Source organism: Flavobacterium hercynium, from assembly GCF_002217285.1.
Taxonomy (GTDB): domain Bacteria; phylum Bacteroidota; class Bacteroidia; order Flavobacteriales; family Flavobacteriaceae; genus Flavobacterium; species Flavobacterium hercynium.
In genome coordinates, this window is the sequence record NZ_MUGW01000017.1 from 170,277 (window position 1) to 227,947 (window position 57,671).

48 protein-coding genes and 1 tRNA gene (2 of these 49 cut by a window edge) are annotated in these 57,671 nt (G+C 33.4%); 20 read left to right on the forward strand and 29 right to left on the reverse strand.

Translation table 11 applies throughout. The features are described from left to right. The 4 genes in view from B0A66_RS08645 to B0A66_RS08660 are tightly spaced (at most 29 nt apart) and all read right to left on the reverse strand, a layout consistent with a single transcriptional unit that may run on beyond the window. Positions 1-36, reverse strand: the 5' portion of a protein-coding gene (locus B0A66_RS08645; RefSeq protein WP_089049453.1) for a mevalonate kinase family protein. The gene continues 903 nt to the left of window position 1, outside the view; 36 of the gene's 939 nt are visible here — the first part of the coding sequence; it begins with the start codon at positions 34-36; its stop codon lies off the left edge, out of view. Positions 37-38: 2 nt separating this feature from the next. Continuing rightward, the gene (locus B0A66_RS08650; RefSeq protein WP_089049454.1) at positions 39-344 is read right to left on the reverse strand and encodes a type II toxin-antitoxin system RelE/ParE family toxin; all 306 of its coding nucleotides are present in this window, start codon (positions 342-344) and stop codon (positions 39-41) included. Next, on the reverse strand, positions 344-562 hold the full coding sequence (locus tag B0A66_RS08655; RefSeq protein WP_089049455.1) for a hypothetical protein: 219 nt from the start codon (positions 560-562) through the stop codon (positions 344-346). The genes B0A66_RS08650 and B0A66_RS08655 overlap by 1 nt, the downstream gene beginning before the upstream one ends. 29 nt (positions 563-591) lie before the next feature. Further along, positions 592-1,683: a diphosphomevalonate/mevalonate 3,5-bisphosphate decarboxylase family protein gene (locus B0A66_RS08660; protein ID WP_089049456.1), complete on the reverse strand. Its 1,092-nt coding sequence runs from the start codon at positions 1,681-1,683 to the stop codon at positions 592-594. A gap of 162 nt (positions 1,684-1,845) precedes the next feature. Here B0A66_RS08660 and B0A66_RS08665 point away from each other — a divergent pair, with 162 nt between their 5' ends. Both B0A66_RS08665 and B0A66_RS08670 read left to right on the forward strand, forming a co-directional pair. Continuing rightward, positions 1,846-2,322 (forward strand): TspO/MBR family protein, encoded by a 477-nt coding sequence (locus tag B0A66_RS08665; RefSeq protein ID WP_089049457.1) that lies wholly within the window; start codon positions 1,846-1,848, stop codon positions 2,320-2,322. Between the two features lie 105 nt (positions 2,323-2,427). Beyond that, complete coding sequence (locus B0A66_RS08670) at positions 2,428-3,786, forward strand: IPT/TIG domain-containing protein (RefSeq protein WP_089049458.1); 1,359 nt, start codon at positions 2,428-2,430, stop codon at positions 3,784-3,786. A gap of 72 nt (positions 3,787-3,858) precedes the next feature. Here the strand turns inward: B0A66_RS08670 and B0A66_RS08675 are convergent, their stop codons facing one another. From B0A66_RS08675 to B0A66_RS08720, 10 genes are all read right to left on the reverse strand, one after another. Beyond that, positions 3,859-4,581: a hypothetical protein gene (locus B0A66_RS08675; RefSeq protein ID WP_089049459.1), complete on the reverse strand. Its 723-nt coding sequence runs from the start codon at positions 4,579-4,581 to the stop codon at positions 3,859-3,861. A gap of 92 nt (positions 4,582-4,673) precedes the next feature. Then, positions 4,674-5,891 (reverse strand): BaiN/RdsA family NAD(P)/FAD-dependent oxidoreductase, encoded by a 1,218-nt coding sequence (locus tag B0A66_RS08680; RefSeq protein ID WP_089049460.1) that lies wholly within the window; start codon positions 5,889-5,891, stop codon positions 4,674-4,676. Between the two features lie 8 nt (positions 5,892-5,899). Next, complete coding sequence (locus B0A66_RS08685) at positions 5,900-6,577, reverse strand: glycerophosphodiester phosphodiesterase (protein ID WP_089049461.1); 678 nt, start codon at positions 6,575-6,577, stop codon at positions 5,900-5,902. 150 nt (positions 6,578-6,727) lie between these two features. Beyond that, positions 6,728-8,608, reverse strand: a complete 1,881-nt coding sequence (locus B0A66_RS08690) for a glycoside hydrolase family 13 protein (RefSeq protein WP_165766594.1) — start codon at positions 8,606-8,608, stop codon at positions 6,728-6,730. A 117-nt stretch (positions 8,609-8,725) separates the two neighbouring features. Then, positions 8,726-9,550, reverse strand: coding sequence for a hypothetical protein (locus B0A66_RS08695; protein ID WP_089049462.1), 825 nt, complete (start codon positions 9,548-9,550; stop codon positions 8,726-8,728). A gap of 131 nt (positions 9,551-9,681) precedes the next feature. Then, on the reverse strand, positions 9,682-11,796 hold the full coding sequence (locus tag B0A66_RS08700; RefSeq protein WP_089049463.1) for a glycoside hydrolase family 97 protein: 2,115 nt from the start codon (positions 11,794-11,796) through the stop codon (positions 9,682-9,684). Positions 11,797-11,820: 24 nt separating this feature from the next. Continuing rightward, a complete protein-coding gene (locus tag B0A66_RS08705) occupies positions 11,821-14,124 on the reverse strand; it encodes a glycoside hydrolase family 65 protein (RefSeq protein ID WP_089049464.1) in 2,304 nt (767 codons plus the stop codon). 199 nt (positions 14,125-14,323) lie between these two features. Further along, positions 14,324-14,980, reverse strand: coding sequence for a beta-phosphoglucomutase (pgmB, locus tag B0A66_RS08710; protein ID WP_089049465.1), 657 nt, complete (start codon positions 14,978-14,980; stop codon positions 14,324-14,326). Positions 14,981-14,998: 18 nt separating this feature from the next. After that, complete coding sequence (locus B0A66_RS08715; protein WP_089049466.1) at positions 14,999-16,354, reverse strand: MFS transporter; 1,356 nt, start codon at positions 16,352-16,354, stop codon at positions 14,999-15,001. 177 nt (positions 16,355-16,531) lie between these two features. Further along, a complete protein-coding gene (locus B0A66_RS08720) occupies positions 16,532-17,563 on the reverse strand; it encodes a LacI family DNA-binding transcriptional regulator (protein ID WP_089049467.1) in 1,032 nt (343 codons plus the stop codon). 235 nt (positions 17,564-17,798) lie between these two features. On the opposite strand from B0A66_RS08720, the gene B0A66_RS08725 reads away from it, so the two are divergent. From B0A66_RS08725 to B0A66_RS08735, 3 genes are read left to right on the forward strand one after another with little or no spacing between them, the layout of a single operon-like run. Further along, positions 17,799-20,774, forward strand: a complete 2,976-nt coding sequence (locus tag B0A66_RS08725) for a SusC/RagA family TonB-linked outer membrane protein (protein WP_089049468.1) — start codon at positions 17,799-17,801, stop codon at positions 20,772-20,774. Between the two features lie 37 nt (positions 20,775-20,811). Continuing rightward, positions 20,812-22,440, forward strand: a complete 1,629-nt coding sequence (locus B0A66_RS08730) for a RagB/SusD family nutrient uptake outer membrane protein (RefSeq protein WP_089049568.1) — start codon at positions 20,812-20,814, stop codon at positions 22,438-22,440. A gap of 18 nt (positions 22,441-22,458) precedes the next feature. Beyond that, entirely contained in the window at positions 22,459-23,553 is a 1,095-nt protein-coding gene (locus B0A66_RS08735; RefSeq protein WP_089049469.1) for a SusF/SusE family outer membrane protein, read from the forward strand. 98 nt (positions 23,554-23,651) lie between these two features. On the opposite strand, the gene B0A66_RS08740 is transcribed toward B0A66_RS08735, so the two are convergent. The 3 genes from B0A66_RS08740 to B0A66_RS08750 all read right to left on the reverse strand — a co-directional run bounded on the left by B0A66_RS08740 (position 23,652) and on the right by B0A66_RS08750 (position 25,683). Then, positions 23,652-23,879, reverse strand: a complete 228-nt coding sequence (locus tag B0A66_RS08740) for a DUF6814 family protein (protein WP_089049470.1) — start codon at positions 23,877-23,879, stop codon at positions 23,652-23,654. A gap of 28 nt (positions 23,880-23,907) precedes the next feature. Continuing rightward, on the reverse strand, positions 23,908-25,419 hold the full coding sequence (locus B0A66_RS08745; RefSeq protein WP_089049471.1) for an MFS transporter: 1,512 nt from the start codon (positions 25,417-25,419) through the stop codon (positions 23,908-23,910). Between the two features lie 188 nt (positions 25,420-25,607). Continuing rightward, positions 25,608-25,683: transfer RNA gene (locus B0A66_RS08750), tRNA-Phe, on the reverse strand. Positions 25,684-25,782: 99 nt separating this feature from the next. Between B0A66_RS08750 and B0A66_RS08755 the strand changes: the two genes are divergently transcribed. The 7 genes from B0A66_RS08755 to B0A66_RS08785 all read left to right on the forward strand — a co-directional run bounded on the left by B0A66_RS08755 (position 25,783) and on the right by B0A66_RS08785 (position 32,782). Further along, a complete protein-coding gene (locus B0A66_RS08755; RefSeq protein ID WP_089049569.1) occupies positions 25,783-26,517 on the forward strand; it encodes a type III pantothenate kinase in 735 nt (244 codons plus the stop codon). Beyond that, a complete protein-coding gene (locus B0A66_RS08760; RefSeq protein WP_089049472.1) occupies positions 26,510-27,739 on the forward strand; it encodes a porin family protein in 1,230 nt (409 codons plus the stop codon). The genes B0A66_RS08755 and B0A66_RS08760 overlap by 8 nt, the downstream gene beginning before the upstream one ends. A gap of 51 nt (positions 27,740-27,790) precedes the next feature. Then, entirely contained in the window at positions 27,791-28,342 is a 552-nt protein-coding gene (gene lptC, locus B0A66_RS08765) for an LPS export ABC transporter periplasmic protein LptC (protein ID WP_089049473.1), read from the forward strand. Between the two features lie 36 nt (positions 28,343-28,378). Continuing rightward, on the forward strand, positions 28,379-28,573 hold the full coding sequence (locus B0A66_RS08770) for a hypothetical protein (protein ID WP_089049474.1): 195 nt from the start codon (positions 28,379-28,381) through the stop codon (positions 28,571-28,573). A gap of 2 nt (positions 28,574-28,575) precedes the next feature. Beyond that, positions 28,576-29,835, forward strand: a complete 1,260-nt coding sequence (locus B0A66_RS08775) for a hemolysin family protein (RefSeq protein WP_089049475.1) — start codon at positions 28,576-28,578, stop codon at positions 29,833-29,835. Between the two features lie 109 nt (positions 29,836-29,944). Continuing rightward, on the forward strand, positions 29,945-32,044 hold the full coding sequence (locus B0A66_RS08780; protein ID WP_089049476.1) for a peptidylprolyl isomerase: 2,100 nt from the start codon (positions 29,945-29,947) through the stop codon (positions 32,042-32,044). Between the two features lie 315 nt (positions 32,045-32,359). After that, positions 32,360-32,782 (forward strand): hypothetical protein, encoded by a 423-nt coding sequence (locus B0A66_RS08785; protein WP_244283416.1) that lies wholly within the window; start codon positions 32,360-32,362, stop codon positions 32,780-32,782. Between the two features lie 35 nt (positions 32,783-32,817). Here the strand turns inward: B0A66_RS08785 and B0A66_RS08790 are convergent, their stop codons facing one another. Both B0A66_RS08790 and B0A66_RS08795 read right to left on the reverse strand, forming a co-directional pair. Then, the gene (locus tag B0A66_RS08790) at positions 32,818-33,732 is read right to left on the reverse strand and encodes a GYDIA family GHMP kinase (RefSeq protein ID WP_089049570.1); all 915 of its coding nucleotides are present in this window, start codon (positions 33,730-33,732) and stop codon (positions 32,818-32,820) included. 102 nt (positions 33,733-33,834) lie between these two features. After that, positions 33,835-35,148 (reverse strand): hydroxymethylglutaryl-CoA reductase, degradative, encoded by a 1,314-nt coding sequence (locus tag B0A66_RS08795; RefSeq protein ID WP_089049478.1) that lies wholly within the window; start codon positions 35,146-35,148, stop codon positions 33,835-33,837. A gap of 183 nt (positions 35,149-35,331) precedes the next feature. Between B0A66_RS08795 and B0A66_RS08800 the strand changes: the two genes are divergently transcribed. From B0A66_RS08800 to B0A66_RS08825, 6 genes are all read left to right on the forward strand, one after another. Beyond that, the gene (locus tag B0A66_RS08800; protein WP_089049479.1) at positions 35,332-37,503 is read left to right on the forward strand and encodes a S9 family peptidase; all 2,172 of its coding nucleotides are present in this window, start codon (positions 35,332-35,334) and stop codon (positions 37,501-37,503) included. Between the two features lie 36 nt (positions 37,504-37,539). Further along, positions 37,540-39,216: a peptide MFS transporter gene (locus B0A66_RS08805; RefSeq protein WP_089049571.1), complete on the forward strand. Its 1,677-nt coding sequence runs from the start codon at positions 37,540-37,542 to the stop codon at positions 39,214-39,216. Position 39,217: 1 nt separating this feature from the next. After that, positions 39,218-40,702: a peptide MFS transporter gene (locus B0A66_RS08810; RefSeq protein ID WP_089049480.1), complete on the forward strand. Its 1,485-nt coding sequence runs from the start codon at positions 39,218-39,220 to the stop codon at positions 40,700-40,702. Between the two features lie 52 nt (positions 40,703-40,754). Next, complete coding sequence (locus B0A66_RS08815; protein ID WP_089049481.1) at positions 40,755-41,222, forward strand: thioredoxin family protein; 468 nt, start codon at positions 40,755-40,757, stop codon at positions 41,220-41,222. Between the two features lie 214 nt (positions 41,223-41,436). Then, on the forward strand, positions 41,437-41,892 hold the full coding sequence (locus tag B0A66_RS08820) for a hypothetical protein (RefSeq protein WP_089049482.1): 456 nt from the start codon (positions 41,437-41,439) through the stop codon (positions 41,890-41,892). Between the two features lie 261 nt (positions 41,893-42,153). Continuing rightward, positions 42,154-42,603: a hypothetical protein gene (locus B0A66_RS08825; protein WP_089049483.1), complete on the forward strand. Its 450-nt coding sequence runs from the start codon at positions 42,154-42,156 to the stop codon at positions 42,601-42,603. Positions 42,604-42,609: 6 nt separating this feature from the next. Here B0A66_RS08825 and B0A66_RS08830 read toward each other — a convergent pair whose 3' ends face one another. The 5 genes from B0A66_RS08830 to surE all read right to left on the reverse strand — a co-directional run bounded on the left by B0A66_RS08830 (position 42,610) and on the right by surE (position 47,437). Continuing rightward, positions 42,610-44,649, reverse strand: a complete 2,040-nt coding sequence (locus tag B0A66_RS08830; RefSeq protein WP_089049484.1) for a ComEC/Rec2 family competence protein — start codon at positions 44,647-44,649, stop codon at positions 42,610-42,612. Positions 44,650-44,704: 55 nt separating this feature from the next. Further along, complete coding sequence (locus B0A66_RS08835; protein WP_089049485.1) at positions 44,705-45,196, reverse strand: C40 family peptidase; 492 nt, start codon at positions 45,194-45,196, stop codon at positions 44,705-44,707. A gap of 18 nt (positions 45,197-45,214) precedes the next feature. Further along, entirely contained in the window at positions 45,215-46,327 is a 1,113-nt protein-coding gene (lpxB, locus tag B0A66_RS08840) for a lipid-A-disaccharide synthase (protein ID WP_089049486.1), read from the reverse strand. Between the two features lie 65 nt (positions 46,328-46,392). Beyond that, positions 46,393-46,665 carry a hypothetical protein gene (locus B0A66_RS08845; RefSeq protein ID WP_089049487.1) on the reverse strand — a complete coding sequence of 91 codons (273 nt, stop codon included), beginning with the start codon at positions 46,663-46,665 and terminating at the stop codon, positions 46,393-46,395. After that, on the reverse strand, positions 46,658-47,437 hold the full coding sequence (gene surE / locus B0A66_RS08850; protein WP_089049488.1) for a 5'/3'-nucleotidase SurE: 780 nt from the start codon (positions 47,435-47,437) through the stop codon (positions 46,658-46,660). The genes B0A66_RS08845 and surE overlap by 8 nt, the downstream gene beginning before the upstream one ends. 212 nt (positions 47,438-47,649) lie before the next feature. Between surE and B0A66_RS08855 the strand changes: the two genes are divergently transcribed. Beyond that, the gene (locus tag B0A66_RS08855) at positions 47,650-49,833 is read left to right on the forward strand and encodes a carboxy terminal-processing peptidase (protein WP_089049489.1); all 2,184 of its coding nucleotides are present in this window, start codon (positions 47,650-47,652) and stop codon (positions 49,831-49,833) included. Between the two features lie 86 nt (positions 49,834-49,919). Then, complete coding sequence (locus tag B0A66_RS08860; RefSeq protein WP_089049490.1) at positions 49,920-50,732, forward strand: DNA/RNA non-specific endonuclease; 813 nt, start codon at positions 49,920-49,922, stop codon at positions 50,730-50,732. On the opposite strand, the gene rpe is transcribed toward B0A66_RS08860, so the two are convergent. The 5 genes from rpe to B0A66_RS08885 form a co-directional block, all read right to left on the reverse strand. Then, positions 50,709-51,371 (reverse strand): ribulose-phosphate 3-epimerase, encoded by a 663-nt coding sequence (gene rpe, locus B0A66_RS08865; RefSeq protein WP_089049572.1) that lies wholly within the window; start codon positions 51,369-51,371, stop codon positions 50,709-50,711. The two genes, B0A66_RS08860 and rpe, sit on opposite strands and share 24 nt — an antisense overlap. Before the next feature lie 351 nt (positions 51,372-51,722). Then, positions 51,723-52,586, reverse strand: coding sequence for a sigma-70 family RNA polymerase sigma factor (locus tag B0A66_RS08870; protein ID WP_007804760.1), 864 nt, complete (start codon positions 52,584-52,586; stop codon positions 51,723-51,725). A gap of 142 nt (positions 52,587-52,728) precedes the next feature. Then, the gene (locus B0A66_RS08875) at positions 52,729-54,483 is read right to left on the reverse strand and encodes an MPN domain-containing protein (RefSeq protein WP_089049491.1); all 1,755 of its coding nucleotides are present in this window, start codon (positions 54,481-54,483) and stop codon (positions 52,729-52,731) included. Then, complete coding sequence (locus tag B0A66_RS08880) at positions 54,471-55,661, reverse strand: DUF4249 domain-containing protein (RefSeq protein WP_244283417.1); 1,191 nt, start codon at positions 55,659-55,661, stop codon at positions 54,471-54,473. The genes B0A66_RS08875 and B0A66_RS08880 overlap by 13 nt, the downstream gene beginning before the upstream one ends. 25 nt (positions 55,662-55,686) lie before the next feature. Next, on the reverse strand, positions 55,687-57,671 hold the 3' portion of the coding sequence (locus B0A66_RS08885) for a TonB-dependent receptor (protein ID WP_089049493.1). It continues 793 nt past the right edge of the window; only the last 1,985 of its 2,778 coding nucleotides appear in the window; the start codon falls outside the window, past its right edge; the stop codon is at positions 55,687-55,689.

Here is a 57,671-nt window from a genome sequence, read left to right on the forward strand (position 1 = left end):
AAGTAATATTTTTGAGTAAAATAATGGTCCTTTCATATTTATGTTATGTCTTTCTTAATTTTATTTGGATGTTGTCTTGTGTCGAATAATGTTATTATTTCAACTCTTTTTGTATTGAATTTATAATAAATTGTTGTTTGTTTTGACAAGACGCATTTGCGATAGTTTTTATTTAGTTCTGATTTGGGAAAAATTTCAGGCTCTATTTGTATTAGATAAATTACTTTGTCGAGATTTGATATAAATTTATCTTTTACTTTTTTGGACCATTTAATTTCCATATAATCAAATAATTCAAATAAACTTTTGTTAGCATTTTTTGAAAAAATTATCGTTCTTTTCATTAACGAAATTTTTTCATCATTTCTTCATATTCAACAAATTCTCCACGTTCAATCTGTCTTTCCCCTTCTTTAATTTCTTCTTTTTGTGTCTCAGTTAAATCATCCCACCAATCTTTTTTCTTTTTCGAAAAAATTTTCCTAATAGAATTTATAATCGTCGGATCTTCAGTTTCTACCAGCTTTTTTATTAATTCAAGTTTCTCTAATTGAATGTCCATAATCAAAAATTTAATTAAAGATACAAAAATTATCCTTTCGTTGCACCATCTCCAATTTCGTCGCAAATGTACTGACCATTCTGGCAAAATACAACTAATTCGTCCTGAATAAATTGAAGAATTTTATCGCTAACGTTTTCGGGATAAAGTACATGCACATTTGCACCGGCATCTAATGTAAAACAAACCGGAATTTGTGTCTCATTTCTAAACTTCCAGATCGCATTAATGATTTGTAATGTATTCGGTTTCATTAAAATATAATACGGCATTGAAGTCATCATCATGGCATGTAAAGTCAGTGCTTCACTTTCGACAATTTTAATGAAATCCTCTAAATTTCCATTTTCAAAAATAGTAATCAGCTGATCTAAGTTTTCATGTGCTTGCGCAAAACGTCTTTCGGCATAAGGATGATTGTGCATCAAATCATGACCAACTGTGCTCGAAACTTGTTTTTCACCTTTATCTACTAATAAAATGGTGTCTTGATAGTTTTTGAAATTATCATGAATTGTATACGGAAATTCTACACCAAACAAATCAGAGCTTCCCTGAATGTTTTTTTGTTCTCCCCAAGCTACAACATTTCCTTTTACACTTCTACAGGCACTTCCTGAGCCTAATCGTGCTAAAAAGGATGCTTTTTGATAGAAATAATCGTCTGTCATTTGAGGATTCAAGGCTTTCTCTAAACTCATGAAATTCATTGCCAAAGCCGCCATTCCAGAGGCTGAAGAAGCAATTCCCGAACTGTGCGGAAAAGTATTTTGCGTATCTATTGTAAAATGATATTCCTTTAAAAACGGGAGATAAATATCAATTCGTTCTAAGAATTTTTGAATCTTTGGTTTAAAATCTTCTTTAGGTTTTCCTTCAAAAAGCAGATCAAACGAAAAATCATTCTGTGAAGTCGAATTGTCTTTCTTGGCAAAAGCTAATTTCGTGATTGTTTTGCAATTTTTTAAAGTCAAACTTACGGATGGATTTGCCGGAATTTGATTTTCTTTTTTCCCCCAATATTTCACTAATGCGATATTACTTGGAGCACTCCATTCGAAGTTTCCTTTTTCAATTATTGAAGTATATTTTTTTGGAATAAAATCAGCTGCTGTAAACATGAATCATAAAATTTTGGCAAAGATAGTTTTTAAATTCAAATAAAAATTCTCACTTATAATTCAACGTAATAAATTCTAAGTCACGCCAACATTAGAATGAACTTACAAAACTTTTATGGTATAACTTTTCTTTTAACTATTTTTGAATAAAAATAAAGTAAGATGAATAAGATAACTAAAATTGCAATTGCTCTAATCGTTTGTTTAGTGGTAGGATATTCTGCCAGTATTGTAACAAGACCAAGTGTTGAAACTTGGTATCCAACTATTGCAAAACCTGTTTTTAATCCGCCTAACTGGATTTTTATGCCCGTTTGGACGATACTTTATATTTTTATGGCTGTTGCCGCCGGTTTGGTTTGGGATAAAATCAAGGAAGATAATGAAGAAGTAAAAAAAGCATTAGGTTTTTTCATCATTCAGTTGACGCTGAATGCAATTTGGTCTTATTTGTTTTTTGGTTTAAAAAATCCAATGTTAGCTTTGATTGAAATCGTGATTTTATGGTTGATGATTTATGAAACCTACTTAAAATTTATAAAAATTAATAAAACAGCAGGTTATTTATTGGTGCCTTATATTGCCTGGGTAAGCTTTGCAACTATTTTAAATGCGAGCATTTGGTGGTTAAACCGCTAAAAGCAGGGGTTAAACGTTGTTAATATTGTGTTAATAACAAAATATTTAATTTTCAGGAATGATGTTAATTATGGCTTAATTTGTCAAAAAATTAATATAAGCCCCATGAAATCTACAAAATTTATTTTTGCTGCACTCTTATTTACTTTAGTATTCAGCAGTTGCAGTAGTGATTCAGATCCTGAACCAGTAAAAGAAGTCGTTGTTCCGCCAACCGTTGTTCCTCCTGTTACACAGCCTGTACTTGAAGCAAAAATTACCGCTTTCTCTAAAAATTATGGTGCTCCAGGTGATGAAGTTACATTAACCGGAGAGAATTTTACAGACAAAATCGAAAACATTCAAGTAACATTTGATTCGACTCCTGCAAAAATTGTATCAGCAAGTGCTACAGAAATAAAATTTATTCTGCCTGCTACTACATATTTAGTTCCAGTTCTGAATTTATCTATTACCAATACTAAGATTACCAATACAGTAAAGAATCTTTATAATGGTAATATTGCAGTTTTAAATCCGGTTGTGCCAGGTGCATGGACTGTTTTAGCAAGTCCTTCTGATAATAACGGATCTGTAAACAGTATTCAGATACTTGATAACAGAGCAATGTATTATCATAGTGAAAAAGTGATTACTTTCGATGGTACCACAGGATCTTATTTTTATGTATATCGCTCTCTGGACGAAGGTAAAACATGGAAGCAATGGACAGAAACTGCGAGCCCGTACGGCTTGCCTTTTCACGCTAGTACAAATGATACAGGATGGTCTCTGTATGGTGTTGGTTCCATTTACAATTTATCTGTTGGAGGAGAAGAACGTACGAAGCTATTTACAAACAATTCTTTTATTAGTTCAATAGTTTCAAATGACGATTTGAGTACCGGTACTGTTGTTACATTAAACGGACAGGTTTATAAAAGTACAGACGGCGCTAACTTTACAAATGAATACACGATGTCTGGCAGTAATTACGGAGTGGGATATCCTACGGCTTCTGTAGGTACAGATCATATCTGGGTAGGAGGAAGTAAAGGAACAACTTTAAATGACGGGTTTGCTATGTTGCCTTTCCTGCTTTACAAAAAAAGTGCAGCTGATGGATGGAAAGAATTATTTTTTAGCAATACGGAAAGAAATACTGTTTTTTCAGATATGCAGTTTGTAGATGCTAATTTTGGATTTGCATTATTTGAAGGGACGAACTTTTCTACCGTTTTAAGAACAAGTAATGGTGGTGATTCCTGGACTGAAGTTGATAAAACGCATAAGTTTAGAAAAATAACTTTTAAAGACGAATTAAATGGTTTTGCTACGCAAGGCAATATTATTTATAAAACTACGGATGGAGGTCTTTCTTGGTCTGTAGATTATACCCATGATGAAGATATCATTAATATAAAATGCAAGAACAATGTAATTTGGGGTGTTTCTAAATCTAAAATTTTAAGACGCTACTTGTAAACAATAACTACAAATTTGGGATCGCTGTATTCAGGAATATTTTCTTGAATACAGCGATTTTTTTATGCTGAATTAATTAGTCACATCTGATTTAAGTTCTTTAAACATTTTATGCTTTGCGTATAGAAAATCCATTGTCGTTAAAATGTTACTGTTTTCTAAAAGTCTTTTTGATCTGGGATCTGCATCGCAAAACTCAATAAAAAGTTCTTTTTCTTCGGGTTTCAACTTTAAATCTTTGATGAAAAAATCAGCAGGACATGTACTTCGGATTAATTTTTTGAAATCAGATTCTGTTTCATCTTTTTTCTTTTTTCCTCCCCCAAATGATTGCTTAGCAAACATGCCGTTAGGTATACTGCCGTCTTTGTATCCCGTGATGTAACGCGTTAAATTTTGGTCTCTTTTATCCACATCAATTTGACTGATAGCTTCGTGATCATACTTTACAGGCTCAAATTTTATTGTTGTAATTACTACTTCATCCAATTCTTCTGCCTTCAGAATCATATCGACTACTAAATTATCAGTGTCAATATTTTCCTGTGTTATTTTGAATCTTTTGAAAAAATAATCTTTGGAGAAAAAAAGCAAACTATCTTTTACATTCACTAAAATAGAAAAGTCTCCCGTAGCATTTGTAGTAGTACTTGTCAGAGCTGTTTTATTAATCACTTCAACGCCTTTAAGGGCTTTGTTTTGTGACATTACTTTACCGTGAAGCACTTTTTGAGTTTGCGATACACTGAGCTGATAGGTAAATAAAGAAATTGTAGTAAGTAATTTTACTCTCATTTAGCTGTATTAAGTTGAGTGTAAAATTATTAAGATTGTCTTAATGAAAACCTATAGAATATGTAAAGTCTTGTTAATTGATTACCGTCAAATTAGTTTGAATTTATATTATTCGCTACAATAAAACCACTTGTCCAAGCATTCTGAAAATTGAAACCTCCCGTAATAGCGTCGATATTGACAATTTCGCCTGCAAAATAAAGATTTTGGTGTAGTTTGCTTTCCATAGTTTTAAAATTGATTTCTTTTAGATCAATTCCTCCTGCAGTAACAAATTCTTCCTTAAAAGTACTCTTACCATTAACCTGAAATTGTGCTTTTGTCAATTGAGAAGCCAGATTTTGTAATTGTATTTTAGATAAATCCGCCCATTTCGTTTCTGCTTCAATTGCTGAAGCTACAACCAGACTTTCCCATAAACGATTAGGGAAATCAAAAGGAGATTTTTTTGAAACCGCTTTTTTGGCGTGTTCCTGTTTTAAATCTTTTAGTATTTTTTCAGCATCTTCTGTATCAACATCATTCAGCCAATTTACAAAAATGGTAAATTGATAGTTTTTGTCAAATAGAATGCGGGCTCCCCAGGCAGAAAGCTTTAGAATTGCAGGACCGCTCATTCCCCAATGTGTAATCAATAAAGGTCCGGTAGATTCTAATTTGGTGTCTTTTACCGTTACAGTAACTTGCGCTGCAACACCTGGTAATTCTTTTATTCGGGAATCTTTGATATTAAAAGTAAACAGAGAAGGAACGGGGCTTACCAAAGCATGTCCCTGCGCTTGAAGCATTTCCCATATTTTAGGATTGCTTCCTGTTGCCATGACCAGTTTTTCTGTAGCGTAGTTTTCATCCTGTGTATCAATTTTCCAATGATTTTCGGCTTTAAAAATAGATTGCACACTTTGTCCGGTAAGTACTTTGATTCCTAATTTTGATGTTGCTTCCAGAAAGCAGTCAATAATAGTTTGTGAGGAATTCGAAACTGGAAACATTCTTCCGTCATCTTCAATTTTTAATTCCACACCATGTTTTTCGAACCATTCGATAGTATCTCCGGAACAAAACTGATGAAAAGGTCCCCGAAGCTCTTTTTCGCCACGCGGGTAAAATTTGACTAGTTCATTAGGTTCAAAACAGGCATGTGTTACATTGCATCTTCCGCCACCGGAAACGCGAACTTTAGAAAGGACTTCTTTTCCTCTTTCTAAAATGGCAATTTTTAGTTTCGGATTTTTCTCTGCAATATTAATTGCTGTAAAAAAACCTGCAGCGCCTCCGCCTACAATAATGATGTCGAAATTTTTAATCATGTTTTTTATTATAATTTATCTGGAAAATCAGAGATAATGCCATCTACATTATAACTTTTTATTTTTTGAATGTCTTGCTTTAAATTCACCGTCCAGGGGAAAACTAAGAATCCTTTTTCCTGCATTTGTTTTGTGTTTTCAGGAGTTAAGAGTTCATAATCAGGATGAATTGCTCTTGCCTGTACCTTTTCGGCGAAAGCCAAAGCCGAATCAATTGCTGATTCTGTTAAAACACCAAGCGGTATATTTTTGTTTAGATTGTAAACTTCCTGTAATGCATTCCAGTCAAAACTTGAAACAATAAAATGATTGTAGTTCCAGTTTTTTTCCGAAATATATTTTTCAATTAAAGCCGTTACAGCAATTACTGTTTCAGCATCTTTTAGTTCGATATTGATGAAGGATTTTTTATCAACCAGATCAAAGACCTCATTTAAGGTCGGGATTTCATATTGATCTGCGATTACAAATGATTTCAATTCAGATAGGGAGAAGGCATTTACAAACCCTTTTCCATTGGTCATTTTGTCGATTGTTTCGTCGTGCATTACAATAATATGACCGTCAGTGCTTAGGTGAACATCAAGTTCTATTCCGTCAGCATTTAGATCTAATGCTTTCTGAAAAGCTTTTAAAGTATTTTCCGGTTCGTAACCTTTGGCACCACGATGAGCAATTTTTAGCATATCTGAAAAGTTAAGCCGCAAAGGTCGCAAAAAACTATTAGGATTTTTTTATTTACTATAAAAAAGAAACCGCCACGAATTCACGAATTATTATTTACTAGGTCTAAAAAAATAATTCGTGAATTCGTGGCGGAAAAAAAATAAAAAATATTATTCTAATTCTAAAACTACAGCAGATTTTGGCTCTAATGTAATTTCAGTTGCTAAATCAAATGTTTTTCCGGTAAGAATGTCTTTTCCGGATTTAAAGTTTTTGATGTTCTCTTTAAAACGATTTGTTTTTACAATTTGTTCTTTTGTATTGTTATTAAAAACAACCATTACCGTTTTAGTATCAGTATATCTGAAATAAATATACGTATTGTTTTCTGGAATGTAATGTGTCATTTTCCCGAAATGAACTGCTTCATTCGATTTTCTCCAATTGAATAATTTAGAAGTAAAATCAAAGAATTTTGCCTGCTCAGCTGTTCTTCCTGCTGCAGTAAAAGCATTGTTAGTATCGCCATTCCATCCACCAGGGAAATCCTGACGAATAGCTGCGTCACCGCCTTTTCCTTTGTCGCCGCCCATTCCAATTTCTGAACCGTAATACAATTGTGGAATTCCGCGAACGGTAGCCAGTAAAGTCATAACCATTTTATATTTCGTGAAATCATATTTATAAGTGTGATTGATTCTGTCTGTATCATGATTTTCAGCAAACACCAAAATATTGTCAGGGTTTGGATATAAATAGTCTAAAGCAAAATTGTTGTAAAATTTAGTCATTCCATTATCCCAATTCGCTTCATCATCATTAAAAGCAGAACCAATTTGATCGTGTAACGTAAAGTCCATTACACTAGGTAAATTTGAATTGTAGTTTTTAATCGCCCCGATTTTACTGTCTTTTTGCCAATACGCTAAGTTAGCCTGATTGTGCATCCAGATTTCTCCAACAATATTAAAATTAGGATATTCAGTAGTAACAGCTTTTGCCCAATTCGCCATCGCAGTAGCGTCAGAATAATTGTAAGTATCAACTCTAAAACCATCAAGATCAGCAAACTCAATCCACCAAATAGCGTTTTGAGTAAGGTATTTAGCAACAATAGGATTTCTTAAATTCAAATCTGGCATAGAAGGAACAAACCATCCGTCGACACAAACTTCCTGATCTAATTTAGAAGCATGAATGTCTGTTAAAACTTCACGGCGGTGGTGTGTTTGGGTATAATTCTCAAACTGATTCAACCATGATTTTGTTGGTAAATCCTTCACCATCCAGTGCGTAATTCCCCAGTGATTGGTAACATAATCCATTACCAGTTTCATGTCTTTTTTGTGCATTTCTGCAGCCAGACGAGCATAATCATCATTGGTTCCGTAACGCGGATCTATTTTGTAAACATCAGACTGTCCGTAAGTGTGATACGAATGTTGTTTGTCGTTGTCTTCACATAATGGAGTGTTCCAAATGGTTGTCGCACCCAAAGAAGCAATATAATCGAGATTTTTTATAATTCCTTCGATATCTCCACCATGACGACCGCTTGGATCCTGACGGTTTGCTTTTTCAGTCAAAGATGTGTTACTGTCATTTTTCAGATTTCCGTTAGCAAAACGATCCGGCATGATTAAGTACATCACATCTGATGCATCGTAACTTTTTCTGTTAGCCGAATTTGCTCTTCTTTCTTTAAGCGTATATTTTTGAGTAAACGCGACTTTGTTTTTAGTTTTAAAAGAGAAAACAAGCTCAGAAGCTTTTACATCTTTTGTATCAATAGTAACAAAAAGATAGTTTGGATTTTCTGTTTTTTCTACATTTTTAATCGCAACATTGTTCGATACAGAAGCTTCGTATTGTGCAATGTTTTTTCCGTAGAACATAATTTGCACTTCAGGATTTTTCATCCCGGCGTACCAAAATGGTGGTTCTACTTTTTGAATTTGCGCTTTCGCGGAAGCGGAAAAGAGCAAAACAAAAATCATTGTTTTTATTGAAAAGAAATGTTTTACAAAAAGTAATATTTTTGAATTTTTCATAATAACTTTTAATTTTTTAGCATAAATATTTGGATGGGTAGTTCACCTGATATTTATATGATATTTAATTCTTCTTCAAGATGTTTCTCAAAAAAAAGAATTTTACTTAATAGTGTTTTAGTCACAGGGAATTCCAAATAAATCCAGGTCATTAACCCAGAATTTTTTTATAGATTTATCCTTTTTTACGATATATATTGCTCTTTCTGGAAATTTACATTTGCTGTTTTCAGAATCTATTCCCCACATAAAATCATCTTTATACGTAAAATAAACATCTCCTAAATTGGCAAATACATTCGTTTTCATATCGTCTTTATAATCATAGTTTTTAGTTTCCTCTTCATTAAATTCACGTATCTTTTTCTGAATGTCAGAATAGCTCTTTTTGTAGTTTATTTTTAATAATTGCGGGGAACAAAAAAGAGGTTTTCCATATTTAGCAGTGTCAAAATTTTCAATTGGGAAAGCTATAATATTGGTACGGCATTCATCAAGTCCACAAACTACTTTGTTTATCGTTATTTTCGAAAAACCTTTTGTTCCATAAACGTAATAGTTCTTATCTGCAATTTTTTTAATCTCGCGTTCTAATGTTTTGTTTCTGATCAGTCTGAAACTTCCTAAAGTATCATAATATTCAAAATTCTGAACTTTAGTGCTGTCTCTGTATAAAACATTGTACAAAGAATCTTTGATATTGACCTTGTTAAAAATAGCATCAAAAATAGCTCCATTATAGGTGTTTTTATCATCCATATTCACGACAATTGCTGTGGTTGTTTTGGATAAATTATAAACAGAAAAGAGTGTCTTATCGATATTGATTATTTCTAAAGTATCTGATTTTTTATTTTCATTAGTTGTTTTAAGAATTGGTTCATTTTTTTGATTGCAGGAAAGTAGTAAAAGAGTAAGGATTAAAGGAATAACGTTCTTCATTTGATATTAATTTAAATTAAAGCAATTTAGATTTCCTTCACTGTTTTAGAAATCTCGCAATCCAAATTTAGCAATCTTAAAAAAAAGACAAGCAATCTTGGGGATGATTACTTGCCTTTTCAGAAAAAAAATTATTTGTTTTCGATAATGCTAATAGCGTAACCTCCTCCAGGAGCAGAAAATTGCGATAATTTTGATTTGTTAGTTACAGCAATTTTTTTGATCGTGTATGCCTGTGGATTTGTTTTGTAGTGCGCATCTTTTGCATCAGCATAAATCGTAGCGGTATATTTTTTACCTTTTTCAAGGAAGCTAAAATCAATGTTCGATGTACGAATTGTTTCACCGTTTACATTTCCAATAAACCAGTTGTTAGTTCCTTTTGCTTTACGGGCAACAGTAACAAAATCTCCTGGCTCAGCCTCAATGTATTTGCTTTCAGACCAATCTACAGCAACATCTTTAATAAACTGAAATGCATCCGGAAAACGGTTATAGTTTTCAGGAGTATCAGCAGCCATTTGTAATGGGCTGTACATGGTTACGTACAAAGCCAATTGATTAGCAATCGTACTGTTTACATGCGATGTATTTTCAGGATTCATTTTACTAATATCCATTTCGAAGATTCCCGGAGTATAATCCATTGGTCCACCAATTAAACGTGTAAATGGTAAAACAGTAACGTGATTCGGTTTAGAACCTCCAAAAGCTTGGTATTCCGTTCCTCTTGCTGCTTCGTTTCCAATTAAGTTCGGATACGTTCTGGCAATTCCTGTTGGACGAACTGCTTCGTGAGCATTCACCATAATTTTGTATTGCGCTGCTTTTTCGATAGCGTATTGGTAGTGGTTTACAATCCACTGACTGTAATGATTTTCTCCACGAGGTAAAATATCACCTACGTATCCGCTTTTTACAGCATCATATCCATTGTCGTTCATGAATTTGTAGGCTTTGTCCATGTGGCGCTCGTAGTTACGAACAGAACCGGACGTTTCGTGGTGCATGATAATTTTTACACCTTTAGATTTAGCATATTCATGTAAACCTTTTACATCAAAATCCGGATAAGGCGTTACGAAATCAAAAACATAATCTTTTGAGTGTCCAAACCAGTCTTCCCAGCCTTCGTTCCAGCCTTCAACCAAAACAGCATCTAAACCATTTGCAGCAGCAAAATCAATGTATTTTTTCACGTTAGCATTAGTTGCTCCGTGCGTTCCGTTTGGCTTTGCTTTTGCAAAATCAGTAACACCCAATTGTACAGTTGGATAATCGTTTGTGTATGACCAAGAGCTTTTCCCTGTAATCATTTCCCACCAAACACCAATGTATTTTACAGGTTTAATCCATGAAGTATCATCGATTTTAGAAGGATCGTTTAAGTTTAATGTCATCTTTGAAGCCAAAATTTCTCTGGCATCATCGCTCACAATAATCGTTCTCCAAGGAGAGTGATTTGGCGCTTGCATGTGTCCTTTATCTCCTTTTGCATCCGGTGTTAACCAAGATTCGAAAATCATGTTTTTGTCATCTAAATTCAAGTGCATACAAGAATAGTCAATCAAAGCAGCTTCGTGCAAGTTGATGTATAAACCATCATTTGTTTTAAGCATCAAAGAAGTCTGAACTCCTGTTGGTGAAAAGTTTTTTTGAGAAACGTTTGCTGTATATGCTTTTTCAGATAAACCTCTAATTTCTGACAATTTAGATTTTGTATAATCGTATTCCTGAGTATCATAATCTCCCGGAATCCAAAAAGCAGTGTGGTCTCCCGCCATTGCAAATTGAGATCTTTCTTCTTTAATGACAAAGTAAGTCAGGTTTTTTTGAGCCGGAAATTCATATCTAAATCCAAGACCGTCATCAAACAAGCGAAAACGAATTATGATTTGTCTTTCCGTTGCTTTTTGATTTAAAGTTACAGCCAGTTCATTATAATGATTTCTGATATTTTCTACTTCTCCCCAAACCGGTTTCCAATTTTCATCAAAAGTGGTTGTTTTAGTATCAACAATTGTAAAGTCGTTCAGTAAAGATTTTTTATCATCTTTAAGTTCAAGACCTAACTTACTGGTTTTTACAACCTCTTTGTTTTTGTACTTCAAATTATAAGTTGGAGTTCCGTCGTTCTGAAGCGAAAATTCCATTACGAACTTTCCTTCGGGTGATTTTAATTGTTGTGCTTCTGCTGCTGAGCTAAAAGCAAACAAGATTAAACTTGCGAAAAATAAGTTTTTCATGTTGTATTTGTTTTAGGTTATGATTTAATTAGTATGTATAAATTTACTCACATTTACAGGATTTCCATTTACAATAATTGTTAAATCCTGATCGCCATCAACAGTAAAGTAAGTTTCATTATGGTTTACAGAAACTTTTAGAATTTGATTTCTAAAGTTTATTTTAAAGGAATATTCTTTCCATTCTTTTGGAATTTTTGGAGAAAATTGAAGCTGATCATTTTTAACACGCATTCCTCCAAAACCTTCTACAATGCTCATCCATGTTCCTGCCATTGAGGTAATATGACAACCTTCTTCTACTTCCTTGTTGTAATCATCAAGATCAAGTCGAGAAGTTCTTAAGTAAAAAGTATACGCCATATCCATTTTGTCTAAAACGGCAGCCTGAATAGAGTGAACACAAGGTGAAAGCGAACTTTCATGAACAGTAAATGATTCGTAGAATTCGAAATTACGTTGTAATTCTTCTTTAGAAAAATGATCTTCAAAGAAGTAAAAACATTGCAGAACATCGGCTTGTTTAATGTAAGGAGAACGTAACACACGATCCCAAGACCATTTTTGATTGATCGGACGCTGTGCTTTATCCAGATCTTTTACAGGAACTAATTCTTTATCTAAAAAGCCATCTTGCTGTAAATAAATCCCTAATTCTTTAGACGTTGGAAAGTACATATTGTCCGCTACTTTTTTCCATTCCTGAATTTCTGCTGCGGAAAGGGTTACTTTTTCCAGTATGCGTTTATGATCCTGCGGATATTCTGTTGCTACTTTTTTAATTTGTTCTGAAGCATAATCAATACACCATTTTGCAATATAATTGGTGTAAAAATTATTGTTGATATTGTTTTCATATTCATTCGGACCAGTAACACCCAAAATCACATATTGATTTTTTTCTTTAGAGAAAGAAGCTCTTTGGTGCCAAAAACGCGCAATTCCGATTAATACTTCTAAGCCTTTTTCAGGAATGTATGAGTAATCTCCGGTAAAACGGTAGTAGTTGTAAATGGCAAAAGCAATCGCACCATTTCGGTGGATTTCTTCGTGTGTGATTTCCCATTCGTTATGACATTCTTCACCATTCATGGTAACCATTGGATATAATGCAGCACCATTTTTGAATCCTAAATTATCTTTAGCATTTTCAATCGCTTTGTCCAATTGGTTAAAACGGTAAGTCAATAAATTACGGGCAACTTGCTGATCTTTAGTAGCCATGTAAAACGGAATGCAATACGCTTCCGTATCCCAATACGTAGATCCGCCGTATTTTTCTCCTGTAAAACCTTTTGGACCAATGTTTAGTCGGCTGTCTTTTCCAAGATACGTTTGGTTTAACTGAAAAATATTGAAACGAATTCCTTGTTGCGCTTTTACATCGCCATCAATAGTAATGTCTGACATTTCCCAGATTTTACTCCAAGCCTCAATTTGATTTTGAAGTAAAGTATTGTAACCTAAACTTACAGCAGTTTTAATACATTTTTCAGCTGCACTTAAAGTGTTGTCATGGTTTAAAGAAACCGTATATCCACCAATTTTCTGAATAGATGAGGTTTGTCCTTTTGCAATAATAGTTCCGTACGTAAACTGCACTTTATCAGTAGACGAATCTATTGTAGAAGGAGAAATGTGTACATTTTCTCCGTTTGCAAAAATCGTGTTATGCATGAAAGTCGTAACTTTAAAATGTGTCTTAAAAGTTTGTGCAGTTACAAAAGCTTCATTCGTTCCTTTTTTAACTTCTAAAGGCTCCCAGAATTTTTCTTCCCAGTTCGCATCTTCGTTTGTAACCCCAGCATCGATGTACGGTTTGTATACAATTTTAGCATCTTTGTTTAAAGGTGTAATATCGTATTTGATAATTCCGGCTTCATCAAGGTCTAAGGAAAGAAAACGACGAATGTTTACCGAAATTTCAGTTCCGTTTTTCAACGTAGCTTCAAAAGAACGGTTGTACCATCCTTCTTTCATGTTAAGTTCTCTACGGAAATTTTTAACCTCAGTACAGTTGTGCAGATCCAGATTTTCTTCGTTGATTTCAACGTCAATTCCAATCCAGTTAGGTGCGTTTAATACTTTGGCAAAATACTTTGGATAACCGTTTTTCCACCAGCCCACTTTTGTTTTGTCCGGATAGTAAATTCCTGCGATATAACTTCCCTGAAAAGTTTCGCCAGAATAGGTTTCTTCAAAGTTGGCACGTTGTCCCATAGCGCCATTTCCAATACTAAAAAGGCTTTCAGAAGATTTAACTCTTTCTACATCAAAACCTTCTTCGATGATGGACCAATTGTCTGGTTTTATATAATCTTGATTCATTTTTTTAAAATTAGATAATTGTGCAATTAGAGAATAGTATCATTTTGGAAATGAGTTAATCACTTTTTTTCTAATTGCTGATTGTTTTATTGTTTTGATTGATGATTTATAGTGATTATTAGTTTGTTTCAGTTGGATAATTTTTCATTTTCTAATTATCTAATTGACACATTTTCTAATTGATTAATCTTTCAATTTTTTAATTAGTAATTAAAGTCTCAATAAAGCTTTCTTCTATAAAAGTCGAATCTTTAAAAATATAATTGGCTTCATGTAAAATTCCTTCTTCACCAATTCCAATACTTACCATTCCTGCAATATTTGCTGCCTGAATTCCGGCAACAGAATCTTCGAATACTATAGCATTTTTTGGATCAATATGGAGTAATTGAGCAGCCTTTAAAAATACTTCAGGATCCGGTTTGGCATTGGTAACATCGTTTCCGTCTACAATAACATCGAAATACGAAATGATTCCCGTTTTTTCCAGAATTGGTCTTGCGTTTTTGCTTGCAGAACCCAATGCAATTCCCTGATTTTTTTCTTTTAAGAATTTAAGAATTTTAGAAATTCCCGGAAGAATTTCACTTTCATTCATGTCCACTAAGTAAGACAGGTAATCTTCATTTTTTTGAAGTAACCATTTGTCTTTATCTTCTTGTGAAGCCTGAACATTTCCTAATTCTAGAATTATGTCTAATGAACGAACGCGGCTTACTCCTTTTAGAAGTTCGTTGTGTTCATGTGTAAAATTTATGTTTAAGGCCTGAGCGATTTTCTGCCAGGCTAAAAAGTGATATTTGGCCGTATCAACGATTACTCCATCAAGATCGAATATGAATGCTTTTTTGCTCATTATATGGGGGACTTATTTTTAAGATTGAATGGTAACGTCATCTACATCTTTCACTTTGTAGACTAAAAGAGCGGCGATTAAAAAACTCACTCCGCTGGTAAGTAAAGCGTAAATTGCTTCGCCGTTGTACAGATATTTTACGATTGGTCCTCCGATAAGTGCATTTACGATTTGCGGAATCACAACAAAAAAGTTGAAAATCCCCATGTAAACACCCATTTTTTTAGGCGTAATAGATCCGGCAAGAATAGCGTAAGGCATCGCCAGAATACTTGCCCAGGCAACACCAATTAAAATCATAGGCAGTACAACCCAGTCTTCATTTGGCATAAAATAGATCGAGATCAATCCAATTCCTCCAATAACTAATGAAAGAGAATGAGTTGATTTTCGTCCAATTTTTTTTGCGATATACGGTAAGAAAAACAAGGCGATAATAGCAGAAACAAGATTGTAAACACCAAATAAAATTCCGACCCAGTCTCCGGCATCTTGATATTGCTGGCTTGAGGTGTCACTTAATGGTAATCCGTAAATGTGATGTGCGATTGCAGGAGTGGTAAAAACCCACATACCAAATAATCCGAACCAGGAGAAAAACTGCACCCAGCTTAGCTGTCGCATTGTGGTTGGCATTTTTGCAAAGTCAGTAAAGATATCTGTGATCTTTGATTTCTCTTCAGAATTAACATCTTTCTGGCTCTGTGGATCTTCAAAATTGGCTAACTCTTCCGGTGTATATTCTTTGGTTGTAACAAGCGTTACGATGATAGAACCAATTAAAACTGCCGCACCAATTATAAACGATAAGGTTAAATTTAAAGGTACGCTTCCCGGAACCGTACTGTTTGAAACATTAAACCATTTGGTTAAAACGTATGGAAGTGCTGAACCAATTACGGCTCCAAAACCAATTAAAGAAGTCTGAATACTAAAACCAGCTGTACGCTGATCTGTTCTTAAATTATCCCCAACCAAAGCACGAAATGGCTCCATTGCAATATTAAAAGAAGCATCCATGATCATCAACATTCCGGCTCCAACCCATAATGCAGGAAGTACTGAAATAAAGATATTTGCCTGTGGCATTAATATTAAACCAACCGAAGCCAGAATAGCACCAACAAGAAAGAAAGGTTTTCGTCTGCCAAATCGACCCCACGTTTTATCGCTGTAATGACCAATAACAGGCTGAACGATTAGTCCCATCAGAGGGGCAATAATCCAAAACCATGAAAGTTCATGTACGTCGGCACCAAAAATTTGAAGAATTCTGCTGGCATTTGCATTTTGAAGTGCAAACCCCATTTGTATTCCTAAGAAACCGAAACTCATATTCCAGATTTCCCAGAAACTTAATCTACGCTTTTCCATTATCGTAATTTGTAAAAAATTATACGATAAGCGCTTTGCTTATCAAAACTTACTGTTTTTTCGAAGTAAAAGTAAAAGCCTTGACGGGCGTAAAAGTATAAATAATTTTTAAATATATGCTAACAAAAAAGCCGTAAATATTATTTACGGCTTCAGAATATGTTGATTTTAAGAAAATTAGTCAGTAGATTCTCTTTGTATTAAGTGTGTTTCTATAACTTCGGTTGTGTAATTTTCATTTTCTTCATCATCGTCATTGTGTTCTGCTTCAAGTCTTTCGATAAGCATTTTGGCTGCTTTATTTCCCATTTTTTCACCACTCTGACTTACAGTCGTAATACTTGGGGTAGAATATTTAGAAATAATACCATCTGTAAAAGCAATTACCGCCAAATCCTCCGGAACTTTAAGTCCCATTTTGTTCGCAGTTTTAATGATTGTAACCGCAAAAAGCTCATTTACAGCAAAAACAGCATCAAAAGCTCTGTCATGTAAAAGCTGGCTAATTGTGATTTCGCAAGTATCGACATCTTCTATTTTAATGATCAAGTCTTCGTTGAATGGTAAGCCATTGTCTAACAGTGCTTTTTCGTAGCCGTCTGTTCTTAATTTACCAACACTTACATAATCTACGGTTGTAACAAGCGCGATCTTTTTTCGCCCATTATCAATTAAACTTTGAACTGCTTCGTAGGCAGCCGCTTTATCGTCAATAATAACTTTATCGCATAGAATATCGTTGGTAACGCGATCAAACATTACAACAGGCATTCCCTGATTGATTACTTCGGTAATATGGTGAAAATCACCTTTGTATTGTGTTTCTTTAGAAAGCGACATGATAAAACCATCGATGCTTCCGTTGGCAAGCATTTCCATATTTAAAACTTCCTTGTCAAAAGAATCATCCGATAAACAGATGACTACACTATAACCATTTTCATTCGCAACTTGTTCGATTCCGTTGATGACTGTAGAGAAAAAATAATGTACAATTTCCGGAATAATAATACCGATACTTTTCGTTTTTCGGTTTTTTAAACTAAGAGCAATGTTGTTGGGTTTGTAGTTGTAAAACTTCGCAAAAGCCTGAACTTTTAGTCGGGTCTCTTCTCCAATTTCCAGACTGTTTCGGAGTGATTTTGAGACAGTTGAAATGGATACGTCAAGTTCCTTTGCAATTTGTTTTAAAGTGATTTTACGCTTCATAATTGTAGTTGAAAAAAATCTAATTATTAATAAAGATATCTTTTATTTTATGATTTATCATTTTTTGACTGAAAAGATTACAAAATATAGAAAGTTTTCAACACTATCACGTTTTCGTAAACCAATAAAAAAAGCATCTGGTTGTTCATGTTAATAAATTCCTAATTTTGAAATTCGAAGTAAAATTAAAAACTTAACTAACAATCACAAACTCAAACTAATTTAAACAAAAAGTATGAAAGCAATTTACAAAAAGTTGTTATTTTTATTCCTCTTGTTGCCACTTACTGTACTTGCGCAAAGTACTCTAAAAGGAACTGTTACAGACCTTGTAACGGGACAACCAATTCCGGGAGTAAACGTAAATGTACAAGGTGCTCCAGGCGGAACATCTACAGATTTTGACGGTAAATTTCAGTTGTCAAATTTAAAAAATGGAGACAAGGTTTTGGTTTCATTTATTGGATATAAAACAACAACTGTAGTTTTTAACGGTCAGCAAACTTTACCCGTTTCTCTTGAGGAAGATACGAATCAACTTAAGGAAGTTGTGGTACAAGTAGGTTACGGTACTGTTAAGAAAAAAGATGCTACAGGATCTGTATCTCAGATTTCTGCAAAAGAATTTAATAAAGGAATCAACGTTACTCCTGAGAGTTTAATCAGCGGACGTATTTCTGGTGTAAATGTTACCGGAGGAGGATCTCCTGGAGCAAAAGCAGATATTAGAATTCGTGGAGGATCTTCTTTAAATGCTTCAAATGAGCCATTAATCGTATTAGACGGACTTCCGTTAAGTAATACAGTTCCAAGTGGATCTACTAGTATTTTATCTACAATTGACCCTAATGATATTGAGTCTTTCACCGTTTTAAAAGATGCTTCTGCTGCTGCAATTTACGGATCAAGAGCTGCAAATGGTGTAATCGTTATTACAACTAAAAAAGGTTCTAAAGGTGGTGTAAAAGTTAACTTTAGCTCTCAGGTTGGTATCAACACAGTAGCAAATACAGTTGATGTAATGAACGCAGACCAATTCCGTACTTTAGTAAATGAAAGAGGATCTGCTGCTCAAAAAGGATTATTAGGAACTGCAAATACAAACTGGCAAGATGAAATTTTTCATACTGCATTGACAACCAATAACAATATCTCTGTTAGCGGGGCTTTATTCAATAAATTACCGGTAAGATTATCTGTTGGTAATGTTGATAATCCTGGAATCCTAAGAAACACTTCTTTTGAAAGAACTACGACATCGATATCGTTAAATCCGGTATTGTTTGACAATCACTTAAAAATTGACATTAGCGGAAATATATCTTTCGGTAAAAACCAATTTCAGGATGAAGGAGCTATAATAGGAAGTGCAATTGGATTTGATCCTACGCAATCTGTTTATGATGCAAATTCTCGTTACGGAGGTTATTTTGAATGGTTAGAGCCAAACGGAAACTTATCATTATTACCTGCAAAAAATCCTGTTGCACGATTAAATCAGGATGAAAGAAGAGCAACTTCTACAAGAAAATGGGGGAATGTAAGATTAGACTATAAATTACATTTCTTTGAAGATTTAAGAGCAGTAGTAGAAGCAGGTATTGACAGCTTCAACAGCAGTGGATTTACAAATGTAAGCAATCAAAGTGCTTTAGGTTACGAAAGAGTACCTTTTACAGATCCTGATTACATAAATGTTGGAAAATATTCAAACTATACAGATGCACTTCAAAACAAAAACTTAAATGCTTACTTTAACTATGTTAAGGATTTAGGAAAAATTAAAATTGATGCAACTGCGGGTTATAACTACCAATTATTTCAAAAAGAAAAATACGAATCTGGAGAAACAAGAATGCCAAATCCTAATGAGGATGTTGCTACAGATCCGGACGTTAACTTACAATCGTATTTCGGACGTTTGAATTTAGGGTATGATAGCAGATATTTATTGACTTTAAACTACAGAAGAGACGGAACATCTCGTTTTTCTGAAGCTAACAGATGGGGTAATTTTGGTGGAGCTGCTTTTGCATGGAACTTATCAGAAGAAGCTTTCTTAAAGGATAACGAAAAAATTTCGACTTTGAAATTAAGAGTTGGTTACGGTACAACGGGTCAGCAGGATATCTCTGCGCAATATGATTATTTGCAAAGAGTAACCAGAGGTACTATTAATTCGCAATATGTTTTTGGTAATACTATTTATGCTACTGCAAGAACAGAAGGATACAATGAAAACATCAAATGGGAAGAATTAGCAGAAGCTAACGTTGGTCTTGATTATGGATTCTTTAATGACAGAATCACGGGTTCGATTAACTATTTTGATAAAAAATCATCAGATTTATTAGCAGATATTGCAGTTCCTGATGGTGCGAATTTAAGAAATCAAGGTTTCTTTAATATTGGTAGTGTAAGAACAAGAGGTTTGGAGTTCAATATTCAGTCTGACATTGTTAAAACAGATAACTTGACTTGGAATTTAGCTTTCAATACTACTTATATCGATCAAAACATTTCTGAATTAGGAATTACAGTTCCAGGTTTCCAAGGGTACTTAACAGGAGATAATATTTCTGGAGGAAATGGAAATAAGATCCTTATTAACTCAGTAGGATTTGCTCCAAATTCATTCTTTGTTTACGAGCAATTATACGATGCTAATAAAAGACCAATTGCCGGAGCTTATGTAGATAGAAACGGTGATGGAAAAATTGATAATGGAGATCGTTACAGAGCTGGTAAAACAGCACCGGATTACACTTTTGGTTTATTCTCAACGATAAACTACAAAAAGTTTGATTTTACAATGAACTGGAGAGCAAGTGTTGGAAATAAAATTTTCGACAACGTAAGTTCTAGTTTAGGGTATTCTGATGCCGGATTAAGAAGACAAACAGATTTAGCTAACGTAAGCACAGATTATTACAACACTGGATTTACTTTTGAAGATAACGGAACATCACGTTACTTATCTGACTATTTCGTAAAAGATGCTTCTTTTATCAAATTAGATAACGTTACATTGGGATATACTTTAGATAAGTCTATCATTAAAGCAGCTACATTACGATTTACTGCTGGAGTTCAAAATGTTTTTATCCTTTCAAAATATGACGGTTTAGATCCTGAGAAATTCAACGGAATTGACAATAATGTGTACCCAAGAGCAAGAACTTTCTTGTTTGGAGTGAATGCGAATTTCTAATAGTAGCTTGAAAATCAAAAATTTAAAAATAAACAAAATGAAAATATCATTTAAATATATATCTTATTTTTTCCTATTCGTTTTAGGATTAAGTATGACGCTTACTTCGTGTACGGACGATTTAAACGTGACGCCAAAGGATGATGATGAGTTTTTATCTGAAACGTTTTTTGAAGATCCGGCATCTTACAAGCAAGTATTGGCTAAGCTATACGCAGGTTTGTATGTTGGAGGTAATGACGGTGATGGTGATGCGGCAGATCCTAAGAAAAGCCCGGACATTGGTGGATTGGGTGGTGACTTTAGTAGTTACTTACGTTTGCTTTTTGTAACACAGGAATTTTCTACAGATGAAGCTATTATTGCCTGGGCAGATGGTGCTTTACCAACATTAAATACACAAAATTGGGCTCCGGCTAATGAATTTTTAGAAGGAACTTTTTCGAGAGCATTTTATCACATTAGTATTGCTAATGAATTTTTAAGACAAACTACTGATGAGAAGTTAACTGCAAGAGGAGTTGATGCTAATTTGAAAGCTGAAATTGCTACTTTTAGAGCAGAAGCTCGTTTCTTAAGAGCATTTTCATACTATAATTTGATGGATTTGTTCGGAAATGTGCCAATCACTACAGAAAAAGATCCAGTTGGATTCTTTTACCCGGAACAAAAAACAAGAGCAGAAGTTTTTGCTTTTGTTGAATCGGAGTTAAAAGATATGGATGCTGGTTTAGCAGCTTCAAAAACAAATGAATACGGTAGAGTTGATAAAACAGCAGCTAAATTTTTGTTAGCTCAGATTTATTTAAATGCTAAAGTATATGTTGGTACAGACAGAAATAGTGAAGCGGCTACATTGTGTAGTGAAATCATTACGGCTTCAGGATATACATTTGCAAATGTTCCTTACCGTTATTTATTTTCTGCAGATAATAACAGAAATGGTGCTCAATCAGAATTTATATTTCCTATCGTTAGCGATGGTAATGCAATTAGAGCTACTGGTGGAGGTATGAGTTTTATTATGCACGCTTCTATTGGAGGTAGCATGGATGCTGCAGCCCGCGGAATGGACGGTGGATGGCAAGGGATTAGAACTCGTAGAGAGTTCGTAAATCTTTTCCCGGACGAATCGGCAACAGGAGATAAAAGAGGAACTTTTTATACTAGCGGTCAATCAAAAGATATAAACAATGTTGCTACTTTTACAGATGGATATGCGGTAACGAAATACATCAACAAAAATGCTGATGGTACTCCGGCACAAAGAAATGATATTCCGGATATCGATTTCCCAATGTTCAGATTAACAGATGCTTATTTAATGTATGCAGAGGCAACCGTTAGAGGTGCTGCAACAGGAAATATTGCTACAGCTGTAGATTATGTAAATCAAATTAGAAACAGAGCAGGTGCTGCAAACATTACAGCTGCAGATTTAACACTTGACTTTATATTAGACGAAAGAGGAAGAGAGCTATTCTGGGAATGTCACAGAAGAACAGATTTGATTCGTTTTGGTAAATTTACTGGTGGTTCTAAAATCTGGCAATGGAAAGGTGGTTCTGTAAATGGTAACGCAACTGAATCTTACAGAGATTTAATGCCTATTCCGGCAAGAAACATTCAGGCAAATCCAACATTAAAACAAAATACAGGATACTAACATCTTATAAAAATTGAAATGAAAAAACTATATAAAATTTTAATCGCATTTATTGGTGTATTTGCTGTTTCTTGTAATGGTGATGATGTAGAAAATAGACCAATAGTTGATGCCGTTTCAAAATCTGAAATAAGTGCTCCTGCAACAGGGCAGGTTTTGATATTAGATGCTGATAAAGGTGCAGATGAAGTTGCAAAATTTGAATGGTCAGCGGCAAAATATTCAAGAGATGTTGTTGTTGAGTACACTTTGTTAATTGATTTAAAAGATGGTGATTTTACAAAAGCAGAACCATTAGCAACTACTAAAAATATTTTGAACGCGACAGTTCTGGCCAGAACTTTAAATCAAGCGGCACTTGATCTTGGTGCTCCAACAGAAGTTGCTACCATGTTTGATATAAAAGTAGCGGCAAGTGTTTCTGGGGGAGTTCGTCAATTATCTGAAGAAACATACTCAATTACAGTAACGCCTTACGTAGGAAGGGTTTCTTATGATTTTCAAGAATGGTATTTAGTGGGAGATGCAAGTGTTTCTGGATGGGATAACAATAAAGGAAATCAAATTTTGTTTAGAAGTGCAGATAACGCCGACGAGTATACTTTTACAGGATTTTTTAAAGCAGGTAACTTTAAAACTATTTCAAAATTAGGAAGCTGGGCTCCAATGTATGGTGATTCTAATGGTGTTCTAGGTTTTAGAGAAAAAGAATCTGATCCAGATCCTGCAAATTTTAATATTCCAGCTGATGGATATTACACTTTCACAATGGATGTAAAAAAACTATCTTATGGTTTAAAACCGTATGATGCTTCTGCAGCAAAATCTTTTACAACCGTTGGTATTATAGGTGATAGTACGCCTGGTGGTTGGGATGCATCAACACCTATGATGCAATCTTCTTTTGACGATCATATTTGGAGCTTAAAAGTAGCATTAAAAAATGGTGAACTTAAATTTAGAGCAAATGATAATTGGGATGTTGCTTGGGGAGGAACTACCGCTTTTTCAGGTGGAGGTACAGGTGATAATATACCAGTAGAGCAATCTAAATATCTTATTTATTTCAATGATTTAGATGGAAGTTATTTAATGATTCCAAATCAAGAATAATATTTTTTTAAAGGATGATGATAATTAGTTGTCCTCTTTAATTGATGTAAAAGGGCTGTTCTATTAATTAGACAGCCCTTTTTTATTTGTATGAATTGTTATTTTTTTTCGTCATTATATTCGCCAATCACAGCGAAGTAGCCAAATGTACCCAGTCCTAAAACAATCAAAGGAGTAAGGATAAAAAGAATAATAATGCCGAAGACCAAATCTTCCTGTTGATCTGATAATAACTTAGGTAAGCCAAATTCGAACACACAAAAGTAAGCAGCTGCAACTGCTAAAATAACCCATAAAATGCCAAGTACTCGTTTGATTGTGTTCATATTTTAAAAATTAAGGATTGTACAAATATTAAAGGTGAGTAGTTTTATTTTTATTATCGATATAAATCATTCCAATGACAAATGAAATGGATGCAATTACAATAGGATACCAAAGACCATCCAGATAAAAATCTGCTTTTCCGGCGGCTTTAGAGTGTGTTACAAAATAAGTTGAAATTGCAGGCAGTAAGCCTCCAAAAATTCCATTCCCAACATGATACGGAAGCGACATTGAAGTGTATCGTATTTTTGTCGGAAACATTTCAACTAAAAAGGCAGCAATTGGGCCGTATACCATCGTAACGAATATAACTTGAATAAAAACTAAGAAAATTAGAATCCATTCGTCGTGTGAATTAATGTGAATTATGGAATTACTTATAGGTTCTTTTTTATCAGAAGCGTAAGTTTCTTTTTTGGTATACGTAGTTCCGTCCGTATAGGTTTTAGTAGTAGTGGTTATTTTTAATTCAGCATTGGTTGTGTTGTCCTTACTTGTTTCGGTATTTTGAGTAGTATTTGCTATTATTTCGGTTTTATGGGCTACATCTGTTGTGGTGTACATCATTTTATAAATTGGTCTATAAAATAAAATAGCCAGTAACATGCCGCCCATCATAATATATTTTCTGCCAATTTTATCACTTAACCACCCAAATACAATAAAAAAAGGAGTACCTAATAATAGTGCAATTCCAAGAAGTTTGTCAACTTGAGAAGAGTCAATATTAAGGACTGTTTTCATGAAACTCATGGCGTAAAACTGACCTGTGTACCAAACGACACCTTGTCCCATTGTAGCGCCGAAAAGTGCCAGCAGTACAAATTTTAAATTATAACGGTTTCCGAAACTTTCCTTTAGCGGATTTGTACTTGTCGTACCTTCTTTTTTCGCTTTTGCAAAAACTGGCGATTCGTCCATGTTTTTACGAATTAGATAAGAGACGCCCACCATAGCAATAGACACCCAAAAAGGAACTCGCCATCCCCAAGTATCGAAATCTTCGGGCGAAAGTATATTTTTAGTAGCCAGAATAACCATTAAAGAGATAAATAAGCCCACTGTTGCAGTAGTTTGAATCCAGGACGTCCAATATCCTTTTTGTCCGGCAGGTGCATGTTCTGCTACGTAAGTGGCTGCTCCGCCATATTCTCCTCCCAGAGCTAATCCTTGAAGTAAGCGAAGAATTAAAACTAAAAGTGGAGCAAAAAAGCCAATTGTTTCATAACTCGGAACACATCCTATCAAAAATGTCGATCCGCCCATGAGAAGTAAAGTAGCCATGAAAGTATATTTTCTTCCAATAATGTCGCCAAGTCTCCCAAAGAACAAAGCTCCGAAAGGACGAACAACAAATCCTGCTGCAAAAGTAGCCAGCGTAGATAAAAAAGCGGCTGTGGGATTGTCGCTAGGAAAGAATTTTGTTGAAATAACTACCGCAAGGCTTCCAAAGATGTAGAAATCATACCACTCGATCATTGTGCCCATAGAGGAGGCTGAAATCACTTTCCAAATGCCTTTTGTAGAATTTTCACTCATAAAATTAAATTGTAGACTTAGTAATGATAAAAAGCTTAAAATTATATTTTACGAATATAAGAGATAAATCAATACTTATTTGATAGTTTTTTAACAAATATGTATAAGATGTTGACTTTTGGATTTTAAATAGAAAAGAATCAGAAAACCCCTAAAAACAAAAAACCCGAATATTGCTATTCGGGTTTTGGTGGTGCCTCCAGGGATCGAACCAGGGACACATGGATTTTCAGTCCATTGCTCTACCATCTGAGCTAAGGCACCATGCTTATTGCGGGTGCAAAGATAGAATCATTTTTCGTTTATCCAAAACATTTTTTAAAAAAAATCAATTCGTATCTTTGCGATTATAAAAAGGTAAACATGATTTTAACTGTCGACGTTGGTAACACCCGAATTAAAGCTGCTGTATTTGAGGGGAATAGTGTATTGGAGAATTTTGTTTTTCAAAATAATGAGCTCGAAACAGCAATTGAAAAAATTTTACAAAAATTTAAAAATTGTTCAGATTTGGTCGTTGCATCCGTCGGGAATGTCGAAAAACAATCCTTTTTGATCTTTGAAAACCGATTAAAAGTACATTTTTTAACCCACGAGGATAAGTTTCCCTTTATCAATAAATATGCAACGCCGAAAACGTTAGGAATCGACCGAATGGTTTTGGCTTCCGGAGCAACATTGCAATATCCCAGACAAAACAGGTTAGTCATCGATGCGGGAACATGCATAACCTACGATTTCATCGACGAAAATGACAATTATTTGGGAGGAGCAATTTCTCCCGGACTTCGATTGCGATACGAAGCTTTGCATAATTACACGGCCAAGCTGCCTTTGCTGTCTTTCGAAATACCTGAAGAATACATTGGTAATTCAACGGTACAGGCAATACATTCCGGAGTTGTAAATGGATTCGTCTATGAGATTGACGGTTTTATCGATGAATATCGATCTGATTATTCAAATTTTATAATAATTTTAACGGGTGGTGATGCAGAATTTTTGGCTAAACGATTAAAAAATACCATATTTGCCAATTCAAATTTCCTTTTGGAAAGTTTGAGTCAAACATTTCAATATAAAATCGACAATGATTAAAAAAATTATAATAAGCGCTTGTTTGCTTATCTCATTCATTTCATTTGCTCAGCAAGGTACTGCGTCTCCTTATTCTTTCTATGGAATTGGAGAGCAAAGGTTTAAAGGAACTCTTGAAAACAGGTCTATGTCAGGGGTTGCCGTAGAGCAGGATAGTACGCACTTGAATATTGATAACCCGGCAAGTTATGCTAGTTTGATCCAAACAACTTTTACTGTTGGAGGAACTTTTGGAACTTCAACATTAAAATCAAGTACAGAATCGGCTAAAGCGCAAAGAACCACTTTTGATTATTTGGCTGTTGGTATTCCAATGGGAAAATTAGGTGCGTCTTTTGGTTTGATTCCTGTGTCTTCTGTAGGATATAAAATTTTAAATGACAGAACTGCAACACCAGGAGCGACAAGTAGAGAGCTTCAGGGAGATGGAGGAGTAAATAAAGTATACTTAGGTTTAGGATATAAAATCACGCCGAAATGGAGTATTGGAGCTGATGTACAGTATAATTTTGGTAAAATTACCACTTCAAGCGTAGAATATGTTACCGGGATTCAAAATCCAACTTCAGAAACAAATAGTTCTGTAGTTTCAGGAAGCAATTTTAATATTGGTACAATGTACCAAACTAAAATTTACAAGAAAATGAATTTGTATACTAGTTTGAGTTATACTTTTTCAGGTAATCTTACTTCAGAGAGCGAACGTACTATTGCAGTAGGTGGAGATAACGATGCAGTGGTGCCGACTCCTGTTACAGATAAATTAGAATTGGGAAGCAAAGTATTGTTTGGTGTTGGTGTAGGGCAATCAAAAAAATGGCTTTTAGGAACTTCATTAACTTTTCAGGAAAAAGGAAGTTTAGCGAACTATTACAATATAAGTAATAATGTGAGCTACGAAAGCGCTTCTAAGTATGCAATCGGAGGATATTATCTTCCAAATTACACCTCATTTTCAGGTTACTTCAGCAGAGTGACATATAGAGGAGGTATTAAGTATGAAAAAACTGGACTGATTGTTAATAATCAATCCGTTAATGATATAGGAATGACACTTGGAGCCGGATTTCCAATTACAGGAAGTCTTTCCAATGTAAACTTTGGAGTTGAGTTTGGTAAAAAAGGAACAAAAACGGCAGGTCTGGTACAAGACAACTATATAAATTTTAGTGTCAGTTTCTCTTTTAATGACAGATGGTTCGTGAAGAGTAAATTTAATTAAACGCAGCTTTATTGTTTTTTTAAGCTCATTACAATTTACTACATTTGGCAAATGAAATTACCAAAAAAATATATAATAAAGATTGTCACGGTTTTGGCTGTGACACTTTTTTTTGGGTGTGAAAGTAATTTTAAAGAAGTTCAGAAGATTAACTTTTCAGAGTTTGTTCCGGGAAGTGACGCTGATACTGTAAATATAAAATATACTGATTCTGGTCGGATAACGGGAGTTTTGATTAGTTCGAAAATGTTGGACTATTCAAATCTGGTTTTTCCATTTACTGAATTTCCTAAAGGAATTGATGTTACTTTATACGATAAAAAACAAAAACGTACTTTTATACGATCTAATTATGCTGTTTCGTACAAACAAACAGGAATAATAGATTTGCAGGGAAAAGTGAAAATTACTTCGGAAACAGGTCAGATGCTGGAAACGGAGCAATTGTACTTCGATCAGAAAAACGAATGGTTTTATACAGAAAGAAAATTTAAACTTACTGATGCAAAAGGTGTTACGCATGGTCAGGGAATAGATTTTAGCAAAGATTTTAAAGTGATTAATTCACAAAGAATAACTGGCGAACTCGAAGCCGAAGAATAATTAAAAAAGAATAAGAAAAGAATAAACAAGAATGTTATGGCTTACATGAAATATACACAATACGTTTACTTATTAATTGCTGTTTTCTTTGTTTATGAAGGAATAACAAAAATTAATGATGGCAATGATATTCCATATTTATACTTTATAATTGCGGCGATGTCTATTGTGATGTTTTTTGTTAGAAGAAGATTTGCGAGGAAGTACGACAATCATAATAAAAAACAGTAAAAATGGAGCTTAGTATTATAATACTGTGTTTAATACTATCAGCCCTTTTTTCAGGAATGGAAATAGCTTTTATTTCCTCTAATAAAATCTATTTGGAGATAGAAAAAAAGCAAGATAACTTCATCTCCCAAATCCTTACAAAGCTTACCGAAAACCCGTCTAAATTTATTACCGCTATGCTGATTGGTAATAATGTTGCTTTAGTAACGTATGGTTTTTTTATGAGCGATCTCATTGTCGAGAAAAGTGCTCAGTACGGGTATCAGTTTTCAGACGCCACAAGTATCATAATTCAGATTCTTATAGCTACTTTTATCATTCTGATAACGGCAGAATTTTTCCCTAAAGTCTTTTTTCAGATTTATGCCAATTCCTTAATCCGTTTTTTTGCCATTCCGGCATATCTGTTTTATAGGTTATTCTATTACATATCTACTTTTTTCATCTGGATAGCCGATTTTATTCTGAAAAAGTTTTTTAAAACAGATGGAGACCAGTTGCAGTTATACTTTAGCAAAGTTGAATTAGGAAATTATATTACTGAACAAATGAGTTCCGTAGAAGATAATGAAGAAGTAGATTCGGAAATTCAGATTTTTCAGAATGCACTCGAATTTTCAGGAGTAAAAGCGCGTGATATTATGACACCGCGAACAGAAATTGTAGCTATCGATTTGTTTGACAGTGTTACAGAATTAAAAGAATTGTTCATAGAAACAGGATATTCAAAAATTGTAGTGAGTCAAAATTCACTGGATGATATTGTAGGTTATGTACATTCTTTTGATTTATTTAAAAAGCCAAATACTATTAAGTCGGTTTTAATGACCGTAGAATTTGTTCCGGAAACCATTTTGATAAAAGATGCCTTAAATTTACTGATCAAAAAACGTAAAAATGTTGCAGTAGTATTAGATGAATACGGAGGAACTTCTGGTATCATAACTATTGAGGATATCGTGGAAGAACTTTTTGGAGAGATTGAAGATGAGCACGATTTAGATGAGGAATTAATAGAAGAACAGCTTGGAGAGGGCAAATACTTATTTTCTACCCGCTTAGATGTAGAGTATCTTAATGAGGTATATAAATTAGACATTCCTGAAGAAGATTCGTATGGAACTTTAGGAGGATTTATTGTGAATTCCACAAAAGAAATCCCGCAAAAAGGGGAAGAAATCGTAATTGACAACTATCATTTTGTGATCGAAGAAGCAACGAATAAGAAAATTGAATTAGTAAAAATGACTATAAAAGAGTAATTTGTTTAGTTATTGAAAAAAAAATGTGTAAAATAAAACACTAGTTGTATTGTTATTAACTAGATAATTGTATTTTCGCAAACTGAATATAAAATTAACGATAATAAAAATGGCAGTTTTAGCAAAAATTAGACAGCGTTCCGCATTACTGATAGGAGTTATTGCACTTGCATTATTTGCATTTATAATACAAGATCTTTTTAACAGCACTTCTTTTGGTCAAAGTTCAAAAGATGTAGGAAGCATTGATGGAAAAGATATTTCATTTGAAGACTTTAGACTTAAAGTTAGTAATGTTGAAAAAAGTGGTCAAGGAATTACTTCCACTGAAGCTGCAAACAGAGTTTGGGATCAAGAGGTTTCAATCGCATTATTATCAGCTCAGTTTGATAAATTAGGATTAAGAGTTGGAGAAAAACACCTTTTGGAAGTTTTAAAAACAGATCCAAATATTGGTAAAAACCCAATGTTCCTAAATGCAGCAGGTATTTTTGATGTTGCTAAATTCAAAGAGTATTTTAAAACTAATCCTGAAGCAGCGCAATATATTGCTGAAAAAGAAAAAGATGCAGAATTAAATGCTAAGTTTCAAATTTACAATACTTTAATCAAAGCAGGTCTTTATACTACTGCTAGTGAAGGAAAATTGAAATATGAGGCAGAAGCTAACAAAGTAAACTTTTCTTTTGCTGCGGCATTATATTCTTCAATTAAAGATAGTGACGTAAAAATTTCTGATTCAGAAATTGTTGACTACATGAAGAAAAACGAGAAAAAATTTAAAGCAGATGCAACTCGTGAAATTCAATATGTTTTAGTTGAAGATAAAGCATCAAAAGAAGATGAAGCTGAAATCAAAGCTAAAATAACAGGTTTATTGAATGGAACTGTAGTTTACAACGCAAAAACAAATAAAAACGACAGTTTACCAGGTTTTAGAAATGCTAAAAACATTGCTGAATTTGTAAATGCAAATTCTGACGTTCCTTACGATTCTACTTATGTTGCTAAAAATGACTTACCAGCTGTTGATGCTGATAAATTATTCAGTTTAGCTCCTGGTGCAATTTATGGACCTTACGTTTTTGGAAAATACTACTGTATTTCTAAATCTTTAGGATTTAAAGCAGGAGTTAATGCAAAAGCGAGCCATATCTTAATTGGTTATGTAGGGTCTCAAACACCAAACCAAAAAGAAAAAAGATCTAAAGAAGAAGCTAAAGCTAAAGCGGAAGAAATTTTAGCTCAGGTTCAGGCAAATCCTGATAGTTTCATGATGTTGGCTTTTACAAGCTCTGATGATTCATCTGCACAGCAAGGTGGAGATTTAGGATTCTTCGGTCCAAATCAAATGGTTAAACCATTCAATGATTTTGTATTCAATAACGGAATTGGAAAAGTTGGATTAGTAGAAACTCAATTTGGTTTTCACGTTATTAAAATTACTGACAAACAAGACGGAATACGTTTAGCTACAATTGCTCAAAAAATTGAACCATCTGAAGCTACATCTGATAAAGTATTTACATTAGCAACTAAATTTGAAATGGATGCTGCTGATAAAGATTTTAACGCTACAGCTAAAGAATTAGGTTTAAAAGTGGAAGCTCCTGTTTCTGCAAAAGCAATGGACGAAGCATTTGGATCATTAGGAAATCAACGTGCTATTGTAAGATGGGCATTTGATAAAGAAACAGATAAAAATGATGTGAAACGTTTCGAAATAGCAAATATTGGTCACGTTATTGCACAATACAAAGGTGAAAACAAATCTGGTTTAGTTTCTGTAACAGTTGCAAGACCTTATGTGGAGTCAATCTTGAAAAACAAGAAAAAAGCAGAGATTTTAAAAGCTAAAATGACTGGATCAACTATCGAAGCAGTTGCTAAAAGTGCTGGTGTTGCAGTTCAACAAGCTGCTGATGTAACTTTAGATAATCCTGTTTTACCTGGTGGAGTTGGACAAGAGCCTAAAGTTGTAGGTAATGCATTTGCTTTAGCTGCAAATAAACTTTCTGCTCCTATTGAAGGAAACACTGGGGTTTATGTTGTGAAAAACATTAGTGTTGTAAAAGCACCTGCAGCTGCAAATCATGCAGAATATGTTGCAAAACTAAAAGCACAAAGCGCATCTGATTCAAACAGAGTTTTACCAGCGTTGAAAAACAATGCTAAAATTGAAGATAACAGATTACAATTTAACTACTAGTTTTTAGTAAGTAAAGCGTTTTTAAAGATAGAAACCCCGAAGCATTTTAATGTTTCGGGGTTTTGTGTTTTTACTTAAATGAGTATCAGTATTTTGTCATTTCTGTAATTTGTGAGGGTATTCCCTTAGTTATATTGAAATAATCGAAATTTAATTTAAAAAATTTGGGATTTCGGAAATATTGCAGTTTATTTGTCCCCGATTTTTGTTTCAACAAATTAAAATTTGCCAAAACATTTGTTAAAATTTCCAAGACAAATTTCGATAAGTAACTGTTTTAATAATCAGATATTTAATTTTTTTATGTTTCATTTTTTGAAAAGAAAACCTAAAGTATATTCCAAAATAGAAAATCATATTTTTGGAATAATTACAGAGCTCTTAAAACTTAGTAATACCGAGATCAATGTTGATGAGCTGGGTGGAAAGTACTATTTAAGTAATGATGAACAACATTTTAAGGTCACCATCTTAGGTAATGATTATGTTATTAGATTAACAAACACCCGCGATTCTGTAGCTGAAAAGTACGATAAGTTTTTTGTTGAAGATGTTTTAAAAGCCGTAAAAGAAGAAAAACACCGCAGAATGGAATTAGTTTATGATTCGATTACTAACAGTATAGAGAAAATGGCGGAACGTCTTCATAATACACTTATTGAAACTAATGAAATAGAAACGCAAAAGGTTCGCCGCCTCGAAGCAAAACGTGTTGATGATAAGAAAGTTAAGTATTAATTCGTTTTTGTAAAAACTAATAACTTCCGCTGATTTTATAAAATCATTTCCTTGTAAGAAAGGATTGTTTTATACCCTTTTGATTCAAAATATTCCTTCGGATTTTCTTTTGAAATCACCATTACAAAGTCTCCCCCCCAAGCCCCAAGACTTTTTACTTCTCCATCAAAATCTGAAAATGATATTTCTTTGATGGTTTTCATTTTCAGGATGTTACTTAATTGTGTTTCATGGTTTTTGATTGCAATTGCAAATTCGCTGTCTGTTTTAGCGTTTAAAAGAGCATCAGTGATTTTATTATTAGCAATGATACTTTCTGATAGTTTTTCGTTTTTGTTGTCGTAATAAGCTTTTATCGCATTTTTGCTGTTTTGCTTTTTATTTAAATAAACAAAATAAATACTATCTTTAAAGTCAGGATCAAATGTAACAACTTCTATTACAGGTTGTTTTTCTTCTAAACGATATGTAATTGGAGTGTTGTTTTGTGCACAGGCAATATCATAACCGCTGCCGCCAAAACTATTTTTAAGTAAGGTAAAAGCATCGATTTGTGTCCATTGTGCAATATTATTTATTAAGGTCGATGATGTGCCCAATCCCCAGTTTTTAGGAAATGTAAGATGTGTGCTTACATTATATCCTTCTGCATTATTTATGAAGTCAGGATTTAAGAGATATGCTTCGTGTAGTATATTTATTAAAGTTGCTTTTACAGTGTTTGGATCTGTCTGAATATTATTTACTATCTCAGAAAATTGTACAGTGTCTTCAAACCAGACTTCGTTGTCATAATCAAAACTTTTCCATTTGATTTCTTTGTTCGAACTGTTTTCTACAACTAAATTCTGACCTGTTTTTGTTGGTAAAGCAAATGCTTTTGCACCATCTAAAACCAGATATTCACCAGTGATTAATAATTTACCGTTACTGTAAAATGTTGTTTTCATTCTGTTGTTTTTTAGCCCCGATGGGAATGGCATCCTTTTATGACTTCCGATGAATATCGGGGAGTCATAAAAGATACAATGGACAGCGGGAATAGCTCCAAATTATTTTCTTAAGCTTTCAATAAATTCTACTACCGCACTGTGTGAGATTGTATTTTTCTTGAAATGATGTTTTATTTGTTGGCGCTCTTCTGTGGTTGCTTCAAATTGGTTAAGGATGTTGTTTAAGTGCATTTTCATGTGTCCTTCCTGAATTCCGGTGGTAGTTAGAGAACGTAAGGCAGCGAAGTTTTGTGCTAGTCCTGCAACTGCAACAATTTGCATTAATTCAGCAGCAGAAGGTTTTTCGAGTATTTCTAAACACAATTTTACTAAGGGGTGCAAAGAAGTCAATCCGCCTACGGTTCCTAATGCTAGCGGAATTTCAAGCCAGAATGTAAAAATTCCGTTTTCGATTTTGGCATGTGATAAGCTGGCATACTGACCATTTTTTGAGGCATAAGCGTGAATTCCTGCTTCTACGGCTCTAAAATCATTTCCGGTTGCGAGAATTACTGCATCAACACCGTTCATAATTCCTTTGTTGTGTGTTACGGCTCTAAAAGGTTCTACTTCTGCAATCTGAACGGCCTGAACAAAGCGTTCTGCAAAATCTTGAGGATTTTGAATATGTTTTTCAGCCAAATCTTCAATTGGACATGAAACTTCGGCTCTGACAATGCAATTTGGAACATAATTAGACAAGATGCTCATAATTACTTTGACGTTTTCATTTTCAGAAAACAATTCAGAATGCTCAAATTCTTCTTTTAGAGTAGTTGCAAATTGTTCTAGGCATGAGTTTATGAAATTAGCACCCATGCTGTCTTTGGTTTCAAAAGTGGCATGAAGCTGAAAATAGTTATCAAGTAAATTTCTCTTATCTTTTAGCTGGATGTCTAAAATTCCGCCACCACGTTGTTGCATGTTTTTGGTAATGCTCTGTGTGTCTGAGAAAAATTTTGGCTTTATTAGGTCAAAAAAGGCTTGAAGTTTTTCGGCTTCACCAGCAAAAGTAAAATGGACTTGTCCTATTTTTTCAGTGTCGATTACGGTAGCTTTAAATCCGCCGCGAGTTGCCCAATATTTTGCTGATTTTGAAGCCGCAGCAACTACAGAACTCTCCTCAATAGCCATTGGAATGGTTTTGTAATGTCCATTTATGAGAAAATTCGGAGCTACACCAAGAGGAATATACAAATTAGTAATAGTGTTTTCTATGAATTCATCATGAAGCTGTTGAAGCTTTTCGTCTGAATTCCAGTAATTTCTTATTATTTTAAGTGCATCTTCAGGGGTAGAAAAGTAAGTTTCTGCGATCCAGTTTGTCTTTTCTTTTTTGGATAATTTAGAAAATCCGGCAACGGCGTTGTTCATTCTCAGTATATTAAATAATATTGTTGCTACAAAGATATTAATTTAAGAGTTTTGTTTACAATCTATTTGTAATTTGAAAATCACGCAAACGTTATTTTTTTTGATTTTTAACACTTAAAATGTGTAATATGTTTATTTTTTTTACTAAAATTGGGGTCTTTTTTATATTTAAATTAATTCTCAATGAATACAAGTAAAATTACTTTAATGTTTTTGTTTTTTGTTGCTGTCGTTTCTGGCCAACAGAAAATTACTATCGAAAATATTTATGGCGGGACATTTCGTGCTAAAGGAATGGACGAGTTGCAATCTTTGAAGAATACAAACCAATATACGGTCTTAAATGTCGATATGGCAAGCAGGACGATGCAGATTGATTTGTATGATTTTGCAACGTTAAAGAAAGTATCGAATTTGATTGATACTAAAAATCATAAGGAACTTGAAGATGGTATCGATAGTTATACTTTTGATGCTTCAGAAAAGAAAATTTTAATAGCTTGTAATTCAAAGAAAATATTTCGTCACTCTTTTACGGCAGATTATTTTTTATATGATATAGCTTCTAAATCCTTAACGAAGCTTTTTGATTTCCAGATTCAGGAACCAACTTTTTCACCTGATGGAACTAAAATAGCGTACGCAAGAGAGAATAACTTATACGTTTATAATGTAGCTTCTAAAGCTTCTACGGCAATAACTACAGACGGAAAGAAAAATTCGATTATAAATGGTATTACGGACTGGGTTTATGAAGAAGAGTTTGCTTTCGTTAAAGCATTTGACTGGAGTAAAGACAGTAAAAAAGTAGCTTACATTCGTTTTGATGAAAGTGCAGTTCCGGAATTTTCAATGTCAATTTTCAAGAAAGATTTATACCCGACAATTGACACCTTTAAATATCCTAAAGCAGGAGAAAAAAATGCAATAGTTTCTTTACACCTTTATGATGTTGCTGCAAATGCTGTTAAAAAAGTTGATTTGGGAAATTATAACGATTTTTACATTGCCAGAATTAAATGGACAAATGATAGCAATATTTTATCAGCACAGGTTTTAAACCGTCATCAGGATAATCTTGATTTGTTATTTGTAGACGGAACAACAGCTGTTGCTAAAGTTGTTTTAAATGAAAAAGACAAAGCTTATGTTGACGTTACAGATAACTTAACATTTTTAAAAGACAATAGCTTTATCTGGACAAGTGAAAAAGATGGTTTTAATCATATCTATGTTTATGATAAAACAGGAAAACTTAAAAATCAGGTAACGAAAGGAAACTGGGAAGTAGTTTCTTATTACGGTTTTGATGAGAAAACAAAAACTATTTTCTACCAATCTACAGAAAATGGATCAATCAATAGAGATGTTTACCGCATCGCATTAGACGGTAAAAACAAAGTTCGTTTATCTAAAAATATTGGAACAAACGCTGCAACTTTAAGCCCTGATTTCAAATACTACATCAATACATTCTCAAGTGCTTCTCAACCTACTACTTATACGTTGAATGAAGCGAAAGCAGGAAAAGAAATTCAGGTTATAGAAAACAACCAGGCTCTTGCTGAAAAATTAAAAGCTTATAATTTACCAAAAAAAGAATTTTTTGTTTTGAAAACGGCAAAAGGTCACGATCTTAATGCGTGGATTTTGAAACCGGTAGATTTTGATCCTTCTAAAAAATATCCTGTATTTATGTTTCAATACTCTGGACCAGGATCACAACAAGTTGCGGATAGCTGGATAAACAGCAATGATTATTGGTTTGCGTCTCTTACGCAGCAAGGTTATATTGTAGCTTGTGTTGATGGTAGAGGAACAGGATACAAAGGTGCTGACTTTAAAAAAGTAACTCAAAAAGAATTAGGAAAATACGAGGTAGAAGATCAGATTGATGCTGCTAAAGTAATTGGTGCTTATTCTTATGTTGATGCAGCAAGAATTGGAATCTTTGGATGGAGTTATGGTGGATTTATGGCTTCGAACTGTATTTTTCAGGGAAGCGATGTGTTTAAAATGGCAATAGCTGTTGCACCTGTAACTAACTGGCGTTTTTATGATAGCGTATATACAGAAAGATACATGCAGACTCCACAGGAAAATGCAAGCGGTTATGACCAAAATTCTCCGATTAATCACGTTGATAAATTAAAAGGTAAGTTTTTATTAGTTCATGGTTCAGCTGATGACAATGTTCACTTACAAAACTCAATGCAAATGATGGAAGCATTGGTTCAGGCAAATAAACAGTTTGATACTCATATCTATACAGATAGAGATCACGGTATTTACGGTGGGAAAACGAGAATTCACCTTTACAATAAAATGACTAACTTTATCAAGGAAAATTTATAAAACAACTTTATCAACTTTAAATAAATAATGAATAATATGGAAGGAACTCAAGTGAAAACAGCGCATCCTAAAGGACTGTGGGTTTTGTTTGGAACGGAGATGTGGGAGCGGTTCAATTTTTATGGAATGCGGGCTTTATTGACTTTATTTCTTGTAAACTCATTATTAATGAAAGAAGAAGAAGCTTCGTTGATTTACGGAGGTTTTCTTGGACTTTGTTATTTAACTCCAATGTTGGGAGGCTTTGTTGCCGATCGTTTCTTAGGAAATAGAAATTGTATCCTCTTGGGTGGATTATTAATGGCTATTGGTCAATTATTATTATTTACAAGCGGTAGTATTTTTGAAGGCAACTTAGGTTTTGCTAAAATCATTATGTACTGCGGTTTAGGAGTAATTGTTTTTGGTAATGGATTTTTTAAACCAAACATTTCAAGTATGGTTGGAAGTTTGTATCCAAAACAGGAAAAAACAAAATTAGATACTGCTTTTACGATTTTCTACATGGGGATTAACATTGGTGCTTTCTTAGGGCAATCAATTTGTCCATTGTTAGGAGATGTTAGAGATACTGGAGGAATTAGAGATATTCACGCTTTCAGATGGGGATTTTTAGCAGCTTCTGGTGCTATGTTTATAGGAACAGTTTTGTTCTATATTTTAAAAAACAAGTATGTAGTTTCTCCGGAAGGAAGACCATTAGGAGGCTTGCCTTCTAAAAATGTAGCGGCAGATTTTGAAGAAGGAGAAGCGCAAAAAGCAAACTTCTCTACTAAAGCATTGACAGTTGCAGGTATTGCATTTGTGGCTTTAGGGTTCTTTTTTCACTACGTAGTAGGTCAAAATTTAATATACACATTAATCTACTCAAGCGGTGTTGCTTTAGCAGGATTAATTGTTTCTGATACTTCATTAACTAAAATAGAAAGAGATAGAATTATAGTAATCTATATCGTGTCTTTCTTCATTATTTTCTTTTGGGCTGCTTTCGAACAAGCAGGTTCATCATTAACTTTTATTGCAGATAATCAAACAGACAGAAATTTCTTTGGCTGGCAAATGCCTCCATCAATGGTTCAGATTTTTAATGGACTTTTTGTGGTTGTTTTAGCGGTACCTTTTAGTATTCTTTGGGATTCTTTAAGAGCAAAAGATAAAGAACCAATTTCTCCGGTTAAATTAGCAATTGGTTTAGTTATTATTACCATAAGTTTCTTCATGATTGCAACTCAGGTTTCTTATATCGGAACTTCAGGATTGTTATTGGTTAAATGGCTTATTTTGTTGTATTTCTTAAATACATGTGCTGAGTTGTGTTTGTCTCCAATTGGATTATCTCTTGTTGGAAAATTATCTCCAAAACGTTTTGCATCATTATTATACGGAGTATTTTTCTTGTCTAATGCATCTGGTTATGCATTAGGAGGAACTTTAGGTTCTATTTTACCGGCAACAGGTGATAAATACAAAAAAGCACAAGAACTAGGTATAGATTTACAAGCAGTTTTAGATAAAACAACGACTTTAACAGAGGATCAGGTTAAATTATTAGACCATCATCAAATTAGCGATCATTATCCTGAATTTGCTGGTTTTGTAATTCATAATTTATATGAATTCTTTATGGTGTTCGTTGTTCTGACAGGACTTGCAGCTATATTGTTGTTTGCTTTGACGCCATTATTGAAAAAAATGATGCACGGAGTTCGATAATATGGAAAAGAATTTAACTTTAGAAGAAATTCAGGATTTTAAAGGCAAATACCCTAAGCAATTATGGTATTTGTTTTTAGTTGAAATGTGGGAACGTTTTTGTTTTTACGGAATGAGAGGTGTTTTGGCATTTTTCATGGTAGATCAATTAGGATTATTAGAAGGTAAAGCAAATCTTCAGTACGGAGCGATTCAAGCTTTTGTGTATGCTTTTACTTTTATTGGTGGAATTTTTGCCGATAAGATCCTTGGTTTTAAAAAATCGTTGCTTTTTGGTGGAATCGTTATGATTTTGGGGAATTTACTAATTGCGGCTTCTCCACATGATTTCTTTTATTACGGAATAACATTGTCTATTATTGGAACTGGTTTCTTTAAGCCAAATGTGTCTTCAATGGTAGGAGAGTTATATCACGAAAATGATGGACGTAGAGATGCTGGTTACGGTATGTTTTATGCGGGTATTAATGTAGGTGGAATGTTGGGTGGTGCAATTCCAATTTATTTAGGAAAAAACTATTCATGGAGTTTGTGTTTTCTTTCTGCTGCTATAGTTATGATTGCAGGAGTTGTTACCTTTCTTCTGACTAAAAAACATTTAGCGCCAATTGGAAATTCTCCTCTTGTAAATCACACGCCTAAAAAACGTAATGCTTATGAAATAGCCGTTTATGCAGGATCGTTATTAGCAATACCATTGATTTATATTATGGTAATCAATTCTGATTTTACAGAATATTTCATGTATACAATAGGAGTGGTGGCATTAGGTTATTTCCTGTTTGAATTATTAAGGATAGAAGATAGGAAACAACAGTATAAGCTGTTAGCTGCTTTTATTTTTATTTTTGGATATTTTATGTTTATGGCTATTTCTGAGCAGTCAGGAGGGTCACTTTCTTTATTTGCAAAAGACAACTTATCATCTGAATTATTGTCTTTTAATATTGATCCCAATGTGGTTAATAATAGTATAAATTCACTTTTTATTATCATCTTTAGTCCGTTAATAGGCTTGCTTTGGATTTTTCTATACAAGAAAAGAATTGAACCAAACACCGTTATTAAGTTTGGGTTCTCCTTTATACTTTTAGCTGCGGGATTTTTCATTTTTTACAGTGCAAGATTCTTTGTTGATGCTAATGGCTTGAGTTCGTTAAATGTTTTTGCATTAGGATATTTAGTTTACACACTTGGAGAGTTGTGTATTGGACCAATTGGAATGTCAGTAATTACAAAATTATCACCAAAAAGATTATTTGGGATGATGATGGGATTGTGGTTCTTATCAAGTGCATTTGGTCAGTTTGCGGCAGGGAAACTTGGATCAGAAATGTCAAATGCGAATACAGGAACAACTTTGATGTCTAAGCTTATGGCGTATACAGATGGTTACTATCAGCTTGCATTGTATTCTCTTATTGCAGGTATTGTTTTGATTGTTACGACTCCTTTAATTAAAAAATTAATGCAAGAAGTAAAGTAGGCGACATTTTGGAATCTAAATTTTGTTTAATTTTGGAAAAAATTTAATCAGCATGAAAAAAATATTCTTAATTGCACTTTTTTTAGTTGGAGCATTTACCGTTGAAGCGCAAGAGTTAAAATGGTATACAGATGTAAAAGAAGCTGTTACTGTTAGTAATAAAGAAAAGAAACCAATGCTTCTTTTTTTTACAGGAAGTGATTGGTGTGGATGGTGCATTCGTTTGCAGAATGAAGTCTTGAAAACGGAAGAGTTTAAAAAATGGGCATCAGGGAATGTTGTTTTAGTTGAATTAGATTATCCAAGAAGAACAGCTCAGACTCCTGAATTAAAAAATCAGAATAGTGAGTTACAGCAGGCTTTTGGAATTCAGGGATTTCCAACGATCTATTTTACAAGTGCTGAATCCAAAGATGGAAAAGTAAATTTTAAAGGTTTAGGACAAACAGGATATGTGGCAGGTGGACCATCAGCTTGGTTAGCTGTCGCAGAAGGAATTGTTCATCCGAAGAAAATATAATTACAAAATAAAAGAATTTTAAAAATCCTTACAGAAATGTAAGGATTTTTTTGTTTACAGATAGTAGTTGTAATAGGTATTTCTTTATTATTAGCATAATGATATTTTTATTAGTATAAAAAAACACATAATGTATTTTTTGTGCTAATAAAAATTGGAAAATTAAAATATTATGTTAATTTCGTAAAGCTAATCTAACCAAAACCAAATTGATATGACTAAAAAACTACTTATCCTACTCTTCTTTTTTTGTTCATTTTTAATGCGTTCTCAAAATCTGGTTTGGAGAACCAATATGACCGATGCGATTGCAATAAGTAACGAACTTCGTAAACCAATGCTAATTTTGTTTACAGCCACCGGAGTGCCGGATAATCTTCAAAACGAAATTTTCAAAACTCCTGATTTTGCTGTGTGGTCGCGAGATAATGTTGTTCTTGTGAAATTGGATTTATCTGATGTAAATGCATCTGATAGTGATAAAGAGCAAAATGTACGGCTAAAAAATGCTTTTGGTGTTGTTGATTTGCCTGAAGTTTGTTATGCAAGTGCTTCCATCAGAAAAAGTAAAACGACATTTAGTGCATTAGGGAAAATTGCTTATAAACCTGGAGGAGCAAAAGCATGGATATCGGAATCAAATGCTATTTTACATCCAGTTGAAGAATAAAGTTTTAAATTAAGTTGCTTAATTTAATTTGTAGAAGTCCCTTTTCTGCAACTGCTTGAAAAGGGATGTTTTACCCATAATTTTAACTGATACAATTGTCAATTTTAGCTCTAAAATTTTAATTATTTTCAGTATTTAACGTTTTAACGTAAAATATCGTTTATTTTTGAATTTATTTTGTTTTTTATCTTAATATTTATTGCATGGTTTATTAATTGTGTTAATTTAGTTTCATTAACTTAACCCAAAAAACCTTTTATTATGAGCCAAAAACTACTTATCCTACTATTTTTTATTGGTACTTTTTTTGTGAAATCACAGAGCTTGTTTTGGAATACAAGCGTTGTTGATGCAATAGAATTGAGTAATTCGCAAAGAAAACCATTATTACTTTTTTTTACTGCATCTGGCACATCAGATAAAATTCAGAATGAAATTTTTAAAACTCCTGATTTTGCTTCCTGGTCTGCAAAAAATGTAATTTTAGTAAAACTTGATTTCTCAGATCCTAACATTTCACCCGAACAAAAAGAGCAAATTAATTCTTTACGTACTGCTTTTGGTGTAAATGAGTTTCCTCAGGTTTGTTATGCTACCGCTTCTGTTAGAAAGGGAAAAACGAATTTTAATTCGTTAGGCAGTATTGCTTACAATAATGCTAGTGTAAAAGCGTGGATTACTGAATCAAATTCGATTTTGAATCCAGAGTAATCGCTTTTAGAATTTACTTTCTAAAGTTAACTTATAATATCCCTTTTCTGCTGTTGCATGAAAAGGGATCTTTTTTTTCTCACAGCTTAACTTCCAAGATTTCTGAAGTGTATAAGAATTAGAGGCGTCCGCAATTATTGCTTTCGGTTTTAAATCTGCTATGACACGATCCAGATTTACATGTGTTGATTGTGTTAAGATCAAGATGTCAGGATGGATATCTTTTTTGTAAACGCAACTGCTGTCTATTAAAAGTATTTTAATGTTATTAAAAAAATAAGTATTTCTTGTTCTGTTTGTTGCTTTTAGAATTCCAAAATTCTCTGTTAGATAAGATTGAAGCGAACTTATCTTTTGTAGCGTATCAGTAGTGTAAAGTGTCGTATTTCGACCATATTTTTCCGTGATATTCGTATTTTTATTTGTGTTGTAAACAATTAGTTCCTGTTGTTCTGAGGTACGTTTTTTTGATCTTATAAATGTTAATTGAAGTAAGATCACAGTTCCTAGAGTAATAAATAATTTGTTGTGAGTCGGTTTTTTGAGCCAAATAATAGTACTGATTAGAAATAGGTAAAAGGCAATAGTATAATCGAAACTAAAGCTGATTTCTCTAATTATAAAAGATTCATAGGATGCTATATGTTGTGTAATTAAATTTAAAACAGTAATCAGTTTTTCTAAAGCTATGATTAAAAATTCAGGGCATCTTGTAAATGCAGCTATAAGCATAACTGCAATTCCTATTATCATAATAAAAGATAAAAAAGGAAGAATCACGATATTGGTAACAAAAAATAGACACGGAAATTGATGGAAATAATACAGACAAATCGGGAATGTTCCTATTTGGGCTGCAAAGGAAACAGTCAACGCTTCCCAAATATAATGAAGGACTTTGTTTTGTGGCTCCCAAAGATTTTTTAATAATGGCTGTAGCCAAAGAATTGAAAATAAAGCGATGTAACTTAACTGAAATCCCACCTCAAATAAAAAGTAAGGTTGAAAAAGCAATATGATAAATGCTGAAACTAGTAACGTGTGATATATGTTGCGCCCTCTTCTCAGATGATCTGCAATAGCGATAAAGGAAAACATAATTACAGATCTTAAAACCGGAGGCGAAAGTCCTGAAAGGATTGCAAAAGCACCCAGTGAAGTTATTAGGATTATTAACTTTGTTAAGGAACCTTTCGGCGTATTTGGGATCGGTTTTAGCAGAAAGAGAATGAATAACATTATGAAGCCGACATGTAATCCGGATACCGATAAAATATGTGCAGCTCCGGAATATTGGTAGTTCTTTACTGTTTCAGGAGATAGGTCTTGCTTTTGACCCAATATTAATGCCAGTGCAACATTCATTTCGGTTTTATTGAACTTCGATTTTTCAAGATTAGTAATTATTCTTGCGTTTATTCTCGAAGCATAATACCATAAATCTTTCTGTAAATTGGTACTAACTTTTATTTCAGATTTGTTAGTGTAAAGCTGTGCGAATATCTGTTTGTTAGCGAGGTATTTGGAATAGTCAAATTGGTTTGGATTTTTGGGTTGGTTGGTATGCTGCAGCGTTGTTTTTACTTTGATAATATTGCCTGTTATAAGTGGCGCATTTTTGTTGTCTTTGGTGATGTTGATGATTACCTTTCCTGAAGAGGATTGCCCTTCGATGTTCTTTAAAATGCCAATATATCGATCATTATGAGTATTGCTTTTTAATTTTTCGCGTATAATTAAAGTTAGTGTGTGATCTTCTTGAAAAGCATTTTTGAAATGCGTGTAATTTGATTTATTTGAGGTATCCGTCTGAAGGATTAAGGTTGTTACTCCAATACAAGAAGAAATCAGCAAAGCGCTTATTCCGAAAAGGATATTTAATTTTTGGTGTTTTTTGCAAACAAAATGTAAAACTATAAAAATTAAAAGATTTACAGTGAGCGTGACAATTGCGAAGAAAAGAGAAGGCTGTAAATAATAAGAGACCAAAATACCAATCACAAAACTGATTGTTATTTTTGTCAAAGGGAAATCGAATACTTTCATGGCTTTAAAAGTATTGATTTTTTGTAAGTCTAATAACGTTTATTTAAAATTTAACTCACTCTACTATGCGATTAATCTGAGTAAAGGAGTTCTTATAATAAGGTTCTTTTGTAGAAGAAATAATAACGCCTTTTGAAGTAGAAGAATGAACAAATTTTATTTCATCAGAATTAATTTCTGTGATGAGGCCTACGTGGTTTATTTGTTTGCTTTTATTCGTTTTAAAGAAAATCAAATCGCCTTTTTTTGCATCATCAAATTTTATTACTTTTCCGACTTTGGCTTGTTCGTAAGAACTTCTTGGTAATTTTATATTTTCCGATTCAAAAGTAGTGTAAACAAGGCCAGAGCAATCAAAGCCATTTCTTGTAGTTCCTCCAGCTTTATAGCGTACACCAATATTATCTGTAGCCTTTGCAATCAGATTTTTTACCAAATATTTCTCTTCTTTTTTGGTTTCTTTTTTAGTTACACTAGTTGCTGTTGAAGTTGATTTACAAGAAGCAAAAAGCAGCGATGAAAAAAGGAAAATAAGTATCTTTTTCAAACGGATATTTTTTTTTAATTACTTTAAATCAGTAACAATTAGTTTTGCAGTTTTTTTGCTGGCGCCAACGCCGCCTAATTTTTGTTCTAGAATGTCATAATTTTTTAATAATTTCTCACGGTAAGCAGGCTCAATTAACTTTTGAAGTTCTTCTTTGATGCGTTTTGTGTTGCAGTCATCCTGAATTAATTCGGTTACAACTTCCTGATCCATTATCAGGTTTACAAGCGAAATGTATTTTAAAGTAATGATGCGTTTTGCAATTTGATAGGACGCCCAGCTTCCTTTGTAGCAAACCACTTCAGGAACTTTAAAAAGAGCTGTTTCTAAAGTTGCCGTTCCGGAAGTTACCAGGGCTGCGGTTGAGCTTCGAAGAAGGCTATAGGTTTTATTCGAAATGAATTTAATGTTTTTATTGGTAATAAATTGTTGGTAAAACTCAAAATCCTGACTTGGAGCGCCCGCAATAACAAATTCATAATCCTGAAAATCGTCAACAACGCTCAGCATTACGCTCAGCATTTTTGTGATTTCCTGTTTACGGCTTCCCGGTAAAACAGCAATAATAGGTTTTTCGCTAAGTTGGTTTTCTTTTCTGAATGTGTTTTCGTCAAAAGAAGGTTGATTGTGAATGGCATCGATTAACGGATGACCAACAAATTCTACCGGAAAATGATGTTTGTCTTCGTAGAATCCTTTTTCAAAAGGAAGTATTACGAACATTTTGTCGATATCTTGTTTTATTGCCTTAATACGATTTTCTTTCCATGCCCAAATTTGAGGTGAAATATAATAATGTGTTTTGTAATTCAGTGCTTTAGCCCATTTTGCTATACGCATGTTAAAACCAGGATAATCTATAAAAATTAAAACATCTGGCTGAAATGCAGTAATGTCTTTTTTGCAAAATGTGATATTAGATAAAATAGTCTTTAGGTTAAAAAGAACTTCAACAAATCCCATAAAAGCCAATTCACGATAGTGTTTAACTAATGTGCCGCCCACATTCTGCATTAAATCGCCTCCCCAAAATCTAATTTCTGCCTGAGGATCTTCCTCATATAAGGCTTTCATTAAGTTAGAACCATGTAAATCTCCAGAGGCTTCACCAGCTATTATGTAGTATTTCATAAGTGTTTTTTTGAGGATGCTTTTTTATTTTAAAAGAAATAAAATTTCAAATGCAAAGATAGGATTTAAATAAACATGGTAGAAATTGCCAAAACAATCACCGCTAGAACAACGCCTCTTGCCATCATTTCCTTGTTTTTCTTTAATAATATTCCAAAAACGGCAAGGTCAAGAACAGTTCCAAGTGTAATTATTTTTCCCAAATACCCGTTTTGCCTGATCGTTTGAATTCCGGAGGAAATATCAAATTGGGTAAAGAAGGTGATGAAGAGATAACTTCCAAGAAGAGAAGTACATATTCCGATAATAAAACCAATAAGTAAGTCTTTTTTATTCATTTAATTTCCAGGTATTAAGTTGTTGCATAGTATGATGTGCGGTTAAGTCAAACTGAACAGGAACGATAGAAATATATCCGTTTTCTAAAGCCCATTCGTCTGTGTCTTCACCTTGGTCTTCATTTACAAATTTGCCCGTAAGCCAATAATAATCTTTACCAAAAGGAGTCTGTCTTTTATCAAACTTTTGAGCATAATAAGCCTTAGCTTGACGACAAATTTTTATTCCTTTAATTTCGTTTTCTTTTAATTTAGGGAAATTGACATTGAGTACTACTCCTTTGGGAAGTTGGTTCTCCAATGTTTGTAAAGTTATTTTTTTAACGAATGCTTTTACAGGTTCAAAATCGGCATTCCAGTCAAAATCAGATAAGGAAAAACCAATGGCAGGAATTCCTTCGATTCCGGCTTCTACAGCGGCACTCATTGTTCCGGAATAAATTACGTTGATAGATGAATTTGTTCCGTGATTAATTCCTGACACACACAAGTCAGGTTTTCTATGCAGAATTTCATTTACTGCCAATTTTACACAATCAACAGGAGTTCCGGAGCAGCTGTATTCGGCTATAATGTCATTTTCCTTTGATATTTTATCAAGATATATAGTATTGTTGATTGTGATGGCATGTCCCATTGCGCTTTGAGGTTTGTCAGGTGCAACCACAACTACATCTCCAATGGTTTCCATTACACTTATAAGGGCTCTTATTCCAGGTGCGAGAATACCATCATCATTGGTAACTAAAATTAGAGGTTTTTCTTGATTCATAATAAAAAGGGCTATTATTTGGGGCTGTTTTACGAATTATGTAAGCAAATGTACTGACAGATTTTTTTACAATAGTAACAAATAAAATAAAATTTGTCAACTATCACAAAGTTCGCTTTTGTAAGCCGAACATTTTTATATCTTTAACAAAAAATTATAGTGAAATTGGCCTTCTTGGCATAGTTTTTACCGTAACTTAGACTAAAAAATTGATGAATGCTATTATTAAATTTATGAAACGAAATTATAAAATACTTATAGCCGTATTATGCTTGTCAGTAACTTTGTTTGCTTTTAAAATAAATGCTGACAATACGGATCCTGATCCTAATAGAGACAAGACTTTATTGGAATTGCTTGCATTTGTTATAGAAAAAGGGCACTATAGCCCGGCAGAGATAAATGATGAATTTTCTAAAGGAGTTTTTAAGGATTATGTTACAGCATTAGATCCATCAAAAAGATTCTTTTTACAGTCTGATATTGATGAATTTAAGCAATATGAGCTGCAATTGGATGATTTGTTTTTAATGAAAGATCTGACGTTCTTCAATCTTACTTATACAAGATTGATGAAACGTATGGAAGAAAGTAAAAAACGTTATAAAACTTTATTAGCGCAGCCACTTAATTATACAGTGGATGAAACTTTTAATGCTGATTACGATAGTGCACCTTATGCAAAAAATACTGCTGAAATTAATGAAAGATGGAGAAAGCAAATTAAACTGTCTACACTTTCTTCATTGGTCACAAAGCAAAAATTAGAAGAGGATAAAAAGAAAACAGATCCTAATTATAAAGAGAAATCTTTTGAAAAATTAGAAAAAGAAACACGTGAAAATTCGCTAAAATCATTAGATGATAATTTTAGTCTTATTAAAGATTTAAATAAAGAGGACTGGTTTTCTGTTTATGTAAATTCAATAATGACGCGCTTTGATCCGCATACAAGTTACTTTGCTCCGGAAGATAAAGATCGTTTTGATGTTAATATCAGTGGAAAATTAGAAGGTATTGGAGCTAGATTAACAAAGAAAAATGATTTCACTCAAATTGATGAATTAATCTCTGGAGGTCCTGCCTGGAAAGGTAAGCAATTAGAAGCTGGTGATATGATTCTGAAAGTAGCGCAAGGAAATGAAGAGCCTGTAGATGTAGTAGGAATGCGTCTTGATGATGTTGTGAAAAAAATAAAAGGTCACAAAGGAACTGAGGTAAAACTTACCGTTAAAAAAGTTGACGGAACCATCAAAGTAATTTCAATCATAAGAGATGTTGTTGAAATAGAAGAAACGTATGCAAAATCAAGTATTGTAGAAAAGAATGGACTAAAATACGGGGTTATTTATTTACCTAAATTTTATATCGATTTTGAAAACAAAGATGGTCGTGATGCTGGAAAAGATATCGCTAAAGAAGTTGAAAGATTGAAAAAAGAAGATATAAGCGGAATCGTTCTTGATGTTCGTGATGACGGTGGAGGATCATTATCTACAGTTGTTGATATTGCCGGTTTATTTATCGAAGAAGGACCAATCGTTCAGGTAAAAACAGTTGGTAAAAAGAAAGAAGTATTATATGACAAAGATAAAAAGATCGAATGGGATGGACCATTAGTAATTATGGTAAACAGCTTCTCAGCTTCGGCATCAGAGATTTTGGCTGCTGCAATTCAGGATTACAAACGTGGTATTATCATTGGAAGTAAGCAAACTTACGGAAAAGGAACAGTTCAAAATGTACTGGATTTAAATCAATTTGTACGTAATGCAAATTATGGAGATTTAGGAGCTTTGAAAATTACTGGTCAAAAATTCTATAGAATTAATGGTGGTTCAACACAGTTAGAAGGAGTTCATAGTGATGTGGTTATGCCAGATCGTTATGCGTACTTAAAAATGGGTGAGCGCGATATTGACAATGCAATGCCTTGGGATAAAATTGATCCTGCTGATTACAGCACCTGGACGCAAAACCAGAAATTTAATCAGGCAATTGCAAACAGTAAAAACAGAATTGCACAAAATCCTCAGTTTAAATTGATTGAAGATAATGCAAGATGGATTGATGTTAAGAACAAAGAAAACACGTATAGTCTGAACATTACCAGTTTTAAAGCAACTCAGGAGCAAGTTGAAAATGAAGGTAAAAAATACAAACCAATTTCAGAATACAAAAATGATTTGGTTTTTAAATCTTTGCCTTACGAAGATCTTGAAATGAAAAGCGATGCAAGTTTAAAAGAAAAAAGAGATGCATGGCATCAGGCTTTGTCTAAAGATGTTTATGTGGAAGAAGCATTAAATGTTTTAGATGATTTGCAGACAACAAAAAACAACGTTGTTAAAAATAGTTCAACAAAAATTAAAAAAGAGAAAGCAATAAAATCTTAATCTTTTTAGAAAATAAATTTATTGATAAAGCGCTCCGAAAGTTTATATTTACGGAGCGCTTTTTTTATGATCTAATTGCAATAAATATGAAAGATAAAATTATTTTAGGATTGATAGGTTTGGTGTTTCTGTCTTGTCAAAAAGAAATAAAACCAAAAGAAGAAGTATTAAAGCAAGAATTGCAACAGGAAGAATTTGTAAAGGAAGAAACGTCTGCTTTTATTTCAAATCAAAATACTACTGATGCAGGATTTAATGTTACTTATTTACCAACGTCAACAACAAAACAAGTTGTAAAACACCAATATTACACACTTTCTTATAATGAAGAATTTGAGCAGGCAGAATGGGTTGCGTATGAATTGAAGAAAGAATATTTGAAGAATGGAAAATATAAACGTCCGTTTTTTATTGAAGATCCAAAAGTAGTAACCGGATCTGCAGATTGGAGGAATTACAAAAAATCCGGATATGACAAAGGACATCTTTGCCCGGCTGCTGATATGGGATTTGATGAAAAGGCTTATAATGATACGTTTTACACTTCAAATGTTTCACCTCAAAGACATGATTTCAATAGTGGTATCTGGAACAGAATTGAACAAAAAACTCGTTACTGGGCAGATAAACACAATGATATTTACGTAGTCACAGGAGGAGTTTTGAAAAATACAGATAAAAAAATAGGAACAGAAAATGTTGCTGTTCCTAAATATTTTTATAAAATTATTGTAGCTAAATCTGGAAAAGAACATAAAGCTATCGCTTTTTTAGTTCCGAATCAGGATAGTGATAAATCACTTTATGATTTTGTGGTTCCTATCGAAACATTAGAATCAATGACCGGGATCGATTTTTTTCCAAATTTAAAAAACTTAAAAAGCAGTAAGGACTTTTAGATCAGCAATAGTCTGAATTGGATTTTCTGCTTTAAAAACATAGCTTCCTGCTACTAAAACATCAGCTCCTGCTTCTACTAGTTGTTTGGCATTTTTATTTGTTACACCGCCATCAATTTCAATAATAGTTGAAGCATTTTTACGTGTAATTAAATCTTTCAGTTTTTTAACTTTAGCGTATGTGTTTTCAATAAATGATTGTCCTCCAAAACCAGGATTCACACTCATAATACAAACCAAATCGATATCGTTAATAACGTCTTCTAAAAGATCAATATTCGTGTGTGGATTAATGGCAACTCCAGCTTTCATTCCTTCCGCTTTGATAGCCTGAAGCGTTCTGTGCAGGTGCGTGCAAGCTTCGTAGTGAACAGTTAAGATATTTGATCCTAAATCAGCGAAGGTTTTGATGTAGCGGTCTGGATCGATGATCATTAAATGTACATCGATTGTTTTTTTAGCGTGTTTCGAGATCGCTTCAAGAACGGGCATTCCAAAAGAAATATTCGGAACAAAAACACCATCCATAATATCGATGTGAAACCAGTCAGCCTCACTGTTGTTTATCATTTCGATATCGCGTTGTAAATTAGCGAAATCCGCTGCAAGAACAGAAGGAGCAATAAGTGTATTCTTCATTGTGTGTTGTAGTTGTTTGTGTTCTTTTTTTTGCAAAAGTAAGACTTTAGTTTTGTTTACAATGAAATTAGATTTCATTTTTTAAATCATTGAAGATGATTAACAAATTAAGTTTTGATTGCTTAAGTGGCTTATTTTTAATTTACTGATAATTTGACTTTGTGAAGCTAATCCTTTTAATGATTCAAGCTAAAAATAAAAAACTCCGGTAATCAGCCGGAGTTTCAATCATCAATCAAAAAACGAACAGTCAATCAAACTGTTGTTTGCTGTGTAGTTGAAAGTCAAATGTCTAAAAGTCAAAAAAAAGAGCTTTTTAGACTTTAAAACTTTCTAACTTTAAGACTATTTTTAGCCTAAATAAGTTTTAAGAATTTTACTTCTTGAAGTATGTTTTAATCTACGGATTGCTTTTTCTTTAATCTGACGAACACGCTCACGAGTAAGGTCAAAAGTTTCTCCAATTTCTTCTAATGTCATTGGATGTTGATCACCAAGTCCAAAGTATAAACGAACAACATCAGCTTCTCTTGGAGTTAATGTTTCTAGTGAACGTTCAATTTCAGTACGTAATGATTCGTGAATTAATTCTCTGTCTGGATTTGGAGATTCCCCAGAACGTAAAACGTCATAAAGGTTAGAATCTTCTCCTTCTACAAGAGGAGCATCCATAGATAAGTGACGACCAGAGTTTTTCATCGACTCTTTTACATCATTTACCGTCATGTCAAGTTCTTTTGCAATTTCTTCAGCAGAAGGCGGACGCTCGTTAGATTGCTCTAATAAAGCGTACATTTTGTTGATTTTGTTGATAGAACCAATTTTGTTTAAAGGTAAACGAACGATACGTGATTGTTCTGCTAATGCCTGTAAGATAGATTGACGAATCCACCAAACTGCATAAGAGATAAATTTGAAACCACGCGTTTCATCAAAACGTTGAGCCGCTTTAATCAAACCTAAATTTCCTTCGTTAATTAAATCAGGAAGTGTTAATCCTTGATTTTGATATTGTTTTGCTACCGATACTACGAAACGTAGGTTGGCCTTTGTTAATTTTTCTAAAGCTCTTTGATCACCTGCCTTTATTCTTTGTGCTAATTCTACCTCTTCATCAGCGGTAATTAGGTCAACTTTTCCGATTTCTTGTAGATATTTATCTAACGATGCAGTTTCACGATTGGTTACCTGCTTGGTGATTTTAAGTTGTCTCATGTCGTTGTGTCCTCAATTTTAAAGTGTACAAATGATTATACGTAAAGACTATAATAAAAGTTACAAAAAAAAATAAAAAAATAAAAATTCCCGCTTCATTTTATTGAAAACGGGAATTATATTGTAGAATTGAAGTGTTTTTTTAGTTTGCAGAAGTATCTTTTACTTCGATAATTTCGCGCAAAGAAACTGGTGATCCATTTTTAGTAAAGCCTTCAAGTTTTATTTCGTATGTCCCTGAAAGATCAGAGGTGTAAAATAAATTATTATCATTTTTTAAGGTAACGTTCGGATTCCAAAACAATTGGTTTCTAAAATCTGGTATTCTTTCGTTGTCTGCGTTAGCCGTATATTCAATTTTATTGTATATTTTTTTAGGCTGCGGCCTTAAAATAGTAGTGTTTAATATAAATGATCCTGTTTGAGTGCTAACAAAATCTTTATTGAAAGTAGTAAAACTAACCAATCCATTAAAGGCTTTTGAACCCACATAATAACGCCCTACGATTAGTTCAATTTTGTAAACGTTTTTCATAGGGTAAGTTAGTAACTCATTTTGATTCTCTAAATACAAACCATCAATAAGTACAAGAGCAGATTCCTGTAATTGAGGAAAAACACTTGGATCATTTACGTGAAGGCGAGCCTTACCATCATTTTGTTTAATATAAAGTTCAGTTGCAACTTCGGTTACTGTTTCTTTTAGTGTTTTAAATCGTGTATAATCATCCAGAATATATTGTTTAGCAAGAGGAGCATAAAAAGGTTCTAATGTAGGCGTTTTAGAAATGGTGCTAACTTTTTTATGATAATAAGCATTTTCAATCTGACTTGAAATAGATCTTTCTAATAACGTTTCTTTTGTAGTGTATGATAAATCAAAACCAGTGTTCAAATTTATTTTAGAGTAATCAATGTCTGAAATATTTTGTAAAGCAAGATCGTAATTGTTTGCTTTGTCATCTATAATTTGAACCGTAATATTTGAAGTATAATAAACGTTTTTAACGTTGAAAATAAAATCTCCATTAGCATCAGTCTGTGTTATTTCAAAAGCATAAGATTTTCCGGGAAGTGATAATGCAACGGTTAAATTCTGCACATTATCAGTTTTATTTTTCGCAGTTACCTTTCCTGAAATAAGTTCACCTCTTAGTTCTGGAAGATGAATTTTATTTACCAAGTTCTGAATGTTAAGCAATGTATTATTGCTTGAAACAGGAGCAAATTCCTGAGCCGAAATCTGATTTTTAACAGGTAAAACATCTGTTTTTCTAACAGATAAAGAATAGTTTCCGTCTGCCGGCAATGCCGTTTTAGATTCAACTTTTAAGTCTACTAATTCACGATTTGAAAAAACTTTTTTAGGTAAGCTCAATTTTAGGTTAGTGTTTGAATTGCTAGTTTCTACAGAACGACTTTCGTTATTGTTTGTTCCTAGTGTTATATCTTTTGTGTTGGAATTACTTCCGACAGGCTTTTTGTCTTCTTTTGTAAAAGGGTTAATGACAGCAATGTCGATCTGAAATAATTCAGATACAGGTTTATTAAGCGTCCAGTTTGTGTAACCTATTAATTTATAGTTTCCGGTTTTTAGTGTGGTTGGTATAAAGTAATCGCCTTGTCCCGTAGATTTTTCTAATACTATTTTAGTTTTAAAAACTGATTTTTTGCTTTCATCAACTAATTCAACATAAGCAATCTTGCTTACTTCACTTGGTGTTTTATCTGTAGATTTTAAGCAATAAACTTTAAACAGCAATGTTTCTCCGGAAACGAAGGTTGTAGCATTTGCATGAATGAACACCGTCTCGTCTAAAGTCACGGCTTGCTGAGCGCTAAGTAATTGTGTATTTACCAATACAAACAATAATATAAGGTGTTTTAATTTGTCCAAAATGAAGGTATTACGTTTGATGAAAATGATGTACAGTCTCCGCATTCTACAGGTACCATGAAATAAGAAAGATCTTCTATGTTATACGAAAAACTAATTCTATTTAATTGTATAAGATCAATTAATAAAGTTCCTCTACATGGTGGAATGCTGACACCCTGAAAGCAAAATCTATATTCTTCTTCTTGACAATCAGTGTAATAAGGTGGTAATTCCTCTTTCGGAAAAAGATCAGCATAATTAAAAAATATTCTTTTTGAAGAGGCAGAAGAAACTTCAAAAAAGCCTATTGCTTTTTGGTCAGTATGTGATATGCATTTTATATTTCCGTTTACAAAGCCAGGCTGTTTAGGAGATAATACGCTAGCAGAGCTTGAGATTTCTTTCATGGTTTTGCGAAACGTATAGGATGCTATATTTTGAACATATTGTTTTACAAAAATGCTATAGCGATGACTTATGATATAGTTTTGATCACTAATAAAGCGTAATGGGAAGTTAACACGATCCTCTTGTAAATCTGTTGTAGTAGTTAGAATAATGTCATTAGAAGTTTTGGTGGTATAGCATATTCTTTTATTAGGATCGTTAGGTTGTAGCTGAATTTTTTCCGGTCCTATTGGTACAGCTTTTTCCTGACGATATACGGGAGCAATAATTTTATATGTTTCTTCATATTCATATCGATAGTATTTCGAGGTATTTGCGGGATCATAACTGTGTACTCTAATCTGTACGCCTCGGCCTTCTTTTCTATCGGTAACAACTTCAGCTGTAATGTCTTCTATTTCGTTTGCCGTTGTAACTGTTTCGTTTGAAGATTGGTAAATTTTGCCATCTTTGGTTTTTATGTCTAAAGTATAAGTTCTGTCCGGTAAGGCTTGAAAAGCATTTTCGGACAAGTAAATTCCGTTGTCTTCTTTAAAGGTATATACTGCTCCTAAATCGTCTTTAATGCTTACTGTAGCGCCAGTTTCGATGGCTACACCGTCATCTTCAAGTTTAGCTGTTTTAGAAAGTTTTATTTCCTGCTTTTTCAATTCGTTAGTTATGGTAGCTTCGATTACCAATGCTTCTTCATACGTATCCGTTTGTAGAACATAAGTTTCTGTGCAACTAGTAAGAAGTATACTAAGTAGTAATGCGATAGTGAGTTTATTTTTAAATAATGTTTTCATGATTTTTGAATCCATTTTTATGGTATTAAAATTTAAAATTATAAGTGATACTAGGAACTGGGATTGAGAAAATAGATGTTTTATAACCTTTTATCTTTCCTGCCTGATCCGTTACAAAATAGATTGAATAGGGGTTATTTCGGCCTAAAACATTGTATATCGAAATATTCCAGAAACTATGAGCAAGTTTCTTTATTTTATGATTTCCTTCAATGTTTAATCCAATATCTAAACGTATGTAATCTGGAATTCTAAATTTATTTCTGTCGCTGTAAAGCGTATATTCTGCACCTCCATAGTTGTATGTTCCAATAGGGAAAGTAATTGGTCTTCCGGTTTGGTACAAAAAGTTAGAAGATAAACTATATCTTTTTGTGAATTTATAATTTAAAACGGCACTTAAGTCATGAGGTTTGTCAAAATTTGAAGCAAAGTACTTTCCATTATTTACCTTTTCGTCATTAAATTGTCCGTCCAATTTTGTTAGTGATCTTGAGTAAGTATATCCAAGCCATCCATTTAATTTTCCAACTTGTTTTTTAATTAAAAATTCTACACCATATGCTTTTCCTTCGCCTTGTAAAAGAGCCGTTTCGACATTCTCATTCAGTAAGACCTGTGCGCCAACTTTGTAATCTAATATGTTTTTAGATCTTTTGTAATATCCTTCTAAGCTTACTTCGTATTCTTCATCGTCTAAGTTTTTAAAAAGTCCCAAAGAAATTTGCTGTGCAGTTTGAGGAGCGATATTAGCATTAGATAATTTCCAGGTATCAGTAGGAGATTGCGTCACGTTGCTCGATAGAAGATGGATATATTGTCTCGTCATATCGTATCCGGCTTTTATAGAAAAGTCTTCTGTAAAAAAATACCTTGCTGCAACTCGGGGTTCGAATCCTCCATAAGTTTTTACAACTTCATTGTTGTCATAATGCTCTTTTCTAATAACAGTTGCATCACTTATTGGTGCGTTTTCTTGGTAAATATTCACATCTGCTTCTCCTAAAGACGCATAGAATGAATATCTAACTCCTAAATCTATTAATAAATTTTTGCTCAATTTATAGCTGTCAGATAAATATATACCGGACTCAAGCGCTTTCTCTTTTGCCAGATCAGTTGCAACTAAAGTTGCTTCTGGTTTTGTTGGATGCTGGTAACCAGGATTTATATTATACAATTTGCTTGAAAGACCGTAAGATATTTTATGTTTTTCGTTTAGTGCATAATTGAATTTTAATTGCAATTGAGACTCATTTATTTTATATCCAAACTTAAATGAATTAACATCAGGAGAATCGTAATCAATATTGAATTTGTATTCACTATTGGTTAAAATAAGTGCCGACTTGTGATCTTTATTAAAAGTATGATCCCATTTCAACGATGCCAGTCTATTGCTGTATTTGTAAACAGAATCAGAACTAATGCTAAAACGGTCGTTACTGTAATAAGCTGTGGCTTCTATATTGTTGTTTTCACTAAGGGCATTGTTATACTTCAAAATTCCATCGTAAAATCCAGCCTGGCTGTTTTTTAGATTTTCGTCATCAAGACTTTTTAATATCCAGTCAGAGTAGGTTGCTCTTCCGCCAAATAAAATGCTGGATTTGTTTTTTTGGATAGGTAATCCAAAACTTAAATTTGATGTAACAGGTCCAACAGCACCTTCACCCGAGAATTTTTCGGGATTTCCATTTTTGGTTGTAATGTCAAACACAGATGATAATCTTCCTCCGAAATCAGCAGGAATACTACCTTTGTAGATGTCTGCTTTTTTTGCAGTATATGGATTTATTGCAGAGAAAAAACCTAAGAAATGCTGAGGATTATATAATACAGCATTGTCAAGAAGAATTAAATTTTGATCTTCTTTTCCACCTCGCACATTAAATCCTGCTGATCCTTCGCCAGTAGTTTTAATACCAGGAAAAGTAGTAGCTACTTTTAGAATATCTCGTTCTCCAAGAATTAAAGGAACGTTTTTCATACCTTCAATATCTATAGAAA

Coding starts and splice junctions, on each gene's coding strand:
- B0A66_RS08650 (WP_089049454.1), bottom strand. CDS start 344: ATGAAAAGAACGATAATTTTTTCAAAAAATGCTAACAAAAGTTTATTT.
- B0A66_RS08655 (WP_089049455.1), bottom strand. CDS start 562: ATGGACATTCAATTAGAGAAACTTGAATTAATAAAAAAGCTGGTAGAA.
- B0A66_RS08660 (WP_089049456.1), bottom strand. CDS start 1,683: ATGTTTACAGCAGCTGATTTTATTCCAAAAAAATATACTTCAATAATT.
- B0A66_RS08665 (WP_089049457.1), top strand. CDS start 1,846: ATGAATAAGATAACTAAAATTGCAATTGCTCTAATCGTTTGTTTAGTG.
- B0A66_RS08670 (WP_089049458.1), top strand. CDS start 2,428: ATGAAATCTACAAAATTTATTTTTGCTGCACTCTTATTTACTTTAGTA.
- B0A66_RS08675 (WP_089049459.1), bottom strand. CDS start 4,581: ATGAGAGTAAAATTACTTACTACAATTTCTTTATTTACCTATCAGCTC.
- B0A66_RS08680 (WP_089049460.1), bottom strand. CDS start 5,891: ATGATTAAAAATTTCGACATCATTATTGTAGGCGGAGGCGCTGCAGGT.
- B0A66_RS08685 (WP_089049461.1), bottom strand. CDS start 6,577: ATGCTAAAAATTGCTCATCGTGGTGCCAAAGGTTACGAACCGGAAAAT.
- B0A66_RS08690 (WP_165766594.1), bottom strand. CDS start 8,608: ATGAAAAATTCAAAAATATTACTTTTTGTAAAACATTTCTTTTCAATA.
- B0A66_RS08695 (WP_089049462.1), bottom strand. CDS start 9,550: ATGAAGAACGTTATTCCTTTAATCCTTACTCTTTTACTACTTTCCTGC.
- B0A66_RS08700 (WP_089049463.1), bottom strand. CDS start 11,796: ATGAAAAACTTATTTTTCGCAAGTTTAATCTTGTTTGCTTTTAGCTCA.
- B0A66_RS08705 (WP_089049464.1), bottom strand. CDS start 14,124: ATGAATCAAGATTATATAAAACCAGACAATTGGTCCATCATCGAAGAA.
- pgmB (WP_089049465.1), bottom strand. CDS start 14,980: ATGAGCAAAAAAGCATTCATATTCGATCTTGATGGAGTAATCGTTGAT.
- B0A66_RS08715 (WP_089049466.1), bottom strand. CDS start 16,354: ATGGAAAAGCGTAGATTAAGTTTCTGGGAAATCTGGAATATGAGTTTC.
- B0A66_RS08720 (WP_089049467.1), bottom strand. CDS start 17,563: ATGAAGCGTAAAATCACTTTAAAACAAATTGCAAAGGAACTTGACGTA.
- B0A66_RS08725 (WP_089049468.1), top strand. CDS start 17,799: ATGAAAGCAATTTACAAAAAGTTGTTATTTTTATTCCTCTTGTTGCCA.
- B0A66_RS08730 (WP_089049568.1), top strand. CDS start 20,812: ATGAAAATATCATTTAAATATATATCTTATTTTTTCCTATTCGTTTTA.
- B0A66_RS08735 (WP_089049469.1), top strand. CDS start 22,459: ATGAAAAAACTATATAAAATTTTAATCGCATTTATTGGTGTATTTGCT.
- B0A66_RS08740 (WP_089049470.1), bottom strand. CDS start 23,879: ATGAACACAATCAAACGAGTACTTGGCATTTTATGGGTTATTTTAGCA.
- B0A66_RS08745 (WP_089049471.1), bottom strand. CDS start 25,419: ATGAGTGAAAATTCTACAAAAGGCATTTGGAAAGTGATTTCAGCCTCC.
- B0A66_RS08755 (WP_089049569.1), top strand. CDS start 25,783: ATGATTTTAACTGTCGACGTTGGTAACACCCGAATTAAAGCTGCTGTA.
- B0A66_RS08760 (WP_089049472.1), top strand. CDS start 26,510: ATGATTAAAAAAATTATAATAAGCGCTTGTTTGCTTATCTCATTCATT.
- lptC (WP_089049473.1), top strand. CDS start 27,791: ATGAAATTACCAAAAAAATATATAATAAAGATTGTCACGGTTTTGGCT.
- B0A66_RS08770 (WP_089049474.1), top strand. CDS start 28,379: ATGGCTTACATGAAATATACACAATACGTTTACTTATTAATTGCTGTT.
- B0A66_RS08775 (WP_089049475.1), top strand. CDS start 28,576: ATGGAGCTTAGTATTATAATACTGTGTTTAATACTATCAGCCCTTTTT.
- B0A66_RS08780 (WP_089049476.1), top strand. CDS start 29,945: ATGGCAGTTTTAGCAAAAATTAGACAGCGTTCCGCATTACTGATAGGA.
- B0A66_RS08790 (WP_089049570.1), bottom strand. CDS start 33,732: ATGAAAACAACATTTTACAGTAACGGTAAATTATTAATCACTGGTGAA.
- B0A66_RS08795 (WP_089049478.1), bottom strand. CDS start 35,148: ATGAACAACGCCGTTGCCGGATTTTCTAAATTATCCAAAAAAGAAAAG.
- B0A66_RS08800 (WP_089049479.1), top strand. CDS start 35,332: ATGAATACAAGTAAAATTACTTTAATGTTTTTGTTTTTTGTTGCTGTC.
- B0A66_RS08805 (WP_089049571.1), top strand. CDS start 37,540: ATGGAAGGAACTCAAGTGAAAACAGCGCATCCTAAAGGACTGTGGGTT.
- B0A66_RS08810 (WP_089049480.1), top strand. CDS start 39,218: ATGGAAAAGAATTTAACTTTAGAAGAAATTCAGGATTTTAAAGGCAAA.
- B0A66_RS08815 (WP_089049481.1), top strand. CDS start 40,755: ATGAAAAAAATATTCTTAATTGCACTTTTTTTAGTTGGAGCATTTACC.
- B0A66_RS08820 (WP_089049482.1), top strand. CDS start 41,437: ATGACTAAAAAACTACTTATCCTACTCTTCTTTTTTTGTTCATTTTTA.
- B0A66_RS08825 (WP_089049483.1), top strand. CDS start 42,154: ATGAGCCAAAAACTACTTATCCTACTATTTTTTATTGGTACTTTTTTT.
- B0A66_RS08830 (WP_089049484.1), bottom strand. CDS start 44,649: ATGAAAGTATTCGATTTCCCTTTGACAAAAATAACAATCAGTTTTGTG.
- lpxB (WP_089049486.1), bottom strand. CDS start 46,327: ATGAAATACTACATAATAGCTGGTGAAGCCTCTGGAGATTTACATGGT.
- B0A66_RS08845 (WP_089049487.1), bottom strand. CDS start 46,665: ATGAATAAAAAAGACTTACTTATTGGTTTTATTATCGGAATATGTACT.
- surE (WP_089049488.1), bottom strand. CDS start 47,437: ATGAATCAAGAAAAACCTCTAATTTTAGTTACCAATGATGATGGTATT.
- B0A66_RS08855 (WP_089049489.1), top strand. CDS start 47,650: ATGAATGCTATTATTAAATTTATGAAACGAAATTATAAAATACTTATA.
- B0A66_RS08860 (WP_089049490.1), top strand. CDS start 49,920: ATGAAAGATAAAATTATTTTAGGATTGATAGGTTTGGTGTTTCTGTCT.
- rpe (WP_089049572.1), bottom strand. CDS start 51,371: ATGAAGAATACACTTATTGCTCCTTCTGTTCTTGCAGCGGATTTCGCT.
- B0A66_RS08870 (WP_007804760.1), bottom strand. CDS start 52,586: ATGAGACAACTTAAAATCACCAAGCAGGTAACCAATCGTGAAACTGCA.
- B0A66_RS08880 (WP_244283417.1), bottom strand. CDS start 55,661: ATGAAAACATTATTTAAAAATAAACTCACTATCGCATTACTACTTAGT.